General features: G+C 31.9%; 63 protein-coding genes and 1 tRNA gene (1 of these 64 cut by a window edge). 32 read left to right on the forward strand and 32 right to left on the reverse strand.

Annotated features, from left to right (window positions below; translation table 11 throughout):
* From BM289_RS13880 to BM289_RS13890, 3 genes are all read right to left on the reverse strand, one after another.
* A protein-coding gene (locus BM289_RS13880) for a D-TA family PLP-dependent enzyme (RefSeq protein ID WP_091494515.1) crosses the window boundary here: on the reverse strand, positions 1-604 show its 5' portion. Its footprint begins 500 nt before the window's first position; only the first 604 of its 1,104 coding nucleotides appear in the window; its start codon is at positions 602-604; its stop codon lies off the left edge, out of view.
* Between the two features lie 185 nt (positions 605-789).
* Positions 790-1,257: a RidA family protein gene (locus tag BM289_RS13885; protein WP_091494517.1), complete on the reverse strand. Its 468-nt coding sequence runs from the start codon at positions 1,255-1,257 to the stop codon at positions 790-792.
* Positions 1,258-1,261: 4 nt separating this feature from the next.
* Entirely contained in the window at positions 1,262-2,581 is a 1,320-nt protein-coding gene (locus tag BM289_RS13890) for a GntP family permease (protein WP_091494519.1), read from the reverse strand.
* A gap of 183 nt (positions 2,582-2,764) precedes the next feature.
* Here BM289_RS13890 and BM289_RS13895 point away from each other — a divergent pair, with 183 nt between their 5' ends.
* Positions 2,765-3,532 (forward strand): amidohydrolase, encoded by a 768-nt coding sequence (locus BM289_RS13895; protein WP_091494911.1) that lies wholly within the window; start codon positions 2,765-2,767, stop codon positions 3,530-3,532.
* Here BM289_RS13895 and BM289_RS13900 read toward each other — a convergent pair.
* Entirely contained in the window at positions 3,529-5,217 is a 1,689-nt protein-coding gene (locus BM289_RS13900) for an Ig-like domain-containing domain (protein ID WP_091494521.1), read from the reverse strand. The two genes, BM289_RS13895 and BM289_RS13900, sit on opposite strands and share 4 nt — an antisense overlap.
* Positions 5,218-5,390: 173 nt before the next feature.
* Between BM289_RS13900 and BM289_RS13905 the strand changes: the two genes are divergently transcribed.
* From BM289_RS13905 to BM289_RS13945, 9 genes are all read left to right on the forward strand, one after another.
* A complete protein-coding gene (locus tag BM289_RS13905) occupies positions 5,391-6,395 on the forward strand; it encodes a hypothetical protein (RefSeq protein WP_167365429.1) in 1,005 nt (334 codons plus the stop codon).
* A complete protein-coding gene (locus tag BM289_RS13910; RefSeq protein WP_091494523.1) occupies positions 6,355-8,712 on the forward strand; it encodes a hypothetical protein in 2,358 nt (785 codons plus the stop codon). Before BM289_RS13905 ends, BM289_RS13910 begins: the two co-directional genes overlap by 41 nt.
* 10 nt (positions 8,713-8,722) lie before the next feature.
* Positions 8,723-9,127, forward strand: coding sequence for a methylmalonyl-CoA epimerase (gene mce, locus BM289_RS13915; protein ID WP_091494525.1), 405 nt, complete (start codon positions 8,723-8,725; stop codon positions 9,125-9,127).
* A 147-nt stretch (positions 9,128-9,274) separates the two neighbouring features.
* Positions 9,275-9,351: transfer RNA gene (locus tag BM289_RS13920), tRNA-Ile, on the forward strand.
* A 180-nt stretch (positions 9,352-9,531) separates the two neighbouring features.
* A complete protein-coding gene (locus tag BM289_RS13925) occupies positions 9,532-10,749 on the forward strand; it encodes a site-specific integrase (RefSeq protein WP_091494527.1) in 1,218 nt (405 codons plus the stop codon).
* A gap of 73 nt (positions 10,750-10,822) precedes the next feature.
* A complete protein-coding gene (locus BM289_RS13930; protein ID WP_091494529.1) occupies positions 10,823-11,617 on the forward strand; it encodes a hypothetical protein in 795 nt (264 codons plus the stop codon).
* A gap of 122 nt (positions 11,618-11,739) precedes the next feature.
* The gene (locus BM289_RS13935) at positions 11,740-13,101 is read left to right on the forward strand and encodes a DUF3987 domain-containing protein (protein ID WP_091494531.1); all 1,362 of its coding nucleotides are present in this window, start codon (positions 11,740-11,742) and stop codon (positions 13,099-13,101) included.
* 134 nt (positions 13,102-13,235) lie between these two features.
* A complete protein-coding gene (locus BM289_RS13940; RefSeq protein ID WP_091494533.1) occupies positions 13,236-14,099 on the forward strand; it encodes an AAA family ATPase in 864 nt (287 codons plus the stop codon).
* A complete protein-coding gene (locus tag BM289_RS13945; RefSeq protein ID WP_091494535.1) occupies positions 14,080-15,114 on the forward strand; it encodes a DUF3871 family protein in 1,035 nt (344 codons plus the stop codon). Before BM289_RS13940 ends, BM289_RS13945 begins: the two co-directional genes overlap by 20 nt.
* Positions 15,115-15,181: 67 nt before the next feature.
* Here BM289_RS13945 and BM289_RS13950 read toward each other — a convergent pair whose 3' ends face one another.
* The 6 genes from BM289_RS13950 to gapS4a form a co-directional block, all read right to left on the reverse strand.
* The gene (locus BM289_RS13950; RefSeq protein WP_091494537.1) at positions 15,182-16,312 is read right to left on the reverse strand and encodes a DNA methyltransferase; all 1,131 of its coding nucleotides are present in this window, start codon (positions 16,310-16,312) and stop codon (positions 15,182-15,184) included.
* A complete protein-coding gene (locus BM289_RS13955; RefSeq protein WP_091494540.1) occupies positions 16,309-17,679 on the reverse strand; it encodes a DNA double-strand break repair nuclease NurA in 1,371 nt (456 codons plus the stop codon). Before BM289_RS13955 ends, BM289_RS13950 begins: the two co-directional genes overlap by 4 nt.
* A 2-nt stretch (positions 17,680-17,681) precedes the next feature.
* Entirely contained in the window at positions 17,682-19,934 is a 2,253-nt protein-coding gene (locus BM289_RS13960; RefSeq protein WP_091494542.1) for a helicase HerA domain-containing protein, read from the reverse strand.
* 8 nt (positions 19,935-19,942) lie between these two features.
* On the reverse strand, positions 19,943-20,977 hold the full coding sequence (locus BM289_RS13965) for a PIN-like domain-containing protein (protein ID WP_091494545.1): 1,035 nt from the start codon (positions 20,975-20,977) through the stop codon (positions 19,943-19,945).
* A 284-nt stretch (positions 20,978-21,261) separates the two neighbouring features.
* Positions 21,262-22,380: a GapS4b family protein gene (gapS4b, locus tag BM289_RS13970; protein ID WP_091494547.1), complete on the reverse strand. Its 1,119-nt coding sequence runs from the start codon at positions 22,378-22,380 to the stop codon at positions 21,262-21,264.
* A complete protein-coding gene (gene gapS4a, locus BM289_RS13975; protein WP_091494549.1) occupies positions 22,373-23,329 on the reverse strand; it encodes a GapS4a family protein in 957 nt (318 codons plus the stop codon). Before gapS4a ends, gapS4b begins: the two co-directional genes overlap by 8 nt.
* Before the next feature lie 592 nt (positions 23,330-23,921).
* Between gapS4a and BM289_RS13980 the strand changes: the two genes are divergently transcribed.
* The 3 genes from BM289_RS13980 (at position 23,922) to BM289_RS13990 (ending at position 25,279) form a co-directional block, all read left to right on the forward strand.
* Positions 23,922-24,410, forward strand: coding sequence for a hypothetical protein (locus BM289_RS13980; RefSeq protein ID WP_244165378.1), 489 nt, complete (start codon positions 23,922-23,924; stop codon positions 24,408-24,410).
* A gap of 59 nt (positions 24,411-24,469) precedes the next feature.
* Positions 24,470-24,904: a JAB domain-containing protein gene (locus tag BM289_RS13985; protein ID WP_091494552.1), complete on the forward strand. Its 435-nt coding sequence runs from the start codon at positions 24,470-24,472 to the stop codon at positions 24,902-24,904.
* A gap of 78 nt (positions 24,905-24,982) precedes the next feature.
* Positions 24,983-25,279, forward strand: coding sequence for a hypothetical protein (locus BM289_RS13990; protein ID WP_091494554.1), 297 nt, complete (start codon positions 24,983-24,985; stop codon positions 25,277-25,279).
* 121 nt (positions 25,280-25,400) lie between these two features.
* Here BM289_RS13990 and BM289_RS13995 read toward each other — a convergent pair whose 3' ends face one another.
* Positions 25,401-25,832 carry a hypothetical protein gene (locus BM289_RS13995; protein WP_091494556.1) on the reverse strand — a complete coding sequence of 144 codons (432 nt, stop codon included), beginning with the start codon at positions 25,830-25,832 and terminating at the stop codon, positions 25,401-25,403.
* Positions 25,822-26,058: a helix-turn-helix domain-containing protein gene (locus tag BM289_RS14000; RefSeq protein ID WP_091494917.1), complete on the reverse strand. Its 237-nt coding sequence runs from the start codon at positions 26,056-26,058 to the stop codon at positions 25,822-25,824. Before BM289_RS14000 ends, BM289_RS13995 begins: the two co-directional genes overlap by 11 nt.
* Positions 26,059-26,160: 102 nt before the next feature.
* Here BM289_RS14000 and BM289_RS14005 point away from each other — a divergent pair, with 102 nt between their 5' ends.
* From BM289_RS14005 to BM289_RS14020, 4 genes are all read left to right on the forward strand, one after another.
* The gene (locus BM289_RS14005) at positions 26,161-26,571 is read left to right on the forward strand and encodes a hypothetical protein (protein ID WP_091494558.1); all 411 of its coding nucleotides are present in this window, start codon (positions 26,161-26,163) and stop codon (positions 26,569-26,571) included.
* Entirely contained in the window at positions 26,571-27,062 is a 492-nt protein-coding gene (locus BM289_RS14010) for a hypothetical protein (RefSeq protein WP_091494560.1), read from the forward strand. The genes BM289_RS14005 and BM289_RS14010 overlap by 1 nt, the downstream gene beginning before the upstream one ends.
* Before the next feature lie 18 nt (positions 27,063-27,080).
* The gene (locus BM289_RS14015) at positions 27,081-27,518 is read left to right on the forward strand and encodes a DUF2846 domain-containing protein (protein WP_091494562.1); all 438 of its coding nucleotides are present in this window, start codon (positions 27,081-27,083) and stop codon (positions 27,516-27,518) included.
* 890 nt (positions 27,519-28,408) lie between these two features.
* The gene (locus tag BM289_RS14020) at positions 28,409-28,693 is read left to right on the forward strand and encodes a hypothetical protein (protein WP_091494564.1); all 285 of its coding nucleotides are present in this window, start codon (positions 28,409-28,411) and stop codon (positions 28,691-28,693) included.
* Between the two features lie 31 nt (positions 28,694-28,724).
* Here the strand turns inward: BM289_RS14020 and BM289_RS14025 are convergent, their stop codons facing one another.
* Positions 28,725-29,315 carry a riboflavin synthase gene (locus BM289_RS14025; RefSeq protein WP_091494567.1) on the reverse strand — a complete coding sequence of 197 codons (591 nt, stop codon included), beginning with the start codon at positions 29,313-29,315 and terminating at the stop codon, positions 28,725-28,727.
* Between the two features lie 57 nt (positions 29,316-29,372).
* Between BM289_RS14025 and pdxA the strand changes: the two genes are divergently transcribed.
* The 12 genes from pdxA (at position 29,373) to BM289_RS14090 (ending at position 37,833) form a co-directional block, all read left to right on the forward strand.
* Complete coding sequence (gene pdxA / locus BM289_RS14030) at positions 29,373-30,422, forward strand: 4-hydroxythreonine-4-phosphate dehydrogenase PdxA (RefSeq protein ID WP_091494569.1); 1,050 nt, start codon at positions 29,373-29,375, stop codon at positions 30,420-30,422.
* Positions 30,423-30,527: 105 nt separating this feature from the next.
* The gene (locus tag BM289_RS14035) at positions 30,528-31,070 is read left to right on the forward strand and encodes a YceD family protein (RefSeq protein ID WP_091494571.1); all 543 of its coding nucleotides are present in this window, start codon (positions 30,528-30,530) and stop codon (positions 31,068-31,070) included.
* A 9-nt stretch (positions 31,071-31,079) separates the two neighbouring features.
* On the forward strand, positions 31,080-31,274 hold the full coding sequence (gene rpmF, locus BM289_RS14040) for a 50S ribosomal protein L32 (protein ID WP_008465217.1): 195 nt from the start codon (positions 31,080-31,082) through the stop codon (positions 31,272-31,274).
* Positions 31,275-31,449: 175 nt separating this feature from the next.
* Positions 31,450-32,448 (forward strand): beta-ketoacyl-ACP synthase III, encoded by a 999-nt coding sequence (locus tag BM289_RS14045; RefSeq protein ID WP_091494573.1) that lies wholly within the window; start codon positions 31,450-31,452, stop codon positions 32,446-32,448.
* A 23-nt stretch (positions 32,449-32,471) separates the two neighbouring features.
* On the forward strand, positions 32,472-32,957 hold the full coding sequence (gene accB / locus BM289_RS14050) for an acetyl-CoA carboxylase biotin carboxyl carrier protein (RefSeq protein WP_091494574.1): 486 nt from the start codon (positions 32,472-32,474) through the stop codon (positions 32,955-32,957).
* A 110-nt stretch (positions 32,958-33,067) separates the two neighbouring features.
* Positions 33,068-34,414 (forward strand): acetyl-CoA carboxylase biotin carboxylase subunit, encoded by a 1,347-nt coding sequence (gene accC, locus BM289_RS14055; protein WP_091494576.1) that lies wholly within the window; start codon positions 33,068-33,070, stop codon positions 34,412-34,414.
* 315 nt (positions 34,415-34,729) lie between these two features.
* On the forward strand, positions 34,730-35,026 hold the full coding sequence (locus tag BM289_RS14065; RefSeq protein ID WP_091494580.1) for a hypothetical protein: 297 nt from the start codon (positions 34,730-34,732) through the stop codon (positions 35,024-35,026).
* Between the two features lie 75 nt (positions 35,027-35,101).
* Positions 35,102-35,398, forward strand: coding sequence for a hypothetical protein (locus BM289_RS14070; protein WP_091494582.1), 297 nt, complete (start codon positions 35,102-35,104; stop codon positions 35,396-35,398).
* A 28-nt stretch (positions 35,399-35,426) separates the two neighbouring features.
* Positions 35,427-35,717, forward strand: coding sequence for a hypothetical protein (locus BM289_RS14075; RefSeq protein WP_091494584.1), 291 nt, complete (start codon positions 35,427-35,429; stop codon positions 35,715-35,717).
* 16 nt (positions 35,718-35,733) lie between these two features.
* Positions 35,734-36,027 (forward strand): PepSY-like domain-containing protein, encoded by a 294-nt coding sequence (locus BM289_RS14080; RefSeq protein ID WP_091494919.1) that lies wholly within the window; start codon positions 35,734-35,736, stop codon positions 36,025-36,027.
* 15 nt (positions 36,028-36,042) lie between these two features.
* Positions 36,043-36,339 (forward strand): hypothetical protein, encoded by a 297-nt coding sequence (locus tag BM289_RS14085; protein WP_091494586.1) that lies wholly within the window; start codon positions 36,043-36,045, stop codon positions 36,337-36,339.
* Between the two features lie 129 nt (positions 36,340-36,468).
* On the forward strand, positions 36,469-37,833 hold the full coding sequence (locus BM289_RS14090) for a sigma-54-dependent transcriptional regulator (RefSeq protein WP_091494588.1): 1,365 nt from the start codon (positions 36,469-36,471) through the stop codon (positions 37,831-37,833).
* Between the two features lie 117 nt (positions 37,834-37,950).
* On the opposite strand, the gene BM289_RS14095 is transcribed toward BM289_RS14090, so the two are convergent.
* The 3 genes from BM289_RS14095 to BM289_RS14100 all read right to left on the reverse strand — a co-directional run bounded on the left by BM289_RS14095 (position 37,951) and on the right by BM289_RS14100 (position 42,482).
* A complete protein-coding gene (locus tag BM289_RS14095) occupies positions 37,951-40,389 on the reverse strand; it encodes a hybrid sensor histidine kinase/response regulator (protein ID WP_091494590.1) in 2,439 nt (812 codons plus the stop codon).
* 3 nt (positions 40,390-40,392) lie between these two features.
* The gene (locus tag BM289_RS25855; protein ID WP_143102086.1) at positions 40,393-40,503 is read right to left on the reverse strand and encodes a DUF1563 domain-containing protein; all 111 of its coding nucleotides are present in this window, start codon (positions 40,501-40,503) and stop codon (positions 40,393-40,395) included.
* A gap of 77 nt (positions 40,504-40,580) precedes the next feature.
* A complete protein-coding gene (locus tag BM289_RS14100) occupies positions 40,581-42,482 on the reverse strand; it encodes a S9 family peptidase (RefSeq protein WP_091494592.1) in 1,902 nt (633 codons plus the stop codon).
* 233 nt (positions 42,483-42,715) lie between these two features.
* Here BM289_RS14100 and BM289_RS14105 point away from each other — a divergent pair, with 233 nt between their 5' ends.
* From BM289_RS14105 to BM289_RS14115, 3 genes are read left to right on the forward strand one after another with little or no spacing between them, the layout of a single operon-like run.
* On the forward strand, positions 42,716-43,828 hold the full coding sequence (locus BM289_RS14105; protein WP_091494594.1) for an NAD(P)/FAD-dependent oxidoreductase: 1,113 nt from the start codon (positions 42,716-42,718) through the stop codon (positions 43,826-43,828).
* Positions 43,828-44,613 (forward strand): monofunctional biosynthetic peptidoglycan transglycosylase, encoded by a 786-nt coding sequence (mtgA, locus tag BM289_RS14110; protein WP_091494596.1) that lies wholly within the window; start codon positions 43,828-43,830, stop codon positions 44,611-44,613. Before BM289_RS14105 ends, mtgA begins: the two co-directional genes overlap by 1 nt.
* Positions 44,600-45,559, forward strand: a complete 960-nt coding sequence (locus BM289_RS14115; protein WP_091494598.1) for a lipid A deacylase LpxR family protein — start codon at positions 44,600-44,602, stop codon at positions 45,557-45,559. The genes mtgA and BM289_RS14115 overlap by 14 nt, the downstream gene beginning before the upstream one ends.
* Positions 45,560-45,813: 254 nt before the next feature.
* On the opposite strand, the gene BM289_RS14120 is transcribed toward BM289_RS14115, so the two are convergent.
* The 16 genes from BM289_RS14120 to BM289_RS14190 all read right to left on the reverse strand — a co-directional run bounded on the left by BM289_RS14120 (position 45,814) and on the right by BM289_RS14190 (position 57,127).
* Entirely contained in the window at positions 45,814-46,248 is a 435-nt protein-coding gene (locus BM289_RS14120; RefSeq protein ID WP_143102083.1) for a hypothetical protein, read from the reverse strand.
* A 429-nt stretch (positions 46,249-46,677) separates the two neighbouring features.
* Positions 46,678-47,034, reverse strand: a complete 357-nt coding sequence (locus BM289_RS14130; protein ID WP_091494604.1) for a DUF1877 family protein — start codon at positions 47,032-47,034, stop codon at positions 46,678-46,680.
* A 12-nt stretch (positions 47,035-47,046) separates the two neighbouring features.
* A complete protein-coding gene (locus BM289_RS25750; RefSeq protein WP_262489181.1) occupies positions 47,047-47,172 on the reverse strand; it encodes a hypothetical protein in 126 nt (41 codons plus the stop codon).
* A 187-nt stretch (positions 47,173-47,359) separates the two neighbouring features.
* Entirely contained in the window at positions 47,360-47,719 is a 360-nt protein-coding gene (locus tag BM289_RS14135; RefSeq protein WP_091494606.1) for an MmcQ/YjbR family DNA-binding protein, read from the reverse strand.
* Between the two features lie 166 nt (positions 47,720-47,885).
* On the reverse strand, positions 47,886-48,497 hold the full coding sequence (locus BM289_RS14140) for an SMI1/KNR4 family protein (RefSeq protein ID WP_091494608.1): 612 nt from the start codon (positions 48,495-48,497) through the stop codon (positions 47,886-47,888).
* A gap of 192 nt (positions 48,498-48,689) precedes the next feature.
* Entirely contained in the window at positions 48,690-49,754 is a 1,065-nt protein-coding gene (locus BM289_RS14145; protein ID WP_091494611.1) for a hypothetical protein, read from the reverse strand.
* A gap of 161 nt (positions 49,755-49,915) precedes the next feature.
* The gene (locus BM289_RS14150; protein ID WP_091494614.1) at positions 49,916-50,734 is read right to left on the reverse strand and encodes a KilA-N domain-containing protein; all 819 of its coding nucleotides are present in this window, start codon (positions 50,732-50,734) and stop codon (positions 49,916-49,918) included.
* A 145-nt stretch (positions 50,735-50,879) separates the two neighbouring features.
* A complete protein-coding gene (locus tag BM289_RS14155; protein ID WP_091494616.1) occupies positions 50,880-51,494 on the reverse strand; it encodes a hypothetical protein in 615 nt (204 codons plus the stop codon).
* Between the two features lie 31 nt (positions 51,495-51,525).
* Complete coding sequence (locus BM289_RS14160; RefSeq protein WP_091494619.1) at positions 51,526-52,101, reverse strand: hypothetical protein; 576 nt, start codon at positions 52,099-52,101, stop codon at positions 51,526-51,528.
* 18 nt (positions 52,102-52,119) lie between these two features.
* The gene (locus BM289_RS25335; protein ID WP_143102084.1) at positions 52,120-52,536 is read right to left on the reverse strand and encodes a hypothetical protein; all 417 of its coding nucleotides are present in this window, start codon (positions 52,534-52,536) and stop codon (positions 52,120-52,122) included.
* 15 nt (positions 52,537-52,551) lie between these two features.
* A complete protein-coding gene (locus BM289_RS14165) occupies positions 52,552-53,556 on the reverse strand; it encodes a PDDEXK nuclease domain-containing protein (protein ID WP_091494621.1) in 1,005 nt (334 codons plus the stop codon).
* A gap of 108 nt (positions 53,557-53,664) precedes the next feature.
* Positions 53,665-54,393, reverse strand: coding sequence for a hypothetical protein (locus BM289_RS14170; protein WP_091494623.1), 729 nt, complete (start codon positions 54,391-54,393; stop codon positions 53,665-53,667).
* A gap of 186 nt (positions 54,394-54,579) precedes the next feature.
* Positions 54,580-54,963 (reverse strand): helix-turn-helix domain-containing protein, encoded by a 384-nt coding sequence (locus BM289_RS14175; protein ID WP_091494625.1) that lies wholly within the window; start codon positions 54,961-54,963, stop codon positions 54,580-54,582.
* Positions 54,964-55,080: 117 nt separating this feature from the next.
* Positions 55,081-55,644, reverse strand: coding sequence for a hypothetical protein (locus BM289_RS14180; RefSeq protein ID WP_091494627.1), 564 nt, complete (start codon positions 55,642-55,644; stop codon positions 55,081-55,083).
* A gap of 58 nt (positions 55,645-55,702) precedes the next feature.
* Entirely contained in the window at positions 55,703-56,071 is a 369-nt protein-coding gene (locus tag BM289_RS14185) for a VOC family protein (protein ID WP_091494629.1), read from the reverse strand.
* Between the two features lie 24 nt (positions 56,072-56,095).
* On the reverse strand, positions 56,096-57,127 hold the full coding sequence (locus tag BM289_RS14190) for an oxidoreductase (RefSeq protein ID WP_091494631.1): 1,032 nt from the start codon (positions 57,125-57,127) through the stop codon (positions 56,096-56,098).
* Positions 57,128-57,292 lie beyond the last annotated feature (165 nt).

Below are 57,292 nucleotides of genomic sequence, written 5' to 3' on the forward strand. Positions count from 1 at the left end.
TAATTTGGTTGAATGCTTTCGAAGCTTCTAAATTTCGTTCTTCCAAACTTCCTTTTATATGTCCGTCATAAATATGAATTCCTTCAAAATGAAGATTTTTTAATTTTAGAATCTCCGCAATTAATGCTTTCCAATCTTCAGAAATAGAAAATCCTGTTCGGTTCATTCCGGTATTTAAATCCAAATAAACGGAAAGAATTAGATTATTTCTTTGCGCAATTTCATTTAAATCAGAAGCCGTTTTCAGATTGTCTACAATAGTGGAAAAATGAATTTCAGGAAATTTTTTAATCAATGAAATCCATCTTTCGACTTTTAATCCAACAGGTTGATAAGCTAAAAGAATATCTTCGATACTTTGATTGGCAGCCAATTCAGCTTCAGGAATTGTAGCGCACTTTATTTTCTTGATATTGTAAATTTTGAAAAGCTCCAGAATTTCGGCATTTTTATGTGTTTTAATGTGCGGACGCAATCGCTGCGTGTCGCCTTTGACATAAGAAATTAACTTTTCGATATTGTGTCTTATACGATCTTCGTAAACTGCTAAAAACGGAGTATCGATAAGCGTTTCGGAATTGATTTTCCACCAGTTCTTTTGCATGTTTTTTTTATTACGTTGAACATAATTTTTTATTTAAACACATAGAAACGTAGATTTTTATCATTTGAATTTTTAAAGATTAAAATAAATGACTAGTCATTTTCACATAGCCTATGTTTATTAATCTAAAGTGAAACGCCTTTTAAGCAGAATCAAAAACTATGTTTCTATGTGTTTAAAAAAAATTAATACAATTCAAAAAGCGCTTCGACTTCAACCGGAATATTATCAGGAAGAGATCCAAATCCGACAGCGCTTCTCACACCGATTCCGTTTTCTTGTCCCCAAACTTCTGCAAATAATTCACTGCAACCGTTTATTACGTAAGGATGTCTTAAGAAATCTGAAGTACAGTTTACCATTCCCAAAACTTTGATGACTCTTTTTACTTTGCTCAAACTCCCAAAATTGGTTACAATTGTCGAAAGCATAGTCAATCCAACTTGTCTTGCGGCTATTTTTCCAGCTTCGATGTCCATGTCTTCTCCAATGCGGCCAATAATTAAAGATTTATCATCCTGAACAGGACCATGTCCGGATAGATATAAATATTTCCCGTCTACTAAGTAAGGTTTATAAATTCCCAACGGCTGTGGAGCTGGAGGTAATGACAAACCCAGACTTTCGAATTTTTCTTGAGGATTTAAACTCATGATTTTAATGTATTAAAGCGTTTAAAATAAATATAAATACGATTCCCAAAACAGAAACCAATGATTCCATTACAGTCCAAGATTTAAAAGTGTCTTTTAGACTGATGTTAAAATACTCTTTGAACATCCAGAAACTCGGGTCGTTAACATGTGAACACATTAAACTTCCGGCTCCAACAGAAAGAACAAAGAGATTAGGGTCGAGATCGTTTGATTGTAATAAAGGTAATAAAACGCTGGCAGTCATTAATCCTGCAGCAGTTGCAGAGCCCACACAAATACGAATAATCGCCGCCATAATCCACGCTAATAAAAAGGGATGAATATTAACCTGATTTAAAGTCGCAACAATAGTTTCGTTTACGCCGCTTACAATCATTACTTCTTTTAAACAGCCTGCACCGCCGACAATTAAAACAATTAAAGCAACGTCTTTTATAGCCTGTGTATAATCGTCCATAACAGATGACATACTTCTGTTCATTTTAATTCCTAAAGTGTAAGTGCAGAGTAAAAGTGACAATAACATTATGATACTTGGATCTCCGATAATTTTACAGATAGCGATTAGTTTTTCATTATCTGAAATTAGTGGAAGCAAAGAAGTAATTGTTAATCCGAAAACGGGAAATAAAGCAGAGAATAAACTCAGTCCAAAACTCGGTAATTTACCTTCGTTAGTTATTTCTTCCACATTTAAAATCTCATGATCCGATTCGGTTTTGATGTTTTTAAAGCGAGTTGAAAACCAAAGTCCGGCAATTAAAATGGTTGGAATTGCAATGATAATTCCGTAAATTAAAACCAATCCGATATCTGCTTTCAAAATGCTGCTCAAAGCCATTGGGGAAGGATGTGGTGGCAGAAATCCGTGTGCAACAGAAAGTGAAGCCAGCATGGGAATTCCCAAATAAACTTTAGATAATTTAAATTGATGTGCCACCGAAAAAATCAACGGAACTAAAAGTACAAAACCAACGCTGTAGAAAAGCGGAATTCCGATGATGAAGCCAGTTATCATTAAACCCAAACGAACATATTTTCTGCCAGTCCAATTCATGACCGTTTTGGCAATCACTTTTGCGGCGCCAGAAGAAACGGCAAGTTTACCAATACAGGTTCCGAAAACAATAATCAAAGTGATTGAGCCGAGCATTTCGCCTAGGCCTTTTTGCAAAACAGGAGAAATCGTTTCTATTGGCAATCCAAGAAAAAGAGCAGCCAAAAGCGACGTAACGATAAAAGCTATAAACGGATTGATTTTAAGCCAGGCAATCTGTAGAATTAAAAAAATAATGCACGCAGTGAGTATGAGAATGCTCATGGTTTGTGGTTGTATTTTAGTTAGTTATAATTGTGGTTGGAATTTCAAATATATAAAATATTTCTACACTTCGCATTTTTTTTGCAAAAACTGCGTTTTTTTTGCAATGATAATGTTAAAAATATTGGGTTGTAAATAAAGATTCCGTCGATGTTTTCTACCTTTATGGAAAAATACAACGAAATGAAAATTGCTTTAATCCAATCCGACCTTGTTTGGGAGAATGCTGTTGCAAACAGAGAAAATTTCGATTCAAAAATTAATGAAATCGATTCTGGAATTAATTTGATTGTGCTTCCGGAAATGTTTTCTACAGGATTTACAATGAATGCTTCGGATGTTGCAGAAACTATGCAGGGAGAAACTCTTGAATGGATGAAATGGAAGGCCAAACAAAAAAATGCAGCTATTACAGGAAGTGTCATTATAACTGAAAACGATGCATTTTACAATAGAATGTTTTTTGTTTTTCCGTCAGGAGATTTTCAATATTATGATAAACGACATCTGTTTTCATTGGCGGGCGAAGATCAGTTTTATACTTCTGGAACTCAAAAAGTAATTGTCGATTATCTGGGTTGGAAAATCGGTCTTCAGATTTGCTATGATCTGCGATTTCCTGTTTTTGCAAGAAATGTCGAAAATTACGATTTGCTTTTATATGTTGCCAACTGGCCAAAAGTCCGTATCAATGCTTGGGATACTTTGTTAAATGCTCGTGCAATTGAAAATTTGTGTTATGTTGCTGGAGTAAACAGAGTTGGTTTTGATGATAATGATTTTGAGCATAATGGTCATACCCAATTAATTGATTATTGGGGGAATTATATTATAAAGCCACAAGAAACTCAGGGAGTTTTTGTGGCTGAATTGGATAAAAATATAATGTTGGAGACTCGCAGAAAATTGAATTTTCTAGGCGATAGAGACCAATTTGAACTTAAGCTTTAAAAGGCTTTCCGTTTCTTTTCGGCTTGTTTTTGCTTTTTAACATCTTCTTTTTTCTCGACTTCTGGATTAAATGGTATACTCAAGTCAATAGGTTGGTCTACATCCCAGTTAGACCGGACATCTATGCCTTTTTGATAATAAAATACTTCTTCTGCATAGGTTTTCTTTAAGAAACTTCCAGTGTCGTAGACTTTATTTTTATTGTCATCGTAAATTACACGGACAGTAAACTCTTCGGGAACCAGTAAATTAAATGTGATTTTGGTTTCGCCCTCAGAATAGGCGCTGGCCAATACATTGTCTCCTTTTTTGTTGGTTATTTCTACAATAATCGGAAAACGTTTTACGTTTCGTAAATTCAAGATCAGATTTCCATAATCTTCATATTCTTTAGTCGATAATTTGTATGATAAGGTATCGTTTGTTTTTTCATAAAAATCGGTTAAAGCACCTGGAAGGAAAGTAAAATGGTATTTTTCCAGTGGCTTTTTTTCAAAATCAACATAGAGCTTTTGGTCAAACTCATCATATTCTGTTGTAAAATCGACGGCTGTTGAATCTTTGTTGACTAATGTGATTTTAGATTTATCAAATTTTACCAATGGAGTTTCAGTTTCCATAGTAAAACGTTCCCTAAAATTAATCTGGCCGTTCTGCACTGCCTTAATGTTTAAAGTGTCTTTCTTTAAAGCTTTAATCTTAAGAGAAAACTTTTTATTGTAGCTTTCTTTTGAAACTTCCATGGATAATGAATCCACTTTTAAAGGCTTAAACCAAATCTGAAGAGAATCTTTTTTAGGAAATTGTGTTACAATAGTTTCCAGAACTTCATTTCCGTTTTTAAGAACAATTTTTGGTTTGTCATTTTTGAAATTCTGTTTTCCTTCATACGGCAATAACAATCTGTTTCCAGAAGCTTGAATTGGTTTGAAAGTCTTTAAAGGCAATGTTTCTTTAAATAATTCCAATTCATAAACTGTATCTGTTGGAATCGTAATATAATGTTTTAAGAATCCGATTTTATCGTCTTTTGGATTAAATTTATTGTTGCTTCCTTTGTCTTTTAATGCAACCAAAAGATATTTTCCTTCTTTTAAATTTTCAAATTGGAAAGTTCTCATGCTGTCCAAAGTATTCGTTATATAACGTGGAAACTCTTTGTAGATAACAGAATCTTTAAATTTATCATTTACTTCATACAACATTACAGAAACAAAGTTGTCTACGTATTTTTCGTAGGAATCTTTAATTCTTCCGTTCAATTTAAGAGAATCGATATAAGGTCCTGTAGAAAAAACATACTTAAATTGATTCAGTGCATTTCCTTCATTATTATCTGTAATGGCTTGTCCAAAATTTAAACTATAAGTAGTATTTGGCTGTAAAGTATCACGGATTTCAATTTTTAGAAATTTACTAACCGAAGTAGGCGTAATTATAGGTTCGTTTTTAAACGGAGGAGAAATAATTAATTGTTTGTTCTTGTTTTTCAGTTTGATGTATTCGTCAAAATTTAAAATAATGGTGTTGCCTTTAAAATTTGTGCTATAGTTTTCAGGATAACTTGATACCAATACTGGGGCAAGTGTGTCTTTTAAACCGCCTGTAATACTGCCTCTTTTAGCGCAGCTTACTACTGAGATTAGAATTATAAATAGAATGTATTTTAGAGCGTTTTTCAACATAACGGTTTTTCAAATTTGATTGCACAAAATAACGATTATATTTGCTTTAATTGAAATTTTTTATCCATTTATTAGGATTTAAGACTTTTATATTTCTTCAATTTTTTTAGCGTTTCTAACATTTTAAAACGGCATAATTTCTTACTTTTGGGTTCAAATGTAATTTTTAGGTTTTGTTAAAACGAATTTTTCCAGTTCTATTTTTCTTTTTACTGCTGTCGTGCAGTAAAACCGAAAACCCAATTATTTCCTTTTATTACTGGAAAACAATTTTCAAGTTTTCTGAAATAGAGAAAGAAGTTCTGAAAGATAATCAGGTTAGAAAACTTTATGTACGCTATTTTGACATTGGACTTCAACCCGAAACGAAACAGCCCATTCCAATTAGTCCAATCCGATTTGATGAAAATTTAGAAGGATTTACGATTGTTCCTGTGGTTTTTATTCAGAATAAAGTAATGCTTGAGCCGAATTTGGATGTAAATGATCTGGCAGAAAAGACTTTTGGTTTTATAGAACAAATCAATCTAAAGAATAAAATTAATTGTCAAGAAATTCAAATTGACTGCGATTGGACATTAAAGAGCAAAGAGAATTATTTAAAGTTCATAGAAGTTTTCAAGAAACTTTCGAAGAAAAAACTTTCGGCAACAATTCGACTCCATCAGGTCAAGTATTTTAAAAAGACCAAAATCCCAAATGTAGATTCGGGAGTTTTAATGTATTACAATATGGGGTCCATTGCGCCAGATTCGTTAAATTCAATTTACGATCAAAAAGTCGCTTCAAAATATCTGAGCAGTTTAAAAAAATATCCGCTTCATCTAGATCTAGCTCTGCCAATTTATTCCTGGGGAGTTCATATTAGAAATAATAAAGTAATCGGACTTCGTTCTAAAATGAATACAAAAGAGTTGTCGAACGATCCAAATTTTGAAAAAACACATTCTATTTTTTTTAGAGTTAAAAAGTCTAATTATAAAAACGGAATTTTCTATGAAGAAAATGATCTGCTGAAAATAGAAGAAATTACAACAAAAGATTTAAAAGAAATGGCAGAAGATTTGGATGAAAATCTGCCTGAAAAACCAAACGAAATTATATTTTACGATTTAGACGAATTCAATTTAAACCATTATGAAAAGAATATTTTTGAACAAGTTGTTTCTAAGTTTTAGCCTTGCCTTACTTTCGATATACGGAATCATTTATGCCTGTGCCGGTGGAGACGACTGGGATTTCTTTGGCTACAATTCTAATTTTACGCCCGAAACTTTTGCTGACAAATCGTATTCGCCTCTTTTTCTTTCGGGAGGAATCTTTTACGGAATTGGTTTTGATACCCAGCACAATTCTCGCTTTAATAAAAACATAAAATCAGATTGGGCTGATTATCTTAAAGGAAAAGCCGATACAACGACAGTGAATTATTTTTTGATTGGAGATGAACGCCCAAGTTATTATTCCGATGATAAAAATACAATCAAAAACAAAGAAGAAATTGAAGATCTTCATGTGTTTTATAAAACCAAGAAAGAGAATAAGAGTTCACTGAAATGGGGAAAAAAGATTAGTCTAAAAGACGATAAAATTAAAAACTTTGTCGAGTTTTTGTATTTGGCTCAAAAAATAGAAACCGTTTCTATTGGTCAAGATTATTGGAGTTATGATCCAGTTGTGGAGAAAACATTTAATGATGCCAAAATGATTCAGTCAATCGAAAATGTATATAATACGCTGTCTGATCCTTTCTTAAAAAACAGATATTGGTTTTTAACCATGAAAGCCCGTTTTTACAGTAATGACAAACAAAAAGCGATTGACTTTTTTAATAAAACAGAAAGTTCTGTTGCTAAAAATACTTTGTATTATCGTGCTTTGGCTTATGTAGCGGGAATCAATTTTAAACAGAAAAAATATGCGGTTTCGAATTATTTGTATGCTCAGGTTTTTGATAAATGCCCAGAATTGCGTGTTGTAACAGCTTATAGTTTCCGTCCAAAAAACGAATCCGATTGGACAAAAGCTTTAGCAATGGCGAAAAATAATAATGAAAAAGCGGCGCTTTGGGCCATTCACGGTTATTATAAAGATGAAAAACAAGCTATTGAAAAGATTTATGAAATAGATCCAAAAAGCGAGCATTTGAATTATCTGGCAACTCGTTTGGTAAATTCATTGGAACAAAAAATTAATAATTCGTTTCAAAAGGATGGAAGTCAAGATCAGCCAAGAAAACCGCAGACTATTGCGGAAAACAAAACAGAGAACAAATCAAAAATCGATAATAGTGCTTTAGATTTAATCGCTAAAATTTCGGCAGCAGGAAATACACAGAGACCGTATTTGTGGGATATTGCCATTGGATATCTCCAGACTTTAAAAGGAGATTATGCGAATGCAGATAAAAATTACAATAAAGCAGAAAAAACGCTCCCAAAAACGGAACTAGCTCGTTATCAAATTAGATTGCTTCGTTTTGTAAATAATATGAGCAAGATTGACAAATTGGATGATACTAATATTAAAACCGTTTTGGCCGATTTGAATTGGCTTTATTTTGAATTGCCGAAAACATATAGAGGAAACGAGTTCCGTTATCAAAATGCTTCTCAGTGGAGTAAAAATTATTTGGCAGCTTTGTACAAATCAAAATCAAATTCTGTAATGACGGAACTGTTTAGTGAATCGCCTTACAGTTATTGGAACAGTGGAAACACATTTTATGATAATGAAAAAGATTTATTAGCAATGAAAAGCTTTATGGAGAAATCCAATAAAAGTGAAATAGAGAAAATTGGTGCTGGCATTTATAGTTTGAAATTAAAAGACATTAATAATTTCCAAGCGATTCAAGCGACTTTTAAAAATAAAATTCCAGAAGCAATCGAATTTATGAAACAAGCCGATTCAGTTCAGTATTATAAGTTTTTAGGAAATCCGTTTAACGGGAGCATTAAAGATTGCCACGATTGTGATCATGTCGCTTATCAAAAAAGAAAATATACTTATATGGATTTCTTGACAACCATAAAAGAAATGCAGGATAAGTTAGCAAAGAAAGAAGACGTTTATACCAACAGTCTTTTACTTGGAAATGCATTTTATAATATCTCTCATTTTGGAAACGGAAGAACGTTTTATGAGATTAGTATTGTAGGTTATGGATCGAGTCCGTATTCATTTAGAAATCCGATGAAAGATATGATTACGAATAATTCGGTTTCGAAAATGTATTATCAAAAAGCTTTTGAAGCTGCATCCAACAAAGAACAAAAAGCAAAATGTCTGTATCTGATTTCGAAATGTGAACGTAATGATTATTACAACAAAAAATACAGCGCAATAAATAGTTATTGGGAAATTCAAGACGATAAGGTTAATTTTATAGCTTGGAATTCATTCAAGGCTTTGAAAAAAGACTATTCAGATACTAAATATTATCAGGATGTAATTGCGGAATGCGGTTATTTTAATACTTATGTGAATCAATAAATTTGAAACGATGGTAAATAAAATTGAACATATCGGGATTGCAGTAAAAAACATGGACGATGCCAATATTTTGTTCGAAAAAATGCTTGGTGTTCCGTCTTATAAAATGGAAGCTGTAGAAAGCGAAGGTGTGCTGACTTCTTTTTTTCAAACGGGAAACAATAAGATAGAACTTTTGGTTGCCACCAATCCAGAAAGTCCGATTGCTAAATTTTTAGAAAAAAAAGGAGAAGGAATTCATCATATCGCTTTTGATGTTGATGATATCGAAGCAGAAATCTCCCGATTGAAAAATGAAGGTTTTGTGCTGATAAATGAAGTTCCGAAGAAAGGAGCCGACAATAAATTGGTTGTTTTTCTGCATCCAAAGAACACAAATGGAGTTTTGGTGGAACTTTGCCAAGAAATTAACTGAAAAAAATGTCATTTTAATTTTTAAATAAGGTGTTGAAAATCAATTTCGTTTTTCAGATTCTGCAAAAGATTTTAAATTAAATTCAAATGATGTCTTAAAATATTTGGAGTGAATGAAAAATAGTAGTAATATTGCAACCTCTAAACCGGTCCTATAGCTCAGCTGGTTAGAGCACCTGACTCATAATCAGGTGGTCCCTGGTTCGAGCCCAGGTGGGACCACCAGCTTATTCGTCCAGACTTTCAAAATGATTGTCTGGACGTTTTTTTTGCAGTAAACTCAAGGGTTGCAGAACTTCATGCCCTTTTCTCAAATCACTTCAATAGAGACAAGCCTAAAAAAAGGCATTCTTTTAGGTACCCCAAAAATTAAAATAGGTACCCCACTTTTAAATTATTACTATTATGAAAATCAATAAAATATCAATTTTGTTTTTATTGGATAAGGTAAAAACAAACAAACGGGGTAAATGTCCTGTAAAATGCAGAATCACATTTAGTGGTAAAAGAAAACCATTTTCAACTGGATTGTTTATAAAACCTGAATATTGGTTTAATGATGAGCAATTAGCTAAGCCACCCAATGAAGACAATAATTACATAAATACCCAAATGAGCCTGATTAAGAATAAAATTAATCAGGCTTTTTTATTTCTACAAGTTCAACAAGATGACTTTGATATAGAAGACATTTATTTACAGTATAAGGGAGAAAATGTAAAATCGAACAAAACTATTTTGGTACTGTTTCAAGAGCATAATGATAAAATGGAGAAATTAGTAGGTAAAGATTATGTGATAGGTACCTTATGGAAGTTTAGGCAAGCACGAGAGCTGTTGAAAGCCTTTTTGAAATATCAGTTTAAGAAGACAGACTATGAATTTGCAGATCTTAATCTAAAATTTCTTCTTGATTATGAGTTCTTTCTTAAAACTGAGAAAAATCTAAGTCAGGCTACTATAAACAAAACAATTCAAAGATTTAGAAGAATAGTGAGAATTGCTATTTCAGAAGATCATTTGGAGAAAGAACCATTTTTGATGTACAAAGTTAAGAGGGCAAAGAAAGAAGTTGTTTTCTTAACTCCTGAAGAATTAGACAAGCTTGAAAAACATCAATTTGCTCAACAAAGACTTCAGCAAGTTAAGGATATGTTTATTTTTTGCTGTTATACAGGCTTGGCATTTAATGAAATGTCAAAACTTGAACATAAACACATTGTAATAGGTTTTGATGGTCATAAATGGATTAAAATAAATAGAGAGAAAACAAAAAAGCTAGTCTCTGTCCCAATATTATCCAAGACCACTAGCACAATAGAGAGGTATTGTTCTGAAAACTCTTCTTTTATATTGCCTAGGATTAGTAATCAGAAGTTTAACTCTTATCTTAAAGAAATTGCTGAGGTTTTAGGTATTGAAAAGAAGCTTACACATCATACCGCAAGAAAAACTTTTGCCACTACAGTACTTTTATACAATGATGTGCCTATGGAAATTGTGAGTGAGCTTTTGGGGCATTCAAAAGTTACTGTTACGCAAGAATACTATGCAAAAGTTGTACAGAAAAAAGTGAGTGAGCATATGGAACTTTTATCCAGAAAGCTTGATATGTCAGAATAGTTGATTTGAAGGTTTTGCAAAGTTTGCAGATTTTGCAGACCTTGCAAATAAAATTTTATAAAAACGATTTCAGATGGCTTTATATAAATGGAAAAACTTTGCTGATGATAGTCAATATAGCACTAGTGCAATAGAGGAGTGTGAACTAAGTTTTCAAGATTTACTTCCGGAAATTAGTTCAGTAGTGAAGCCATTTTTTGCACACCATCAAAAGGCTGAAATCCCCACCAAGAATAAGAAGTTGCTTGTAGATTTATTAGCACTGAATATTCTAGATATATCATTACAACAATTTATTACCATTGGGTGTGCTTTACAGTCTCAATGGAATTCAGCTTTAACAATGTACGAAGATGATGATTTAGTAAGGGATTTTGATTTGGAAAAAGAAAATTATAAATCCCTTTTTGATGTGTTAGAAAAGTTTCTTTTTGCTGAAAATTATAGAGACTTACATTCCCTTTCTTTCAAATCCTCTTTTAGTGGCACTACAACAGTTAATAATTTTTTTGTTTTACGAGATCTATACGAGGCTATTTGTTTGGGTTATGATATAAAGAAAGAAAACTTTGAAGAAAGAAAAGCAGAAATCCTTTCAATGACTAATCAGGTAAGACTTCCTAAGCTAGGAGAAAAAATAAAAATTGATTATGCACGAACATTATATAATGCTATTGAATCAAAGTTTGATAAAGGTGCAGACACATTAAGATTTATAGGGGCATTTTTTCATATCTTCCAAGTTCCAACTAATAATAGCCAAACACTAGAGTTATTGTATGATAATATTTCTGATACTTTAGAGTCTATAGACATTAAAAACTTTAGGCATTATCTAACACATAGGCCAAGCATATTTCATGTTTAGTTTTTGAAACAAAAAAGTCTAGATTTTTGGTTTTTTCTGTTTCAAATTACCCTCTACATTCGATGTAATTTTGTGAACGAAACAATGGGAAAAGCTCATTGTGTAATTTAACATTTTTACAAATGGAAACAAATTTTAAAAAAGAGGATTTAAAAACAGCAGAATTTGAGAGCTCATCATCTTCTGCGCAATTAGTAAGTTTAAATAAAAAGATGCCAGATGAGGTGTTTGAAAACTTGCCAGAGCCATTAAAAACAATTACTGAAAAATTTGAAGGTAGAGAAAGGGATATTCTTCTTTTATCATCAATTGGAGTAATAAGTTCAGTTCTTCCTAATGTGTATGGATTTTATGATGGAAGAACTTTTAATCCTAATCTTTATGTCTTTATTATCGCTCCTCCCGCTTCTGGAAAAGGAACAATGAATTGGTCAAAAAAGTTAGTTGAGCCAATACATGAAAAACTACTTAAAGAAACTAATGCAAATAGGATTAGATGGAAACAGTCTGAAGAAAGAACTAGAGGAGAAAAACCAAAGTCACAATTAAAAATAGTTCCTGCAAATACTAGTTCATCAAAATTATACAGTCATTTGGAAGAAGCAAATGATAGTTTGCTGATTTTTGAAACTGAGGCAGATTCTCTTTCAAATATGTTAAAACAAGATTGGGGAAATTTCTCTGATTTACTAAGAAAGTCTTTTCAGCATGAGACTTTATCACTTAGTAGGCAAAGTGATGACAGATTTATAGAAATTAAAAAGCCCAAATTATCTATTGTTTTATCTGGGACACCAGACCAAGTAAAGCCATTAATTGAGTCTAAACAGAATGGGTTGTTAAGTAGGTTTGTTTTTTATGGCTTTGATGAGATAAGTGGTTGGAAAGATGTATCTCCTAAAGCGCATAGAGTCAATTATGATGATTTTTTTGAGGAACAATCAAAGCTAATTTTTGAGATTCATGAAAAGTTGAAGCAAAGTAAAGGTGTAGAAATAACTCTTACGGAAGACCAATGGGATAGATTTCAGGAGAAAATGAAGATGGCTTTAAATATCATTGCAGAAAATGATAAAACTGATTTTTTATCAGTAATTAAGAGATTTGGATTAATCTGTTTTAGGATATGCATGATCTTAACGATATTAAGAAACAAAGAAAGAATTACTATTCCTGAAAAAATATGTTTTGAAGCTATTGATGAAGATATGAAAATTAGTTTGTTGATGGTTAAGAATTTGATAGACCATTCACTTCTAGTTTTTGATAAATATGAAAAAAAGGTTGTTTCATTGACAATGGCTGAGAGGAATCTTTTAAATCAATTACCAAATGCATTTAGAAGAATTAAAGGTTTGGAGGTTGCAAAGGAATGTTCTGTTCCTGAGAGAACATTTGATGAAATATTAAAAAAATGGGAAAAGCAAAAGATTTTGAAAAAGACAGGCTTTGGTCAATATGAAAAAATAATAATAAAACAATAATAAATTGCAGTTCTGCAGACTTTGCAAAGTCTGCAAACTCTGAAGTAAATCAATTCAAGCAGATATCGTGAGGTATCTGCTTTTTTTATGAAAAAACATTCAACTTAATATTAACAATTTTAAAGATTAAAATTATGCAATTAAAACAATCCGAAAGAAAACAAGTAAAGCTACGCTTAGGGATTAGTGGGGCTTCAGGGTTTGGAAAAACCAAATCAGCACTTTTATTAGCCTACGGAATGACTAATGATTGGAGCAAAATAGCAGTTATTGATACAGAAAACTCTTCTGCATCTTTATACTCAGATTTAGGCAATTTCAATGTCATTGATTTGTCGGCACCATATTCTCCTGAAAGATACATAGAAGCCATTGAGCTATGTGAAAAAGCCAATATCTCTGTGGTTGTAGTGGATTCGATCTCTCATGAGTGGAATGGTGCGGGAGGTTGTTTGGAAATACATGAAAAGCTTGGAGGTAGATTTCAAGATTGGGCAATTATTACACCAAGGCATCAGGCTTTTATTGATAAGATCTTAAATTCTAGTTGCCATATCATTACAACAGTGAGAAGAAAAATTGATTACAGTATGGAATCAGAAAATGGGAAATCTAGAGTTGTAAAGCACGGAACTAAGGAAATTACACGTGAAGGATTTGAGTATGAATTAACGGTCAATTTCGAACTGATTAATGACAATCATTTAGTAAGAGCGAGTAAGGATAGAACTTCTTTATTTGCTAATAAGCCAGAGTTTGTTATTACTCCTGCAACAGGTAAACGAATTTTAGATTGGTGTAACGTAAAACCAACCTCTATTAAAGAAATGCTGGATAAAATAGAAAGCGCATTATCTGTTTCTGAGTTAACAAAGCTGTACAATGAAAATCCATCTTATCAGGAAACATTAAAAACACAATTCACTGATAAGAAAATACATTTAGAAGGATTAACTAACCAACAAAATTTTAGTTCAAATGGACACAAGTATCTTTGAAATTAGCCAAGAGAGGGAATTACAAATAAAATCTGTAATCCCTGAAAATAAAATTCTAAAAGGGAATGATAATACAATTAGTTCTAGTGCCTTGTATCTTCCGAAGCCTTTTATTGAAGCAAATACTATGGAAGTGAATTTAAGCCACTTAAAGAATAATTGCGTAATACCAGTATTCTCTAAGGACAATGAAAGAACAATTGCGCATCAAGAGTTTATAGAAATTGTTCAAGGATGTACAAGTAGAGCTTTTCCTAATCATGTTTTTGATAAACCTGAAATAAGAGTTTCCCATGAAATAAAAGGTAGAATTCCCGAAGCGATACAAAAGCAAGCAAAAGATTTGCTTGATCATGAGAGGACTCAGTATTTTGAAAGGATGGCTTTCATCATCAGAATCCCTAGTATCACAGAAACAATCAATGGTAATGAAATGTCTTTGGTAATAGGCGGAGTCCGAAGTTATAATTTGGAAAACCTTTATAACAAGAAATCTTTTGAGAAGTTCAAGTTCTTTGTTGGGTTTCAGGTAAAAGTTTGTTGCAATTTATGCGTAAGTACAGATGGTTTTGCTGAAGAGATGAGAGTTACTAGTTATGTGGAATTACAGTCAAAAATTATGGAGATACTTCAGAATTATAATGCTGAAAAACATTTGACAGAAATGAAGAACCTTTCTGAGTACTCTCTTTCAGAGCATCAATTTGCAACTCTATTGGGTAGAAGTAAGCTTTATCAGCATCTACCGAAGAAAGACAAGATAAATATTCCAGCATTGCATTTTAATGATGGACAACTCAATACTGTTGCTAGAGATTATTATGAAGATAAAAACTTTGGAAGAGATTTTAATGGAGAGCTTAATCTTTGGAATATGTATAATCTGTTCACTCAGGCTAATAAGAGTAGTTATATTGATACATTTTTAGATAGGAATATAAATGCTCTTGATTTTTCAAATGGTATTTCTAAGGCACTAAATGATAATAATAGTTATCATTGGTTTTTGAGTTGAGAAGAGCCCAACTCCATTAGGGGTTGGGTTCTTAAATATTTTAATTAGTATGCTTGTTAAAAAGAAATTATTTAACTTTATGTGTTAAAATTATGTCTACTTCTCCAGATTCTTTAGAAGAATTTCCATGAATTTCCGTCTGAGTCTTCTTCTTAAAAGGTTGTTTTTTTATGGCAACGGTATGAAATGGAAAATGTTTTTTTAATATTTCTAATGTCGTATTAAATGTATACTCCCTTACATCCGTTCTAATGTATATTGTACTACGTTCCTCATTCATAATTTTTGAACAATATCCAAAAACTTTATCTAAAAGATTATAATATTCCACCTTAGAACCAAATCTTCCTTTGTGCTTGTGTGCATTTGATTTAGGAATAGCAGATTCACCTAACATCCATAGTCTTAACCATTGATCTGCATAATAATCTGTTATTGACCAATATGGTGGAGAAGTGAACAATAATGAAAATTTTATTTCGTCTTCTTTTGCGCTTTGTGCAATTTTTTCTAACTCATCTGAACTATCACCAAACAGTATAGAGCTATCAGTAATTTTTGGTGTTCCATTTTTATATCTCCATTTAATTTTTTTAGTAATAAATTCTAAAGGATTTATTTCTGGAGGATGTAAGTAGCCTTTTTCTTTCCACCATTGTATGGAATAGTTCATTCCCATGGACTTAGTCATTCTCATCTGGTTAGATAAACCTTCGCCAAGTTTTCCATGTAAGTAGACTATAATAATTGACATTAGTGTAGCATCCACCTTATCAGTTTGCCAATTTAAATTTTTTCTAGCGGCCAATAAAAATTTAAGTACTTCATCACAGTAGCAAAATCGGTAGAATTCCGGTAGTTTCTCTATAGACTTTGTATAATGATTTCTTAATTTGTAAACAAAAGTTAATCTATCTAGAACTAATTGTTGCTCTGCAGGATTTAACTTTGTAGAGCCATAGAGCCATCCAACAGGATTAATTTCAATTCCTAAACTATGTCGTTCAAGTACTCCTCCAGCAAAAATACTAGAACCCCTTCCTGCAAACGGATCGATTATGTAGTCACCTTTTTTGGAATACTTTTTTACAACATTGAAGGCGAAATCTATTGGAAACATAGCATAGTATGGACCAAATTTTGACCAACGAGATTCAACAGCCTGTCGTCCTTTTACTATTTTACCAATGTTAATCATTTGTTATTGGAATTAGCTCTAATTTCTCTTGCTATTTTATCAAATATTGATTTTCCTAAATTCAAAGGAATAGCTGCTTCTGCATGAGCAGTTGCCAAAGGTGTTACTGAGTTTTCATAACGATTTGATACCAATTTATCTAGTAATTGAAGTATTTCTACTAATCTTGGGAATTGAGCAGGAAAAGCAGTTTCAAGATTTGATTGATAATTATTATAAGTAGCAATTGATGCCACAACTCTATGACCCACTTTCGTTTTGTAAAAGATTTTTCTGCCAAAAGAAGTATCCTCTAAGTATACATACTCAGGATGCTCATTAAAAACAATATGTTCCTTTATATATTTATTAGCTATAAGAAAAGCTGATTGATTAGGGAAGTTATTATTAGATCCATTTTGCATAACATCAATCTGTGAAAAATGATTAACAAAGCTTCCTGTTCTTTCAATTCCTAGGATTATAAGGTTTGAGCCGAATTCCTCGGTAACTTTTGTATTTAATCTTTCTAATTCTGTTCTTATTGGTTTTGCCAGCCAAGAAGCTGTGCTGAAAACAGCTAAAGTTCCTTCAATAAAAAAGGCTATGTCTCTTAATAATGAAAAATATTTTGGTTGTTGTTCGAACGATCTTAACAAGTGTATTAATTGTAATTTTTTGAATGTTTCTTTTATTTGACCATACATTTCACCACTTGTTCCAGAAGAGTTCAATAGCTCATGAAGCCTGAGAGCATCAGTTGAATATAATTTTCCATTACAAGTATTACATTTGTATTCTCCAATATTAAACTCATAATCTGCATTACAATTATCATGAGGACATTTAGAAGGTCTTCCGCTTGCCACTCTTTCCTTTAGTAAGTATTCATAAGTGTCTAACATTGTCTCAGTTTCTCCAAAGATTTGAACTTTTTTGAGTTCATCGTAGAGTATTTTTCGCATAGAAGATTTAGCACAATCTTCTCCCTGTAAAACAACATTGCACCCCACGAAAAGACTATCAATGGAAGTTGGCTGTTCAGTTTCGCGAAACTTTTTTGGATCTACAAATTGTTCTTTCTCAAGCTCTCTTACTTTCTCAAGCAAAATTACCACAGTTGACACAGTAATATATCCTATTTCTGCGCCAGGATATCCATTTTGTATAATAGATTTACTGTAGTCGCCATCAATAGCAATTAATAATTTTGGTTGCCATGATGATTGTTCTAGATCTTGTAATTTGATAGTTTGTTCATTCCAATTTGTTTCCTCGATATTACTATTTACCCTAATTTGCGTTTGTAATTCTTGGATTTTAGAATCCGAGAGAAGTCTTCTTAGAGGTTCATAAGATTGACCATTTACAAAATTGTTATCGCTCATTATTATTTTGTTTTTATCTCAAATTTGTCAACTTGTACTGGAATTACAAACATATTACTAAGAGTTTTTACTCTTAAAAAACCTTTGTCTTGTGCACGCCTAATTGAAGGTTCAAAATCAGCAAAATCATAATATTTCTTAAGTTCTTTAGTTTCATCAGTATTATTTAAATGACTAATAAACCAATTAGCTGTGTTTTTTAATATGTTTTTTTGAATACTACTTATTTCTTGGGTAGCATAGACCATACCTATTCGGTATTTTGAGCCTTCTTTAGCTGTTCTTACCCAAACATCAGAAAGATCCAAATCATTTCCAGCAGGTAAGATATTATGAGCTTCTTCTAAATAAACAAGAATTTCTTTAATATCTTCATCTCCATTTCTAAACGCACTTTGGTTACCTTTAAAAATGTGCCACATTATCCGAGTAGCTGAAGATTTATTCAGTTCTGGTTCTCCACTAGATTGGTCTACTATCACAAGTTTACCTTGAAGTAAATCTTTATAAATATCATTAGCATAGTCAGTCCCTACATCTATAGTATGCTGAATGTTAACGCCTCCTATTAAATTTATTGCTTTAGAATAATTGAACATTTCAAGCAAGCTTTCCAGTTCTGCTTCTGCCCATCCTTCACCAGTAGAATCATCATCATTTGCATTTGTCCTATTGAGTATGTAATTTTGGTTGAATGTGTTAAAAGTTGCAGTTGATAAAAAATGGAATAATCCTTCAAAGGCAGGAAATAAACTATCCCACGAGACATCTTTTAGACCTAATGTTGCGCCTGCTCCATTAATCAAGCCTTGTTTTTTTGGAGCCCTTGTGTCAACGTGGTTTATCATGGCTGTTCTTATTTCCTCACTAAAACTCCCGCTTATATTAACAGTTCTCTTTGGAGGTGTAAAACCAGCTTTATTTAATAACGCTCTATATACAAGACATCTTCTTTCATATCTTTTTAGTTGTCCTTGATATTCACCTTGATTATCATAATCACTTTCAATAGGTTTGCTAAAAGCAATCTGCCTAAAGTTTTTCAAATATTGAGCAGATTGATCTGCGATTTTGAAATCAATAATTTCTTTTCCTATTTGTAGATTATCGTCTTCAAAAAAATTGATTTTCATTAATCTTCTAAAAGGATCTTTGGGATGCTTCAAAATACCATAAGTTACAACTTCAGATTCTGCGATTGATTTAATTTCATCCCATATTTCTCTCTTTTTCTTAGGATCTTTTTCATTGTGAAACTTGATCTTTAAATCATCTGACTCTTTTTTAAGTTTGAAATTTTGTCTCCATATATTTTTTAGTGCATTGGGATTACCGCCTCCATCTTTATCCTGAACATTTTCATTTGCATATTCTCCGTTAGGGTCAAAAATGATTTGTCCGATTCGAATTGAATTATGTTCTTTACTTTTAGGAATCCGCAATTCAAATACGGACTTAGAAATAATTTTTGTTGTATTTGATTTACCTGTTCTTGTCATACCAAATAAAGCCGATTTCTGTGATAATAAATCTGCTGGATAGATAAAAACGGGTACATTATCTACTTGCTGATGTTTTCGGTTTGTAGATGCATATCTTACTGAGCCTAATTTAACACGTTCTGTTTCTCCATATTTTTCGATATGTGATTTAAGGTTTAATGGATCACAATAATTGACAATTTCTTCTAATGCTTCTGCATTTGGTTTGAAAATTTTGAAGCCTTTGTTTGAGTAATAATTTGAAATATCACTTCCAAATTTTAATTTAAGACCATCGTGAGGCTTATTTTCATCCTCTTCAAGGAAAAAAGTTCCAACAATTCTACAAGAAACCCCTGAGAAGCTGAGCACATGTCTTGTGTTTAAATCCATTGATTCTTCTCCATCCCAATTTTTATCAACTTCTCCACTAATTCGCTGACTTGTATTTATCCTTATACTTTCTGCCTCTTTATCTTGTGGGATTTGTGCAGCATCCATAACCCTTAGAAGAATTATTGAAGCATCTTCGTCTTTATAATCGATTTCATTTTCAGGATTAATTCGAGTAGCAATTAGAAAGCTAAGACTGGGAATTCCACCAACTTTCTGCCTATGAAAATCATGTACTAAAACTTTTCCCTCATCATAATTAATAGAATATAGGTCGCCTACCAACTGGTCTTTTTGAATTAGTTTGGAAAATATAGATTTGGCATCCCATTCTGGTTGCTTGTTTTGTAATTCATCAATTGACTTTTCAAATTGCTCCATATTTCTAGTTATTTATTTTGTTCTTCCGAAGAAATTCTTATGGCTTTCTCAAAAGGGGTTTCTTTATTGGCTATAAATAACCTTGCATTTTCTTTAAAATTTTCATCACCATTATCTTCAAAGAGCATTTCTAATTCTCTTATTTCTTTTTCAATGTCTCGTTCATCTGCCAAACGAATATCTCTAACTTCCTGAATAGCTTCTTTTGTAGTATGTTGAGATAGATTTTTATTAGCCATTTCAAGAAATTTATCAGCTTGATAAATATTAATTCTTTTTGTCGTTTCTTCTTTGAATTCTTTGATTAATTCAGGTCTTGGACTTATTGTTTTTCCTTTGAATTTGTACCACCAATCTTCTTTTAAGTCATCAGTAATAAGAATTATGGAACCATCAACAGCCTTAGCTTTTTCAATAACTTGTTTCCAAACAATAATATCTCCATATAAAGAGCGGTTACCTTCATTTTGCTTTTCTTTCATATCCATATATCCTGGAGGAACTTTTTCATCATATCGTTTTTTTCCATCTCGATATAATTTTTCAAGTTCATCCTTGGTAAAATCATCCCCAACTTTACCTTCTAATAAAGCACTTAATTTTTCCCAAACCGGATCTTTGTCTAAATAATCAGGATGTTTCTTTTCTAGTGTATCCAAGTCACGACCTATTGAATTAAAAGCAGATTCAATTTGCCTTTTTAATTCACTAGTTTGTAAGTATGGGTGTTTTTTGAAGCTATTTAGTTTAGCCTCTATTTCACCCTTCTTTTTTATTAAAGTTTCACGAATATCTTTGTAAGCCTCTTTTTGCGCATTTATTACAACTAATCTATTTTTTTGGTATTCGAAAGCGGCTTGATAAGTAATCCAAATACGGCCTTCTATTTTTTCTAATAAACTAAAGAAGGCTTCTCTTGTGCTAGGCGAGTATCTATACAAGTTTAATAAAACATTTGCATCAAAGCAAAAGATGTCTTTTTCCCAATGCTCCTTGAGTTGGGGTTCGTTTAATTTATAATATTCACTGAACTTATCTTTCATTAATTTAAGACTTTAAATATTAAGTTTATAGGACATTTTAAATAGCTTCTAATTCTCAAATATAATGTTTATTGTTAAAAAAAATAACATTCTCAAGTTACATAAATGTAAGTTGTTCCGAAAGCCGTAATCCTCTTGTCAAAGTATATTAGGAATTAAGATCTAATTTTTTAAAGCTCATAAAATGAGTTGCAAAAATTATTTTAAAAGCAATCAATGGCGGTAATTTTTATTAATCATATTTGTGGGTAATCACTGTTTTTTAATAGGTAAATTAAACAGAATTAAGATGGTGTGAGTTCCTTTTCTTCCTCATCTATTTTAAATTTTTCGTAATTATCAAGTTTATGTTTATTTAGAACACCGTTGATTTTTTTTGAAATACTTGAAATTGTTACATGTTCTTTATCCTTTTTGTCAATTGATAAATTAGAAATATTAAACTGGAATTCAGAAATGTTCATATTTTTCTTGTCTGGAAATTCAAACTCAATTATACAATTTCCGTCACAGCCCAGTTTGTCCAATTTATATTTAAATTTTATTGATTTTAATTGAATAAAATTGTGATTTTCATTTTGGGTAATAAAAATATGATCTTGTAACTTCTTTCCTTTTAAACTTAAATTATTTACGTTGTTTAAAAAATCTTTTAATGTTTCAGGTAATACACTAGTATCTTCGTAGTCGGGAAGAATATCTATATCTGTAATTTCTTCAAATATTAAAGTGCTTCTAAAATCTTTAGCGAATGAATAAAAGTAACTAAATCTATTTTCATTTGTAAAATCCCCAAATAAAATCCTGTGTATTTTTTTGCCTTTTTTAATGTAATTATTATTGGAAAGTGTCTGTTCGTAATTATCTAAAGCAAAATCTATTACTTTTTCGGAGTCTTTAGAAGTAAATGTTTTGGTAACAATAAGTTTATCAGCTTCCTTCTTGAAATTTAATGAAGCTGAATGGTGGGACTCTCTACTAGACCAACCCTTGATATTTGAAGTAGACTTTAGTTCTATATCAAAATTTATTTCATCATTATTAATAACTAGGTTTGGACTACCTAGAACTTCATAACTAGGTTTATAGGTCAATTTTTCATTTAAGATTTCATGAATATTTAAATCTACACAAAAATCTACTAGATCTATATTCTCATCAATAGGTATAACTACCGTTTTAACTTTATCTTTTTCTTCTTTTTCACTGTTTTTTTCATACAGATAAGTAAATTCCTCAGGGGAAAGTAATAAAGACATATAAATTGGAAAAGTTGCATTTTTATCTGAATTCTGGGTAATAATTCCCTTCTCTTTCAGAAGTTTATTTATATGATTTGTTGTTAAAAAAGATTGAGAAAGTAAATCTCTTAACTCTGTACCATTGGGAAGTATATTATTCATTATTTCTGAAATCTATTTTATGTTTAACAACTTTAATTTGATTTTTTAAATTTTCATCGATACTAGTTAATGCTAAGACCTTTTTTATCATTTGCTCATGATCACTTTTATTATAGTTTGGAAATGAAAAAACAGTGTGATCTGTAGTTTGTAAGCTATTAATGTTTTTGGCTAGATTTATTAAAGTGATAAAACTATCCTCTGTAAATTTATCTTTTATTAAAAGATATAGAATTTTTTTACCTTCATCCTCTATTCTTAAGGGGATTATATTAGAGCTTAAGTATAATAGAGGTAATTTGCTTCCGTATCCTAAATTATTACTTGAAATGTTAAAGCCTGTTTTAGGATATATAAAATCTACTTTCTCAAAAGTATTTTTTACAGACAGAATATTTTCAAATAAAAATTCAAAAATGTCATTATCTATTATTAATATTTTGTCGTAAACATCATTCTCAACAGTTGTAATTTTTGAAGTAATTTTTTTTCGTATATTCCATTCATCATCTTGAGATTTATCTTTATTAGATAGCCAAAATAGTATGCCAACGTAATCAGTACTGGTAACACCTTCTGCAATATTTGATTTATTCACTATGGAACTTAGTGGACTTTTCTTGTAACAGTTAATTGTATATACTAATTCTTTAAAGTATTCATGAAATTTTGCTTCAAATGTTGTAAGAGTTGGATATTTATCAATAGTATGTTTAATAGAAATAACCCCTATTTCTAAGTTATTATCTTTTAAATTATTTCTACTGTAAACTAAAGCATCTATGCCATGTGTTGTTCTTGTTTTTGCAGTAGCTATTACATGTTTTTTTTCATAAACACAATTGATAGATTCGTTGGTTTGGATATTAGAATAGCCTATGATTTCTTTTAAAAATTTTTCAACTATATCTTCACCATGTTCACCACTTCTTTTGGATGTTTCTCCCATTACAATATTATTTTAAATAATTAATCATTTTGAATTATTTCATTTTTTAAATTATTTTATTTTTTGAGCTCTAAAAATTAAAGTTGGAATATAATATTTAAAAAATTTAACTTCACCAATGTAAGAATTATTTGCTGATATGAAACAATCTTCTTAAATTAAAATGTGTGAATGGTATGTTCGTTTTTAAATCAATAATGTACTGAATAGATTTGTTTTGATAATCAGCATATTGATGAGTTTTTATTATTTGTTATAAAAAAAATCGAAATAATTTTTTTATAAAATTTTTTCGAGACATTAATATTACTTACGCATAGCCTACCTCAAAGTACCCCCGTATGGGTCTAAGCAGTTTACAGATACCCGTACCTAGTTGTGAGAAAATTAGAAAATTTGTGGTTCAGATAGTGTACTAAATATTTTTTCTTTACAGATTCTGCATTCTTGTAGTTAATATGTTTATAATTTCTGTGTCATAGTTTTGAGTTTAGATGTATTTCTTTTGTATGTCTATTATGCTTCTAAGTATGTTGTTTAAAGAGTAATGTCGGATTCTATTTAATTATCTCACTAAATACCCTCACTTATTTTGAGCAATGACAAATTTATTGCTCTTGATTTAAAGAATGTTTTGGATCAGGATATTATCAACTCAAAAAAAAACATAAACATGGTACGAATTGTAAACTATCAAAAAAGACAAACAGAGGAAGGTAAATTATTCTTTGTGTTAGAAATCCAAAGTGGGATTGAAATGGTATTAAGCACCAAAACAGGGCAATATTATGCGACAGCAAAAAAAGCAAATATCTCATCTACGTTTGATGAGGAAACCTGTAAGGCATTATTAGGAACAGATATACCCGGAGGCATTAGAAAAATGGATTCAGAACCTTATGAATACACTGTTAGGGAAACAGGAGAAATTATAATGTTAACCCATAGGTATGTTTATCAACCAGAAATAAATATTCCCAGCTCCGCTAGCTCCAATAAGGGAGTATTTGAAAATGATTTTGCCACAAGAGTAGAAACATTCTCTCGTAATGGTCATTTAACGGAAATGTCAATCCAATAATTCAAAAAGTGTTAGTTCTTATATGGTATATCTATATTGGTTCTAACACTTAATTCTTTATGGAAGTAGCAGAAATAAAAGTTTCCTATTCAAATAATAACGTTGAAAGGATAAAAGTAACTAATAGCCAAATTTTGTATAATCTGGTTGTTAAGCAGTGGGATTTAGATCTTATAGAATTCCAAGAAGAAGTTAAAATCGTACTTCTTAATAGAGCGAATATTGTATTAGGAATTTATGAAATGTCTAAAGGGGGAACTTCAGGAACTGTGGTGGATATTAAAATAATTCTGGGTATAGCATTAAAATGTAATGCGTCGAATATTGTAATTACTCATAATCATCCTAGTGGTGCTCTAGAGCCTAGTGAGCCTGACAAGTTAATTACAAAAAAGCTTAAAGAAGCCTGTAGAATATTGGATTTAAATCTTTTAGATCATTTAATAATTACAAGACAAGGTTATTATAGCTTTAGTGATAACTGTATTTTATAATTTAGTTTTGTAAAAAAACTTGCTTTTTTGGAAGAATTGTAGTACCTTTGTGTAAAATTAGCAGACCACTGGTCGCAGATGTTAGAAGAGGTCTTTGAATTACTGTTGTATGTAGCAATGACAATTTATTACATTATTCATGCTTGTCATGAACTTAATGTGATGTATGTAGGATTAGTAATTTTTTACTTAAGAGATGTTTATCGTCAAGTAAAAAAACTTATTAAAGGTTGCCAAATTGAAAATGTAGATAATAACAAGAGAAAAAAAGAAGAAAAGGAGGTCAATATGGAAATAGAAACAAGAATAACAGTGACAATAGAAGAAAATACAACAGTAAAAGAACCTAATATATCTGTTAGACATCAATTATAAAAGCCCAATAATTTATTGGGCTTTATTTTTTTATATATCTTGCAAATGTAAGTGAGCTCTAAACTATTAAAATGCCGCGTAAAAATGATCTATTCTCTATAATAGATATTATATAATATAGCTATTTTATTATGTCTACTTCTTTTAAATGATTTTTTTCATTTTCATTATAATAACCCCATCTTCCATTGTTTTTAGAAAAGCAATTGCTATTAATTTTAGTAAGATAAATTTGTTCAAAATGATTTATTAAGTCATCAATTCTGTTAAATTCATCCAAAGAATTGTCTAGTAAAAATAATCCTCCTAGCAGTTTATAATGTTTTAATTCTTCTTTAGATTCTAAAATAAGTATTCCAAAAACAAATTCATTAATCCTCGGGCATTTTTGAATAGATATACTGTTGATATTGCACATTTCAGTAATTAGATCCTCAATAGTAATTTCATTTTCTTCATAGAGCCCGGCTAGAAAAGGCAATGTTAGTCCGTTATTGATATATCCCTTTTTTAAGAAAAAGCTTAAAGTTTTATACCATTTACTACTTGTCATGTTCTTCAGTCTTCAATAGTTCTTCTAACGAAATTTCTAGTGCTTTGCTAATTCTATATAAAGTGTATATAGTAGGATTAGTTCTTCCTGATTCAATTCTTGAAATATTGGTAGTGTCAATATTTCCTTCGATTTTACCCACTAAGTCAACTTGAGACAAGCCTTTGCTCAATCTTAAGTTTTGGATTCTCTTACCAACATTTTTAAGTAAATCTGATTTTTCCACACTTGACATATTTGACAAGTCAAATCAAGTGGTTATATTTGTTTTAGTTAATGTCATATATGACAAGTGCAAATTATAGATGTTTTAATTTAAATTTAAAGAATGAAAAAGAAAATTGATTTTTTAAGCAAGTGCGTTTTTATTAGAAAGATCGACGTGGATATTGATACTGAATTTAAGACTTCAGGGTTTAATAATCTATTTAGAAAGGTAGTAGAAAATGCAAACCCTAATCATAAATATGAAGTTTTACGTTTTGCTTTTGATTCTGATAAAAATGTATTAAAATTTGGTAGAATAATTACAGAGGATCTTATAAGATCATCGTATCAATTTCATAGTGTTTTTGAGAAGGTTGATTTTTTAAATAATGAAATTTGTTTTCAAACTAATCTTTACAAATACAGAACTACTAATTTCAATTCAGAACATTTTTTAGATTTAACAATAGTAAAGGAGAATCTACAGACGAAAAAAATCAACAACATAAAATTTAATATGTTGATTCTATAATGAGTAAGTTGTGTCACTTAAAACAACTTTCTGAATTAGCTCCGATACTATCTATAGCGAAAATCCAATTGTGGCTTGAGATTCATAAGGAAGAATTCTATAATGCTATAGATGATAGTGAATGCAGAAAATGGAGTAAATGGCTTAATGCTAATGAAAAACCATTTCCATGTGTCTGTAGCGAGAGAGTGCAAAATTGCATATTTATTGAAGCTTATTACAAGTTGAGTAATGCTTTAGATCTTTATAGAAAGCAAGAATGCTTTACTGATCTAGTGGCTAAGTATCAATCAATAAAGAATAGTAAAGAGGAATTTAAAGCATTTGCTTCCGATCTTGATGTACTAGGATTTAATTTATCTTTTAATCCTAAAATAGTAATAAGTCCAAATTCTGAGCCTTATGAGAAGATAGTATTTCAACTCAATGTAATAGAGTTTAGAGTTGTTATTGAATTTCAAGAACTTTTATTAAACCACATTAACCTTTAATTAATTAAAACAGAATCTATGAAGAAAATAATTACTCTTTCAATCTTAAGCTTGTTGCTAGTTTCTTGTGCTACGACAAAACAATACAAAAAATTTACAGCGAAAGATGAAGTACCACAAGACAAAGCAAGAATATATCTAATTCGAACAGGCAATTTTGGAGGCTTTGTAAAGTTTGATGTTTATCAAAACTCTAAAGAAAATCAAATAGGTGCAGTAGGCCCAAAAAGCTATTTATGCTTTGATGCTCCAATTGGAGAAAATAAAATTATTGTAAGAGCTGAATCTGAAAAAATCTACACTATAAATGCTGTTGCTGGAAAAACTTATTATTTGAGATTAGTTCCTAAAATGGGCGTAAATAAAGCAAGAGTAAATTTTGAGTTGCTAAGCAACGAAGACGGTATAAAGGAAACTAGTAAATTAAAGTCTCCAAAAATGTATTACACGGAATAATTAAATTAGTTTTAAAGAGTTTATAAATAAGATTCTTTATAAAATTAAACATTAAGCTGAACCTTTTTTGAACTAATGTATACTAACCAAAAAATATAGTTTTTTTATTGTTTAGTTATACTAATCTTTAATCGCTAGTGTCATAGGTAAATTGAAGTAAGAAGGCAGTTTAACTAGTTAAAAAGGTATACAAATAGGCACACATAAATTTATAAACTTTGTGAGGTATTGATATTGTTGCCATGGGACTTAAAGACTCGAGCCCAGGTGGGACCACTTCTTTAGAAAATATAAAGCCTTTACAGAAATGTAGAGGCTTTTTTGTTTTACGTAAACCCTTGTACACTACAGGCAATAGATTGTGACTGTTCGATTCCAAAAATTGAACGGAATATACAAAGAAATTAAGAGGTTAATGCTTTTCTGGTTTCAGAAAATTGGACTGTTTTAAGATTTTGGAGTAAAGAAATTCAAAAAGAATTGAAAGTTTGTGTGGTTAGAATTGAAAGTGCGATAATGTTTAAGGTGTTTAAAGAGGATAGTCAAATCCAAATTTTGTATAATTTCGTAATTGTTGAATAGGGGATTTTACTCAAATTTGTATTCTAATTTTTTGAAAATCAGGAAATTCTTATAACGTTGTAAATTTTATCAAGAGTTGTGAAAATGAGGTTTTTATGCACTACAACGTTTTCTGAAAAGGGATTGCAGGATATTCAGGAAAAACTGTTAAAATTTCTTGGATGTTTTTTGTTTTAAAAGTTGGTTTTGTTTAAAAAACTTATACTTTTGTCCAAGATTTTGCAGGTATAATAGTATTTGTGCGAAATTTCTATTGAAATAAATTTGTTAAATAATTATAAGCCTGTTGTTTTTAACAGTTTGAATTTATGAAAAATCTAAAAGCCCCATTTTTAGCATTTGCATTAATACTATTCAATATATCAATTGTGTCTGCTGGAGCTGCCTCACCTCCTCCTCCTACCAAGGAAGGAATTACAGCTCGTACTGCGAATGCCGACGATGATGGAGAAGGTCCTCTTGATGATGATGGTGGTTTGCCAGGGCAGCCTATTTTGCCAATCGATCAAAATATAATGATATTGTTAATTGGCGGTTTAGCTTTAGGAGCTACCGTGATTTATAGAAACCAAACAAAAAAAGCTTCAAAGTAATTTGAAGCTTTTTTTTATGGAAATAAGAGGCTTATTTGTTGATTGAATATAGTCTTGAAATGTATTTTCCAACTACATCAAATTCAAGGTTGATTTTTGTTCCAACTTTAAAATTTTTAAAATTAGTGTGTTCAAAAGTGTAAGGAATAATTGAAACACTAAATTCATTTGTTTTGGAATTGACAACAGTTAAACTTACTCCATTTACAGTAATTGATCCTTTTTCAATAGTAATGTTGTTTAGGTTTTTGTCGTATTCAAAAGTGTAATTCCAGCTTCCGTTTGCTTCTTCGATTTTAATGCAGGTTCCGGTTTGGTCTACGTGACCTTGTACGATATGTCCGTCCAGACGATCACCAAGTTTCATTCCTCTTTCTAAATTAACGATGTCGCCAACATTCCAATCGCTAATGTTGGTTTTTAAAATTGTTTCGTCAATTGCGGTTACGGTATAAAGAGAATCTTTAATCGCTACAACTGTAAGGCAGATTCCGTTGTGCGAAACGCTTTGGTCTATTTTTAATTCGTGTGTTATGGATGAGTCAACTGTTATGTGAAGATTGTTTTGGTCTTTTTGAATTTCGTGAATCCTGCCAAGTGTTTCTATAATTCCTGTGAACATTGTGGTTTTATTTTACTAAATTTGCACATCAAAATTAGTAATAAATAAACTGAGCTCATGAATAAAAAAGCAGAAAATATAATTGTTGGGATTTCAGTAGGAGATTTAAACGGTATTGGAAGCGAAGTTATATTGAAAACATTCGAAGATTCTCGCATGTTGGAATTATGTACGCCGGTTATTTTTGCAAATGCTAAAATTCTTTCCTTTGTTAGAAAAAGTTTTACATCTACTGTTCAGTTTCATGGAGTGGATAAGCTGGAGCAGATTATTCCAGGAAAAGTAAATGTCCTGAATCTTTGGAGAGAAGGGGTTGATATTAATTTAGGAACCAATGACCCGAAGATTGGCGAATATGCTATCAAGTCATTTGTTGCGGCAACAAAAGCATTGAAAGATGGTGAGGTTGATGTTTTAGTAACAGCGCCAATTAATAAGTACAATATTCAATCTGAAGAATTTAAATTTCCAGGACATACGGATTATTTGGATCGGGAATTAGAAGGTAATGCTTTGATGATGATGGTTCAGGATAATTTAAGAGTGGGATTGATTACAGATCATGTGCCTATAAATGATGTAGCTTCGCATTTGACTGAAGAATTAATTACGAAGAAAATTGAAACTATTAGAAAATCTTTAGTTCAGGATTTTAGTATAGTGAAGCCGAAAATTGCAGTTTTAGGATTAAATCCGCATGCTGGTGATGGTGGTGTGATTGGAAAGGAAGATGATTTGATTTTGAAACCTGTTTTGAAGAAAATATTTGATTCCGGAACAATGGTTTTTGGTCCGTTTCCGGCGGATGGTTTTTTTGGAAGCGGTCAGTATGAAAAATACGATGCGATTGTTGCCATGTATCACGATCAAGGATTAATTCCGTTTAAAACATTGTCTTTTGGAAAGGGAGTAAATTATACAGCAGGATTAAGTAAGGTGAGAACTTCTCCGGATCACGGTACAGCTTATGATATCGCTGGAAAAGATATGGCAGATTACAATTCGTTTAAAGAGGCAGTCTATCTTGCAATCGATATTTTTCGCTCGCGTAATCAGTATGAGGAGATTAGCCAAAAACCTCTTAAAATAAAAGAAAAACAGTTATAAACAAAAAAAGGTGAATAAGATTATTAGATTTATAATAATTTTATATCTTTGCACCCCAATTCAGGTATCTAGGTTCAGAACTGAATTGTTCAAATTGATGTTGAAATGAGCAAAACAAAAGAATTTTTAATTCCTTTCGTAGGGTTAAAACTAGGAAAACACCATTTTGAGTATCAGATAAATAACGAGTTCTTTAAGAATTTTGAGTACGATGAGTTTCAAAGTTCGGATATTAAAGTCAATTTACTTTTCGAAAAGAAAAGTACTATGTTAGAATTAGAATTCAAACACAAAGGAACAGTAAATGTGCCTTGTGATCTAACAGGCGAGGATTTTGATTTACCTATAAAAGGGAAAATGAAGTTGATAGTTCGCTTTGGAGAGGAATTTAATGATGATAATGAAGAGTTGTTGATTTTGCCGCATGGTGAACATGAGATAGATGTTGCGCAGTATATTTATGAAATGATCGCGCTTTCAGTACCTCAAAAAAGAATTCATCCAGGTGTTAAAGATGGAAGTCTTCAGACGGAAGCTTTAACAAAATTGAATGAGTTAAGTGTGAAAGAACAAAAGGAAGAGAGTAACAAAGAAGAAGATATTGACCCGCGTTGGGAAAAATTAAAGAAACTATTAACGGATAAATAATATAGTAAAATGGCACATCCTAAGAGAAAAACCTCGAAAACAAGAAGAGATAAGAGAAGAACACATTACAAAGCTACTGTAGCTCAAATTGCTACATGTCCTATTACAGGTGAGGCGCATTTATACCACAGAGCTTACTGGCACGAAGGTAAAATGTACTACAGAGGGCAAGTTGTTATCGATAAATCTGAAGCGGTTGCTTAATACGTTTTTGTAAATTATACTAGAACTCTCACATAGTGAGAGTTTTTTTTGTTGGTTATAATTTTCGTTTTTTAGGAAAATATAGACAAATTCGTTACGTTTTTTTTTGTAATTTTCAAGCCTTTTAAAAATTTTTCAAATTAATGATAATTTGAAAGGAAAATAATAGAATATAATGAATACAATCACAGCCGCAATTACCGCTGTTGGAGCTTATGTTCCTGACTTTGTACTTACGAACAAAGTGTTAGAAACAATGGTTGATACCAATGACGAGTGGATTACTACTCGAACAGGAATTAAAGAAAGAAGAATTCTTAAAGATGCTGATAAAGGAACATCTTACCTTGCGATAAAAGCAGCGCAAGATTTAATTGCAAAAGCAAATATTGATCCTTTAGACATTGATATGATTATCATGGCAACGGCAACGCCAGATATGATGGTGGCTTCTACAGGAGTATTTGTTGCTACAGAAATTGGAGCTACAAATGCATTTGCGTACGATTTACAAGCGGCATGTTCCAGTTTCTTATATGGAATGTCAACTGCAGCGGCTTATGTACAGTCTGGACGTTATAAAAAAGTTCTTTTAATTGGTGCCGATAAAATGTCGTCAATTGTAGATTATACAGACAGAGCAACTTGTATTATTTTTGGAGATGGAGCAGGTGCTGTTCTTTTTGAACCAAATTATGAAGGCTTAGGTTTGCAGGACGAATATTTAAGAAGTGATGGTGTAGGACGCGATTTTCTTAAAATTCCTGCAGGAGGTTCTTTGATTCCGCCTAGCGAAGAAACTGTAAAAAATAGACAGCACAATATTATGCAGGACGGGAAAACCGTTTTCAAATATGCTGTTACAAATATGGCTGATGCGAGCGAATTGATTTTACAAAGAAACAATTTGACAAATCAAGACGTTGACTTTTTGGTACCGCATCAAGCAAACAAACGTATTATTGATGCTACTGCTGGCAGATTAGAATTGGACGATTCTAAAGTCTTAGTAAACATCGAAAGATATGGCAATACTACTTCTGGTACTTTGCCATTGGTGTTAGCTGATTTTGAGCATAAACTTAAAAAAGGAGATAATGTTATTTTTGCCGCTTTTGGTGGTGGATTCACTTGGGGATCTATCTATTTAAAATGGGCTTACGATAAGAATTAAATTAAAACTAAAAACGAATCATTATGGATTTAAAAGAAATTCAAAACCTAATCAAATTTGTTGCAAATTCGGGCGTTGCAGAAGTTAAGTTAGAAATGGATGATGTGAAAATCACGATCAGAACAACTTTAGAAACAAATGTAACTGAGGCAACTTATGTACAGCAATTACCTGCTCAGGCAGCTTTACCTCAAGCACAAGTGCCACAAGTTACAGCTCCAACAGTTGTAAATGTAACTCCAGAAGCACCAGCTGCTAACGATTCTAAATATATCACTATAAAATCTCCAATCATTGGAACATTTTATAGAAAACCATCTCCAGACAAACCAGTTTTCACAGAAGTGGGAAGCACTGTATCTAAAGGTGATGTTCTTTGCGTAATTGAAGCAATGAAATTATTCAACGAAATCGAATCTGAAGTTTCTGGTAAAATTGTGAAAATTTTGGTTGACGATATGTCTCCAGTTGAATTTGATCAACCTTTATTCTTAGTAGATCCATCATAAATAAATTTAGATTTTAGATTTTAGATTTTAGATTGATCTGGAAAAATTAATACCACGAGCATCTAAAATTATCTAATTCTCAAATTGTCTAATTATCTAATTAAAATAAGATGTTTAAAAAAATATTAATTGCGAATAGAGGAGAAATTGCACTACGTGTAATTCGTACATGTAAGGAAATGGGAATCAAAACTGTTGCAGTTTACTCTACAGCCGACGCAGAAAGTTTACATGTTAAATTTGCTGACGAAGCGGTTTGTATTGGTCCTCCTCCGAGTAACTTATCGTATTTGAAAATGTCAAATATTATTGCAGCTGCAGAAATTACAAATGCAGATGCAATTCATCCAGGTTATGGATTTCTTTCTGAGAATGCTAAATTCTCTAAAATTTGTCAAGAGCACGGAATCAAATTTATTGGTGCGGCTCCTGAAATGATCGACCGTATGGGAGATAAAGCTTCTGCTAAAGCGACAATGAAAGCGGCAGGAGTTCCTTGTGTACCAGGTTCAGACGGATTGTTGGAATCTTATGAACATGCACAAAAAGTAGCTAAAGAAATTGGATATCCAGTTATGATGAAAGCTACTGCTGGTGGCGGTGGAAAAGGTATGCGTGCCATTTGGAAAGAAGAAGAGCTTTTAAAAGCTTGGGAAAGTGCACGTCAAGAAGCTGCTGCCGCATTTGGAAATGACGGAATGTACATGGAGAAACTTATTGAAGAACCACGTCATATCGAAATTCAAGTTGTTGGTGATGCTTACGGTAAAGCTTGCCACCTTTCTGAAAGAGATTGTTCTGTTCAACGTCGTCACCAAAAATTAACGGAAGAAACTCCTTCTCCGTTTATGACAGACGAACTTCGTGCTAAAATGGGTGAGGCTGCTGTTAAAGCTGCTGAGTTCATTAAATATGAAGGAGCTGGAACTGTAGAGTTTTTGGTTGACAAACACAGAAACTTCTACTTTATGGAAATGAACACTCGTATCCAAGTAGAGCACCCAATCACTGAACAAGTGATTGATTATGATTTAATTCGTGAGCAAATTATGGTTGCTGCCGGAATTCCAATTTCTGGTAAAAACTATATGCCGGAATTACACGCTATAGAATGTCGTATTAATGCTGAAGATCCTTATAATGATTTTCGTCCTTCTCCAGGAAAAATTACTACGCTTCATATGCCAGGAGGACACGGAGTTCGTTTAGATACTCACGTTTACTCAGGATATAGCATTCCACCAAACTACGATTCTATGATTGCTAAGTTAATTACAACGGCACAATCTCGTGAAGAAGCAATTAGTAAAATGCGAAGAGCTTTGGATGAGTTCGTAATCGAAGGTGTGAAAACTACAATCCCTTTCCACAGACAATTAATGGATGATCCAAAATATATTGCAGGAGATTATACAACTGCATTTATGGATACATTTAAAATGAATAATCCGGAATAATTTTAAAAGGCTGTCAATTTTTTGATAGCCTTTTTTTCTTTATATAAGTTTTGAATACGTTCTTTTGATTCAACTTGAAACCTCAAACCTCAAACTTTAGACTAGAAATTTTTCTAAGGTTACACTTTAAGTGTTTACTTATTACACACCTTTTTTCTCTTTTACACACCTTTTTGCTTTTTGCCTTTTTTTGGTATATTACATAAACCCCTTTAAAAACAAGCTCTTGCAAGGTTTGGCACAGTTCTTTTTCATTACGGCATAATAATTTCATTATCTAAAGCGTAAACAACTATTAATTTAAATATATACGTTATGAAAAATTTATTTTTATCAGCCGCAATTGTTTTAGGAGGTTTAACTTCATTCGCTTCAACTACTCAAGTTACCAATACAATCGTAAAAACGATTTCTGTTGAAGACGAATATACTGAAATCAAATTAGAAGAATTACCAGCAGCAATTTCTGAAGCTTTGAAAAAAGCATATCCAGATGCAGTAATTACAAAAGCATATAAAAACGAAAAATCAGAGTATAAACTTGATGTTACTGTTGGTGACAAAGTTGGAAACCTTTTTGCTAATGCAGACGGAACTTGGATTAAAAAATAATCTAATTCGTAGATTTTGTGAAAATCCAGATCAAGAATACTAAGATCAAATTAACAATATTAAAATATAATTATCATGAAAAATTTATTTCTATCAGCCGCAATCGTTTTGGGAGGTTTAACATCATTTGCTTCAACTTCGCCAATTTCAAATACTATCGTAAAAGCAATCTCTATTCAAGATGATTATACAGAAATTAAAGTAGTGGAAGTTCCAACGGCAATTACAGATGCGCTTAAAAAAGCATACCCTGATGCTGTCTTAACAAAAGCATTCAAAAACACAAAAAATGAATACAAGCTTGAAGTAACTGTTGGAGACAAAACAGGAAATCTTTTTGCCAACGCAGACGGAACTTGGATTAAACAATAATTAAATCTAACCCTAAAAAACTATTACTATGAAAAAGTTGATTCTATCGGCAGCAATTGTCTTAGGCAGTTTGTCGATGCACGCAGAAACCGCTGTAGTTGCCAATCCAATGGTGCAAACAGTTAATGATCAGGATGGATATAAAGAAGTAGACGGAGTTCCAGCAGCTGTTAAGAAAGGCTTAGACGACGCTTATCCTGGTGTAGTGCTTGAAAAAGCATGGGTGAATGATAAAAAGGAGTACAAGATTGAGATAACCGTTCGAGGCGAAAAATCAATCGTTTATACAGATGCTTCTGGTAACATTCTTAAAAAATAATTTAAACCAATATATTATGAAAAAGTTAGTTTTATCAGCAGCGATTGTGTTAGGAAGTTTATCGGTAAATGCCGCAGTTCTTCCAGCGATCTCGATTGCTCAATCAGTACTAATTCAAGATGAATATACTGAAGTAGCTGCAGACGCCGTTCCGGCAGCAGTGAAGTCAACAATTGAAAAATCTTTCCCGAATACTAAGCTTGAAAAAGCTTATAAAAACGCGAAAAACGAGTACAAACTTGAAATTTCAAGTGGAGACAAGAAGTACACTATTTTTACAGATGCTTCTGGTAACATCATCAAAAAATAATTAAAAATCAGCATCATGAAAAAATTAATCTTATCAGCAGTAATTCTTTTAGGAGCAATGTCAGTCCAAGCACATACATTGACTGTTTCTGAAGATTCTAAAACGACTGTAATTATTCAATCAGAATACACAGAAGTTGCTGTAGATGCTGTGCCTGCAGCTGTAAAAACAGCTTTGCAGACAGCTTATCCAGGAGCAAAACTGGTTAAAGCATTTGTAAACGAAAAAAAAGAGTACAAACTAGAAATATCAGTTGGAGACCAAAAGGCTACTGTTTACTCAGATGTCAATGGTAACTGGTTGAAGATATAATTAGGTGAATTTAGATTTATGTTTTTGGTGAAAAAGAGATTGCATCGTGCAATCTCTTTTTTTTTTGCATAATTTTGTGAAAATCCAATTTTAATAGTCTTATTTTAGCAAAAAACTCCCTAAAAGCAAATGCCCAAGATATTATTGATAGAAGATGACATTGCGTTTTGTAAATTATTAGAAAAATTTCTAATTAAAAAAACGTTTGATGTAACGATTGCTTTCTCTGCTGCGGAAGCACGTACTGCGGTTAAAAACGAATCTTTTGATTTGATTTTGACTGACCTTCGTCTGCCTGATTCTGACGGTATTGGGTTGATGTCTGAATTTAAAAACGAATACCCGCATATTCCAGTCATTTTAATGACAGGTTACTCTGATGTTAATACTGCAGTTAAAGCCATAAAAAATGGTGCAGCCGACTATATTTCGAAACCATTTAATCCAGATGAGGTTTTGCTTGTGATTACGAATGCATTGCAAACTCCAAAAGAAGAAGAGGAAGAAGAAACAGAAACTCCCGTAAAAAAGAAAAAAACGGTTAAAAAAACTACTTCTGCCGAAAATGAATTTGTAAGAGGAATTTCGGTTGCTTCCAAAAAACTTTGGGATCATATTCAATTGGTAAGTCCAACAGATATGTCGGTTTTAATCATTGGCGAAAGCGGAACAGGAAAAGAAATTATAGCGAAAAGCATCCATCAGCAGAGCCAGAGAAAAAACAACAATTTTATTGCAGTTGATTGTGGTGCTATTCCGAAGGAATTAGCGGCAAGTGAATTTTTTGGTCATTTAAAAGGATCTTTCACCGGAGCAATCAGCGATAAGATGGGATATTTTGAAGCGGCCAATGGCGGCACTTTATTTTTGGATGAAATTGGAAACCTTTCATACGAAAACCAAATTCAATTATTAAGAGCGCTTCAGGAAAGAAAAATAAAACCAGTTGGAAGTAATAAAGAAATAAACGTTGATATACGCATTATTACGGCAACGAATGAAGATTTACGTGAGGCAGTAAAAAACGGCGATTTTAGAGAAGATTTATACCATAGAATCAATGAATTTTCGATTCAGTCTCCATCTCTAAAAGACCGAGACGAAGATTTGATGGTTTTTGCCGATTATTTCCTTGAAAAAGCAAACGAACAATTGAATAAAGATATCATCGGATTTTCTCCAGAAGTGGTTTCAATTTTTCAGAATTATAGCTGGCCGGGAAATTTACGTGAATTACAAAACTGTGTGAAACGTTCGACTTTATTATCTAGAGGAGATTTTATAGAAAGCGATGTGCTTCCTGCAGAATTTTTTCAAATTCAAAAACAGTCAACAACAGGCGGTAGCTTTTCATTGTCTGAAAATGAAAAAGAAGCTATTATTCATGCTTTATCAAAAGCGCAGAATAATAAGTCTGAAGCGGCAAAATTGCTTAAAATTACCAGAAAAACACTTTATAATAAGTTGAAACAATATAATATAGAATTAGAATAAAGAGGCTGTCTCAAAAGTCGAGACAACCTCTTTTTTATTTGGGTACCTATCGGAGAAATTTTCCATTTACGCGATTCTCAACAGCTTGATTTTACTTTTGAGACAGCCTCCTTTCTTTTATATTTCTTGTCTCAATTTGTCAAACAGAATAGTAACTTTTTGCTCTAAATCAGAATAAATACTTTCAACATCAAGAGTATTCAAATCTTCATTTTCTAAAGTTTTTAAGATGGTACCAATTTCTTTTGCCTGAATCTGTCTGAACATAGGAGCAATTCGATGTGAAATTGATTTTATTTCATCGTGGTTGTTTTCTTCCACAGCTGTTTTCAAAAGATTTAGATTATCAGCAGTATTTTCTATAAAAGATTTTAAAACTTCTTTTAGAGCAGAATCGTCCTGACCAAGAAAGTCCTTCAGAGTTTCTAAAGAATACATTAACGAGGTATTATTCTCCTCATTTTCTATTGTTTCTGAAACAGGGATTTCTTCATGAGCTAAAATATGTTGAATCGTTTCCAATAAAATTTTTGGAGAATATGGTTTTTTTACAACCGTAGTAAAGCCAGCATCTTTATAAACCGAAAGATCTAAATCTGTTCGTCCTGTAAGTGCAATAACAGGTTGATTTTTAAAAATTGATTCCGGAAGTTCTTTCAGTTTTTCCAAAAACATAAAACCATCGATTTCCGGCATTTGAATATCTGAAATGACAAAATCGAATGGAGTATTCTGAATCGTTTCTAAAGCCTTAAGAGGATTAGTAAACGAATAAACCTGATGCTGTTCTTGTCTTAAAACACCACTTGTTAAATTCAAAAGATTGATATCGTCATCGACTACGATAAAAGTTTGTTTTTTGGTGTTTTTTATAGTTTTGCTTTTTACTTTGTTTAAACTATTTGGCTGACTTTCATCAAATAATAAAGGCAATTGAATAGTAAAAGTGCTTCCTTTGCCGAAAATACTATCCAAGCTTAAAGTACCGCCCAAAATAGAAATAATCTTCTGGCAGATGGATAATCCTAAACCTGTACCGCCGTATTTTTTTTCGATGTTTTCATTAGCCTGCGCGAACTCTTCAAAAACCAATTTCTGATTTTCTTTTTCAATTCCAATTCCTGTGTCTTGAATTGAAATAGTAAAAGTGTCTTCTTCATTCGCGTAAGCGGCTACCCTAATATGACCTTCTTCTGTAAATTTATAAGCATTTCCGATAATGTTGGACAAAATCTGTTTTAATCTAAATGGATCTCCAACAATACGTTTCTGAAATTTCTCGTCAACATTAATAATAAGGTCGATATTTTTTTGCTTATAAACGCTCTGAATATTTACAGCAACATCTTCGATAATTTCAGGAAGTAAAAACGGAACTTTTTCAATCGTAATTTTTCCCGCTTCAATCTTCGAAAAATCCAATAAATCCTGAACCAGCTGTGTAATATACTCAGATGAATTTTTGATGTTTTTGATAAAATAAGACTGCTTGGTATTCACATCTGAATTGCCTAAAAGTTCAGAATAACCAACAATAGTGCTCAAAGGCGTTTTCAAATCATGGCTTACAGTCGAAATTAACTGTTCACGACTTTTAAGCAGATTTTTGGTTTTAAAGTTGGCTATTTCCAACTGTTTTTTATAAACCTGAGATTTAGAATAATCGCTTACAATTAAAATAGAGAAAAATACAGTCAGCAATAAACCAATAACAGCAGAAGCGGTTACAATTTCATTGACTCTTTTTAATGATTTTTCTTTTAATGAATTGTTTTTAATGGAATTGATAATGATTTCACGTTCTATAATTCGAAGTACTTTTCGCAACTGATCAGAAATTGCCATTTCATTCTGAAGCAGTTTGTTTTCTTCAAAATTCAAAGATTCTTTTTTCTTTTCGGCTTTTAATTTTACAGTACTTAAAAGTTTTTTAGAATTCGCCAAAATAGAATCAGAAGCTTTTTTGCTCAGCGTATTGGTGCTGTCATCGGGAATATTCGAATTTAAATAATCAACATATCGCTGTAAAACACTTCGCTGGTAACTTCCCAGCTGATTTGGGTTTTTGGTAAAATCCTGAAGTTCGAGTTTTCTCAGGTTGAACTCCATTTTCGTGATTTCGTCAATAGCATTATTAACCGATGTTTCGTCATCGGCTTTATTCTTGATTTCTTTTAACTGCTTGATGTTTTTTGTCTTTTCAGATAAAAGATAAGTTACACTATCCAAAAGCGTTTTCTGGTATTCTGTAGTAACAATTTGTTTGAGAGTATCAAGACGAAGGCGAAGCGAATCGGTTTCGATTAAGTAATTTTTAAAATCTTTTTCGGAATTACTTTGAATGGTTTGTCTCGCTAAACTTTCGGTTTTGTAAACATTTGAGAAAAGTTTACTGACTTTTAGAATTTTGGTTTTTTCAAAAGCAATTTTATCTTCCAGTTTGTTATAAACGACATTTTCCGAATACAAAAACCATCCAACGGTTACCACCAAAGCCAATAATGCAACATAGCTGAACAAAACTTTAAGTGCGGTGTAACTTTTTTTGGTCTCCATATTTTACTGAAAGGTTTTTGGGGAAATTTGGTTCCGAAATCTCGGGATTATAATGTCCTGCAATTTATCTAAAAAAATCTGTTTTAAGAACAGTGAAACTACTGATAATGTTATATAATTGTAAGGTGTATAAAATAAAACAGCCGTAGATTATGTAAAACCTACGGCTGTTATTTATAATTTTTTAACGATTACAAAGTCTCGCTTAACCATTTGAAAAACTCACCTTGCCAAACCTGAGCATTTTGAGGTTTTAAAACCCAGTGATTTTCTTCTGGGAAATATACAAATCGGCTTTTGATTCCTCTTAACTGCGCAGCCTGAAAAGCTTCTTGTCCTTGTCCGATTGGCACACGGAAATCTTTTCCGCCTTGGAAAATCAAAATAGGACGGTTCCAGTTTTGAACTAAAGTTGCAGGGTTGAAAGTAGTGTAGGCTTTTTGAGCAACAGCATTATCTTTTTCCCAATATGCGCCTCCAAAATCCCAGTTGTTAAAGAAAACTTCTTCAGTTGTTCCTAACATCGAAACGGTATTGAACACTCCATCATGAGCAATAAAAGTTTTGAAACGGTTTTTATGAATTCCAGCTAAATAAAATACAGAATATCCACCGTAACTTGCACCAACACATCCTAAACGGCTTTTGTCAACGTAGCTTTCTTTGGCAACGTCATCAATTGCAGAAAGGTAATCATCCATCACTTGTCCACCCCAATCTTTACTGATTTGTTCATTCCATTCTACACCATGACCAGGCATTCCGCGGCGATTTGGAGCAACCACTACATAACCTTTAGCAGCCATTAAAGAGAAATTCCAACGGAAAGAATACGATTGTGTCAACGCACTTTGTGGCCCACCTTGACAGTATAATAAAGTTGGGTATTTTTTTGAAGCATCAAAATTTGGAGGTAAGATTACCCAAACCAACATTTTTTTACCGTCAGTTGTAGTAACATAACGTCTTTCAGTTTTGCTTAATGTTAGAGATTTGTATGTTTCAGTATTTACATTTGAAAGTTGTTTCCAGGTGTTTTTCTTTAAATTAAAAGAAAAGATTTCGCCAGCATGATTCATATCCGTTCTAGTCACGATGATATCATCTCCGGCAAATCCAACTAAATCATTAACGTCAAAATCTCCTTTTGTTAATTGCTGAACATTGATTGCGATTTTTGTCAAGCCAGGAAAATTAACCGAAAAAATTTGTTTTGTACCATCAATTGGAGCTACAAAAAATACTGTTTTTCCGTCTTTGCTCCAGATAAAATTATCTACAGTTCCGTCCCAGTTTGCTGTTAAGTTTTGTTTCATTCCTTTAAACTCAACAATAATATCATTTTTATCAGACTCATAACCGTCACGTTTCATTTGCAACCAAGTTAAATTTCCTGTTGGAGAAAATTGTGGCGCTGTATCGTAACCTAAATTACCATCTGTTTTATTAACCGTTTTTTGAGTTTCCAGATTGTACTCATAAATATCTGTGTTAGTAGAAATTGCGTAAGCCGTTCCTGCTTTTTTCTTGCAAACGTACAAAATGCTTTTGCTGTCTGGCGACCAGATATAATCTTCATCACCACCGAAAGGTTTTTGTGGAGAATCAAAAGTTTCACCTTTTAAGATGTCGATTCCTTTTGCGCCGTCTTTGTTTTCTTTATAAAAAACATGGTTGAATTTCCCTTCGTTCCAAGTATCCCAATGACGGTAATCTAATCCGTCATAGATTTGCGCATCTGATTTTGTTAGGTTTGGATAAAAATCTTTACCTAAAACTTTATCGATTTTTACTTCTTCGTTATAAACAACATATTTTCCGTCAGGAGAAATATTTTTATCTGATAAGATATCTTTGGTGTCTTTAATTTCAACTGCATTTCCTCCAGTTACAGGAATCGTATACAATTTTGATGACAATTTATTTTCTTCTACAGAAGGTGTAGAAACTTTAAAAACAACATTTTTTGCATCTTTAGAAATGCCAAGAGGTGTTACTCTTCCTAATTTCCATAACAATTCCGGCGACATCACATTCTGTCCGATAGCGTTTAAACTCATCATTATTAAGGTTGTTAATACTACTTTTTTCATAATCAAATTATTCTATTTTTTGTGGCGCTAAAAATACAACATTTAAAATCCAATTAGTTAAATTCTAAATCCCAATTAATGTTAAAAATTCCAAATGGTTTAGAAATTCCAAATTCCAAAGTTTATATAGTTTCCTTCTTGGAATTTGGAATTTTAGATTTAGAATTTAATTAAGTTTTGTAATTTAACCCAAGATTGGAATTTGGAATTTAATTTATTGGAATTTTAAAAAGATGGAACTAAGTTATTGGGAACTAAAAAACTGGTTTACGAATGTCGATTACACCATCGTGGGAAGTGGCATTGTTGGTCTGCATACTGCTTTGCGCTTACGCGAAAGATTTCCAGCAGCTAAAATTCTGGTTTTAGAAAGAGGCATGTTACCACAAGGTGCGAGTACCAAAAATGCCGGTTTTGCCTGTTTCGGGAGTCTTTCTGAAATTTTGGAAGATTTAAAAACCCATTCAGAAGATGATGTTGTAGCTCTGATTGAAAAACGATGGAAAGGTTTGCAATTGCTTCGAAAAAGATTGGGCGATTTGGCAATAGATTTTAAACCCCACGGTGGTTATGAATTGTTTTTGAAAGAAGATGAATTCGGATTTAATGAATGTATTTCGAGAATGTCTTTTATCAATGAAATCTTGAAGCCACTTTTTAAAGCAGATGTTTTTACCAAAGAAACCGACCGATTCGGATTTGGAAACGTACAGGATTATTTAATTTTTAATCCGTTTGAAGCACAGATTGATACGGGAAATATGATGCAGGAATTGCTAAGACAAGCAGTTTCAGAGAATATTTTAATTCTCAATCAGCAAACCGTAACTTCTTATGCAGATGCAGGAAATCATGTCGAAGTTGTTTTGAACGATTTTAGTTTTAAAACCCAAAAACTACTTTTTGCTACCAATGGTTTTGCCGGATCTTTGACCAATGGAGCAGTTAAGCCAGCCCGAGCACAGGTTTTAATTACAGAACCGATTCATAATTTAGACATAAAAGGAACATTTCATCTAGATAAAGGGTATTACTATTTTAGAAATATAAACGATCGAATTTTATTAGGCGGAGGAAGAAATCTGGATTTTGAAGGCGAAACCACAACCGAATTTGGTAACACGAAAATTATTCAAAATAAATTGGAAGATTTACTGAAAAATGTAATTTTACCAAATCAGGATTTTCAGATTGCGCACCGTTGGAGTGGTATTATGGGAATCGGAAATAGTAAAAATCCTGTTGTAACTCAACTGTCTGAAAACGTGTTTTGTGGAGTGCGTTTAGGCGGAATGGGAGTGGCAATAGGCAGTTTAATAGGAACAGAATTAGCAGATTTAATATAATGGGAGTAACCAAAAGACCAATTAAAAAAACAACAACCGCGAGTAAACCTAAACCTAAACCGGCTTCAAAGAAAGGAAATCGTTCTTGGGGCGAAAGAATAAAATGGTTTTTTATAAAAGCTGCTTTATGGTTTTTTGGAATATCCATTGGGTCGGTTATCTTTTTTAAATATGTTCCGGTTCCTTTTACACCATTAATGCTTATTCGTGCCATCGAAAACAAATGGGCAGGAAAAGAGGTTTACTTTGATCACGACTGGGAACCGATTGAAAAAATCTCCATGAATCTGCAAAAAGCGGTTATTGCCAGTGAAGATGCCACTTTTTTAACACACAATGGTTTCGATTTTAAAGCGCTTCAAAAAGCCTATAAAAGCAACGAACGCGGACGCAGAATACGAGGTGGAAGTACAATCTCACAGCAGACAGCCAAAAATGTCTTTTTGTGGCAGGGCAAAAGTTATTTCCGTAAAGGTCTTGAAGCGTATTTTACGGTTTTAATCGAGTTAATTTGGGGGAAAGAACGTATTATGGAAGTTTACCTGAATAGTATTGAAATGGGAGACGGCGTTTACGGAGCTTATGCGGCAACAGAACATTGGTACCGTCGAGATGCTTCAAGTTTAACACCAATGCAGGCGGCGGGAATTGCTGCGATTCTTCCAAATCCGAGAAAATTTAAAGCTACAGGTTCTTCAAGCTACATTAACAGAAGAAAAGAACGAATTGTCCGTGAAATGCGATACGTTGGAAAAATCAATTATAAAGGAGATGAGAAAAAGTAAAAAAGCTCTTTTTGCTTTTCTAATCTTAACCGCAACGTTGACTTTTGGACAAGGAAACACTTCAGAAATAGGTTTTATATCTGACAATGATTTGTACACGTCGTCTAAAAACGATATGTATTATACCAACGGACTGGAACTTTTTTATCGGTTTTTATCAAAAAATGATAATGAAAAGATCAATAAGAAAGTCACAGAATTTCGTGCTGGACAATACATTTATAATCCGAGATTTATAAACGAAGCTGCGGTTGATATAAACGATCGTCCTTTTACGGCTTATCTTTTTGCAGAAGCCGGAAGAAGCTTTTTTTATCAAAGAGAGTCTGTTTTAAAGACTAATTTCCAGTTAGGATTTATGGGGCCAAATGCTTTGGGAGAAGAAACTCAGGTTGGATTTCATAAAATTATTGGATATAAAAAAGTGTATGGCTGGGAAAATCAATTGCATAATGCTTTTGCTGTTCAGGCACATATAATGTATTCTAAAAAAATGTTTCCGTCAAAACACAATGATTTTGTCGATTTGCACTTTCATTCCGAAGCCAATTTAGGAACCATTTTTACAGGACTTTCAACAGGTTTTATGGCGAGATTTGGATTTAAAAAACTGCTTCCGATTTATGATTCTAATATGTATCATGCTTCTGTTAATTCGCAGATTCAAACAGATATTAGAGAGTTTTATTTTTATGCTATGCCAAGTGTCAATTATCAGTTTTATGATGCGACGATAGAAGGCAGTATGTTTAATGATACAAGTCCAATTACTTTCGACTTAGAACCACTTCGATTTAATATCGAAGCCGGTTTAAAATACCGATACAACAATTTTAATATTTCCTATTCTTTCCTTTACCGAGGAAGAGAATTGAACGACCCGGGAATTAATACTAATGCCGGATATTTTTATGGTTCGATTCGAATGGGGTTTTTACTTCGTTAAGTTTTTTGCCACAAAGACGCTAAGACGCAAAGATTTTATTTAATTATGCTTTAAAAGATCAAATTTAAAATAGATGTGTCGGGTTATTTTTTCCTGTTTGCTTTTTTGTGGTTTATGCTTTTATAAGATACAAGTGGGGATCGTTTTTAATTCCGGACTTATTTGACGTATTATAAAAAATATATAAAAAAGCAGGTTTAAAATGCTTTTGCAATAATTTTAGGATTTCTTTTATTGAGGTAATGTAAGAAAGATTAGTTTTTCACTTTTTTGTAGCGGGTTATAGAAATTGGTTTTTTAGTATTCAGAAAATTATCTGTAAAGTTGAATCCCTGATTGCATTTGTAGACAAGCAGATTTTTTTCTATATCAATTTCACAATAACAACCATGATGGTCGTCATTTTCTGCAGGTAATATTAATTTATTGCGTTTTATGTAAGCTTTGTAAACATCGATATTTTCAAGGTTGTTTATTTTGCCTTTCCAGATAGCAACAGTTGCATAATCATATTCCTTTTCGAACGTAAAAGTGAGATAGTATTTTTCTTTACTATTATACCATGTTCCGCCAAACTTTTTACTTAACTGTTTTATGTTTGAAGGCGATTGTGCATTACAATTGTTTAGAGATAGAATCAGTATCATGATTCCTAAAATCAGTTGTTGTGTTTTTCTTAAAGTCATCATTCGGTTTTAATAGAGATATAAATTAACAAAGCAATAGAGCCAAACATTAAAAGCATATAAATAAAGAAAAATGTGACTCCAAAAATAAGTTTCTTTTTAATGGGCCATGTCTTGATATTTGCGGGTAAATGCCAGCATATTAATAGGGTAGTGATGATGAAAAAAAGTTGAATTTCCCAGTCGGAATGATATCCTAGAGATAAATTATCGTTTCTCATTGCACTGATGACCAATATTCCCGATAATAAAAAAATAGCGATGGTAATTATTATTTTAAACGGAAGCGAAATTTTACTTTTAGGTGCAGGTGTTATATCTTTCACGGGTAATGTAGTTTTTAATTTTTGTATCGACTCTTTGAATTCCTCTGGCTTTGTATAGATAACGATAGACAAGAACAGGTTTGTGAAACTTAATTCTTTATTATCCTTAATTAATGATATAGGTTATTACAGCTTTGTTTTGTTGTGCTGTATCGAAATAAAAATCTTTTACTTTGTTGAAATATTCAAGTAAATAATCAAAGAATGAATCATCGAAAGGGTTGCAGTACACTTCTTTTAAGTTCATTACTTCTGGTTTAAAATTATCCCGAAGAGTTTGTTCGGTTATTTGGTTCAGCTCACTCAATGTTTTTTTAACCTGACTGGCGGTTAAATAATTCGTTTCAAGCATACCGTATTCTTCAAGCTCATCAATTGTTTGGCCGCTTAAAATAATTCTGGAAAGATTGGTCATGGAATGTTCGTCTTTATTATAATTGCCTTCTGATAATAAAAATTTAATTCCGTCCCATGCCTAGTCAATGTCCATCGATTTATGATTTTCATCGCTGGGTTCTATGTTGAATAAAAAAATTGGATTTTCGATAACTTCATCCAATTCTTCCTGACTTAGTTGTACTACTGTTGCTCTTAATCCCATTTTTCTAGATAAATATTATATAAGATGTCTTTATTATGATGTACTTAACTGCTTATTCTGTGCAGATTAGCAATCCGTGCTATGGGGTTTTAGATGTTACAGATTTAAAAAATATTCATTTTTTCAGAACCATGAAATTTAAAATTTTTACTTATTTTTTGATTCTTACTAGAAAAACAAACTACAATTATTCCGTTTCCCAATATTCCTTTTGTATTTTTTTAGGAAGTTTTTTGACAACCTCTTCTACAGAATGTTTGATCCAAAACTTTAGCGTTTCATCGTTCATATCCCAATTAAGCACAATACTATTCCAGAATTTTTTATTAAAATGCCAGGCGGGTTTTACACAATTGTAATTGTCGCGTAAATCAATGGCTTTTTCGGGGTCGCATTTTACGGAGATTTTAAGTTCAGGATCGTTTAAGGGATTTACTGCAAACCATTTGTCGAATATTCTAAAAATAAGATATTCATCCTTAAAAGGCATGTACTCTGTTGCATCTTTTATTGAAAGGCAATATTCGCGAAGTTCTTCGATATTCATTATTTTTCACTTTAAAATTCTACAATTTATTACTTGGTTCAATTTTAAGAAAAAGGACTAGATGCAATACAAATAAATTTTAATAGAAGTATTTAACTGTTTTGCAAATCTAGGCTATCAGGAAACGAGGTTTCTTTTTTAAAGAACATATCGGGAATTGAGACATTTATTCTTCCGTTGTATCTTCATTAATAAAATCATATTCATTATCAATTACCCTTTTGAGATATTCTTCAAAACTGTCTGCAATTACAGCAAACTCATCTGGGTCATGCAAAAACCTAACTATCTGGCCTTTCTTTCCTTTTTTTGAGGGACTAAAATCTATAAAGAGCTGGGAAGTTCCTCCATTATTCATGCAATCAGAAAAATGAAGCCATTTGACTGTAGCTGATTTATCGGTAATTTTTTCATCTATTTCTACTTCATCTGCATCATATTTTCTTTCGATATAATCTGAATAATATTTGGTTGCAATATCTTTGTTTTGAACCATTTCTTTAGAGGACAAAAGATAATACGGATATTCTTCAACATCTGAACCCAGAAAATAAAGTGTAATTTCTTCTCCTGCATATTCTCTCCAATAGGTTCCATCTGCATATTCAAGCAGGTTTATTAATGCTTCGGGAACATCCGGATATACTTCTTTGATTTTTGCGATATCCTCTTTATTGGCACCATGTTTAATTTTTTCAAAATGGTCCCAGATTTCTTTTCCGTTGTTATCAAGATATGCTTCTTTGAGCCCGATGATGTATTTTTCTGCTATATTCATGATTTTTTTAAAAGTTATAATAGGCTCTATAGCACAAATTTGCAATCTTTGCCTGTTTCAATTAGCAAATCTTATTTATTCTCACAGTGTTTGTTTTCTTTTTGTCGATATACTTTATGGGAAGAGATTATAAATCTGCACTATTTGGTATAAGTCTGTTTTTTATCATTAAGCTTATTGCTTTACAATTAATCAATACTTCACCAATTCACTTTTCCCTTCCGGAATGTAAAAGAGGGCATACATAAAAATTGGTCTAAACCCTTTGACACCCATTGCCTTTTCAATTTTGTCGGCATAATTTATTTTAGCCCAAAAGGCAGGTTTCCCTCTAAAATTATTAGCAATAGTATCTTTCATAAAACCAACAAGACGACCATCTGCAAAAAAGGTAAGTTTGGAATTTGTTAATGGTTGTATCTGAAATGTTTTACTGGTGATTATATCTTCATATTGTTCCCATGCTTCAGCAATATCTTTTTTCTGATTGTATTCAGAAGCCATTTGTATAGAAAAATTTTCAAACATTGTTCGGGCTACTTCATCCATATTCTTATCAGCATAAACTTTTTGTAGTTGCTGATAAGCCTGCAAGAGTTTGGCCTCTAAGGCTTTTTTGTCCATTTTGCGTAGATCCTGTGCCTGTTCAAAACCGGGATGCAGTGCATAAGGAACGTTTACCGTTATGTCAAAACTGTTTTCATAATATTTCTTTCCGGTGCCTTCAAATTTTATATCCTCATCGTAATCTGATTTGTAAAGGACTGTTCCGGGTGTGTGATAAGTCATGTATTCTATATTATCGGCTTCTTTGTTATTTTTGTTGTAGGAGGTTAATTTAAATTTGAGATAAGTATTATCTCTAAATGTGTTATATATCTCTTTGCTGTCTTCGACTTTGCCAATTGGATACATTTTATAGGTAATCTTTTGTTTACCACTATGAAAAATGGTGTGATTTATAAATACTGCGCTACTTGATAATGGGGAAGAATCTTCAAAACTTGTAAACACCAAGATGTCATTTACATACAATTCAAAATTGCAGTAACTTTTATTATAACGAAGTGCATACACTGGCTCATTAGTATAATTGGCTATCATTTTAGAAGCCTCTTCAACTATATTGCCGGCATTAATAGATTTATGATTAGTCTGAATGTTAGATGGAGTTTTTGGATTTGATTGCGCACAACAAAAGAATATTGTGCAAATACATATGAGCAGGAGAGATGGAATGATTGTTATTCGTTTCATAAAATGACCGTAGTTAATTTTTTAGATATTTCAATTTTTTAAGCGGATAGCGTGAATTTGCAATCTCTTTCCGTTCCAATTATATTCTCACAGTTTTTATTTTTCTCTCTCACTTTGTAGATATACTTTACGGACAGGGATTGCAAATCCGTGCTATCGGGCTATTTTAATTTCTTAATTTCGTTGCATTCTAGTAACGATTTCATTTGTGTTATAGCAACTTTGTTAAGTTGAATAAGTCGTTCGCTTTGTGTCAATCCTTGTCGAATAAGTAAAGCATTGATGCTTTCAGCATTACTTAATACAACTAATTGCTCTAATGTTGCATAATCTCTGATGTTTCTGCTGTTGCCCAAATTTTTGTCTCGCCATTCTTTTGCTGTAATCCCAAAAAGCGCAACATTCAGTAAATCGGCCTCGTTGGCATAAACAAAATTTTCTTGTTGTTTTGTAATTTCTTTTGGTATCAGGTTTTCTTTTATTGCGTCTGTATGTATATGGTAGTTTATTTTGGCTAATGTTCTTTGTAAATTCCACTCTAATTTTAGTCGGTTGTTTTCATCGTCTTTCAGTCGTTGAAATTCGTTGATTAGATAAATTTGAAATTCGGGACTAAGCCACATTGCAAAATGAAACGCCACATCTTTATGAGCATAAGTACCGCCATAACGTCCTGCTTTTACAATTAGCCCGATAGCCTTTGTTCTTTCAATCCATTGTCCTGCAGACATTATAAATCGGTTTGTACCGGCTTCTTGGTTAATTACCCCGAATTCGGGGTAATTAAAATTCGGGTTTTTGATGTTTTCCCAAACACCCAAATATTCTAATGTGTTTTTATTGGTTATCCATTTACCAATTAGTCCACTGCCTTCTTTAAAATGGGCTGTCATATCAGTTAGACTGATGTAATCAATTTCATTTTGTGTAATAACAGTTATTGTGGATTCCTTTACCTGTAAAATTCTACCTTTTGCCATAATTATGTATATATAATTTGATTCCCGATAGCGCAGATTTGCAGTCCGTGCTCGTTCCAATTAGTAAATCATATTTATTCTCATAGTTTTTATTTTTTTTCTCTCGCTTTGTCGATATGATTTGCAGGGACGAATAAGTTCTATTTTACTCATTATCTACTTTTTCAATCTGATAAATTCCTTTTTCTGAGTTGTATTTAAAATCAATCCTTTTTAACGTTTTATCTGTAGCATTATCATAATTTTTATACATATTCAGGCTGGTATTTTCATAATCATTTGTAAAATTAATATCCATAAAAATATCAGAAGGCATGGTATTATTTATAGTTATTTCTAACACCTCATTGCTATTTCCAAATTGCTTAAAACGAAGTGTTCCATCCTGGTAAGATGTCATTTTTGGATATATTTTATAGATTTCGTTGTATAGTTTTTTTACATTTTCAGCACCTTCAACTCTTAGCCAATAATCCTGAATTTTATCTTTTTTGGATATGATATACAATGAAGTTCCTCTAACACCCAGAAGAGATATTTTTTCTGGTTCTTCTACCTTGAAAACTTTAAGGCTTTTTTGTTTTAGCGTTTCTTTATCATCTCCGTAAGGCATGTAGGATATTTTACTTGTTGCTTTGAAATCAGCTAATTTTAGTTCTTTTTGATTGAATGTAAAATGGGTTAATTCAGTATTTTGTCCATTACAGTTGGTAAACAAAAGCGACAGGAATATTGGAAGGATTAAAGTATATGTTTTCATTATTTCAGGTAAATTAATGTGAAAAGTGTTTTTATGTAAACCATAGATTTTTTGCTTTCATTTTTTTCATAATTATGCTAAATGCATAAATAAACAATAGGGTAAAGGCAGACATAAATAAACCTCCTCTATTAGAAGTTCCATCATCATACTCATTAATTGGTTTGTCAATTTTTATTTCTTTGTTTTTGGAAAGTTTGTATACCATTACCTGATTACCATAAGTAGAAAAAAACTGCTGAACTTTTCCGGTAAACGATTTGTCTGTAGCGATTTGCAATTGTTTTGCCCTGAATTTGACTTCAATGGTATCGCCTTTTGTTATACCTAAATCATTGTGTGAATTAATACGCCAAACTGTTTTTGGATTGTTTGTATTGATTAAGGTAAATACATTGCTAATAGTAGTGTGGTTTTCTGTTTTCTGCTCTTCCATTTCTCCAATGGCACTTACAACAACTTTTTGCTCCGAAAAATCATTTTCAGTTAAATTATTGGTCTGGCTGATATTCCACTGAACAAATAGATAGACAACAGTTAAGTAGGGTACAAAAACTGCAAGACTTATTATTAATCCTATTTTTAATTCTCGTAAAAATTTCTTCATAATAGTGGGGTTATTATTTTAATATGTATTTTTTCTAAAATGTAAATAAGCAATCAGACTTACTATTAAATACGGTAAAGTGAGCATTGCTGAAATTTTCCAACCTGATTTCAGTGCATCAAAATCAACATTTATCGAAAAATCACTTACCATAAAGCAAAAAAAAGTCGCAAAAGGAATTAAACAATAAGTGGCTAATGAATAGAAACGGTTTTTTCTAACAGGCTCATAAAGGTTTAGAAAAATAGTAACGGATGAGATTGACAGAAGTAAAACAAATTTTAAGGCGAAGAAATAAGCCAAGTTGGTAAGTATAATCAGCCACCAACTTTTAGTTGTGTCTTGTATCTCGAATAATTGGTACAAGAAAATTCCCGAAATCAGAAGGCTGAATAGGAGTATAAGAAACCAAACTTTTAGAAAATATACAGTCATTGTTTGTTTTTTAAATTAATCTATCCCATCCAGTTTTTCTATTTCCTTTTTTACTTCGGCTATTAGCTGTTGTTCGGTTGGGAGATAGAGTTGATACTTACTTGCGATAATTGTTTTGTTATTTTCGGGAAGGGTTATTTTGGCCATTGCATCGTTTTTGTCGGCACATAACAAAATTCCGATGGTTGGATTTTCAAAATCTTGTTTTTCAAAACGATCAAAGTAATTTACATACATCTGCAATTGCCCAATGTCCTGATGCGTTAATTTATCTGTTTTAATTTCCACAATAACAAAAGCTTGTAATAATCGATTGTAGAAAACGAGGTCAGCAAAAAAATCATCACCATCCAGATGTATGCGCTTTTGTCTTGCAACAAAAGAGAATCCGTTGCCTATTTCGAGTAAAAAATCTTGTAAATGTGTAATGATTGCATTTTCCAAATCTTTTTCATAGTAAGAAGCTTCTCGTTTTAATCCTAAAAACTCCAATATCATTGGATCTGTGATAATGTCTTTCGGCTCTGTTGGAAGCTTTTCCTGTCTGGCAACATTCAATACCGATTTTACATCGTTGCTTAATAAAAGACGTTCAAAAAGCCGACTATTTACTTGTCTTTCCAATTCTCTTGCTGTCCAGTTGTTTTTCTCTGTTTCAGCAATATAGAATGTTCGTTTGTCTTCATTTGCAATACTTAATAATGTCTTATAGTGTGTCCAGCTAAATTGCGTCCGCAGTGCGGACGTATTTGGAAATATTCTGTAAAATTGTCTGTATCTCTCCAATTGTCTTACTGAAAAGCCACTGCCAAATTTGGGCTGGAGTTCGTTTGATAATGATTTTATGATAAATTCACCATATTTAGCTCTTTCTTTACCGTCTTGTTCTTCTTCCAAAATCACTTTGCCAATTTGCCAGTACATCAGCACTCGTTCCATATCGACAGAACGGATGGCTCTGTTTTTTGCATCGGCAATAATGTTGTGTACTTGTTGTATGAGTTCTTTTTTTAGTTGCATAAGTATTCCAAAACAGGTTGTGTTAAGGAAATAAAATTAAAAGTCCAGTTATTGAAAATGAGCCAGTAAAAATTATAATTGTATTGTAATAAGCTAGAACATTAAGTTTTATAAAAAAACAATTGAACAAATGATAATTAAAGTAATGATTATTGAAGAAACAATAAGAAGTAAAACTGTTCGGTTTTCTTTTTTGATGCCTTCATTGTCAATATCAAAAGAAGCAGGATTGAGTCTGTACATGCCATAAACTCCAGGATTAACGGTAATATCTGCTCTAAATAAACTAATACCAGAAAAAAAGGCTTTTAGTAAATCTGCATAGTTTGTAAATTTTTTAAACATTAAGGCAAATTTATTGGGAGACCATAAAGGAATTTTAGAGTCATTGCTCTCTTTGAGATTCCAAAAAAAATAATCTATAATACGGGGAGCACCGCCAATTTTAATTCTGGTATAAAAATCAATATCAAATTTTTCATTCTCTCGTGGTTGAATATTCTTCCATAATATTTTAGCAATTATAGTTTGATTATAAGTGTTGAGAAAAGTGATTCCATTATGATCAATTATTACCTTATCATATTCTTTTTTGCTTTTTTTGAGGTAGAATTTTTTGCCTTCGCAAATTAGAGTATTAATTAAAATTAGGAGTAAAATTGTAAATAATAATATTCTGTCTGCTGATAATGATATTAGTAAGTTCATATAAAAAATCATCAAAAGCGTATAAATCAATGCAACAAAGAATATACTAATAATGGTAGACATTATCCAAAGTTGCAGATATGGAACATTTTTAGATTCTACTTTACGAAAAACAGTTTTTGGACGCATTACAAGGTGGATTCAAAATTGTTTTATTTATGCTGACTTAATTTGCAAAATTCCTAAAAGTTTAGTTTTGAATTTTATTGTAAAAGTCATAATTGTATTACAATAAGTTAATAATGAGTAATTAAAACGAAAAAAGCCACTTCTGTTTAAGAAATGGCTTTTGTAGCTTATATAATAATTGAAAGATTATTTCTCTTTCAGTAATTTCTCCAAATACTCAACTTTATCTTTTTCAGCCTGAACCAAACGTTCATAAAGTTCTACTACTTTATCCAGTGGATTGAAAGAGCAATGGTTACTATTAAAGTTTCCTTGACTATCATGAAATGTATTAAAATAATTAAACACATTTTCTTCAGAAAAATTCTTTATTGCTTCAGCAGATACACCAAGCGCTTTTGCTATTTCGGCAAGTTTTGCATCATCAATATTTTCACTATTTTCTATAGCAGAAATAGCTTGTTGGTTTGTTCCTAAAGCTTGCGCCAAAGCTTCTTGCTTCATATCACGAAGTTCACGAATACGGCTTATTTTTCGCCCTATATGATTTGATTTTGCTGTTGTACTCATAATTCAAAGGTATTTAAAAAATATTTACAAAATCATTTTTAGTAAAAAACAGCTTTCTATTTGTGAAATACGTTTAGTCTTTTAAAAAGCTGAAAGTATATTTTCATATCATTATGATTAATCCAAATCCATATCTTTTGTTAAGTCATCCCACTTTTTGTTGAGGTATTCTTTTGTATAAGTGAGCATTTCAGGACTAATGTCGTAGGTTGTTTGTACCGTTGCACTTAAAATGGCTTTTCCTTCTTCAAAATGAATATAGACATGAACACCATTGTCTCCCCAAAAGAAAGGAAAAACAATTGCCCTATTTTCGGGACTTTCACTTACATATTTTTCCAGACTGATGATAAATGCAAACATTGGAAGCATTTCCAAATAATTTTCACTAAAAAACATAATTCCCCAATGCCATTCCTCTGTAGTTTCATCATAATCTGAAAACGCCATGGCTTCCTGATAACTAATCCAGCCGTTGAGAATTTCTTCATTACTATTATTATCGTCATAAAAACGAAGTAATTTGCTGGTCAGAGGCATTTTTGAGTACATTTTTCGACTGTCCCACCATTTTAGCCAGTTATCGTTTAGCTCTGGTTTTTCGGGAGGACTGTTTAAAAATTTGTCAAGCTGAGATTTGGTGATTTTTACTTTACAGAAAAGAGAACTTAATTCAGACATGGTTTTGTACTATTATTGATTTGTTTTAGATATAAAAAAGTTTCGGCTGAAAATTCAATTACCATTCCATAAAGAAAATAGAATGATTGTCAGGATCTTTTAAAAACAAAGCCATTCCTCCTGGATATTCCCAAGGACCGGAAAATGTCCCACTTTTCATTTTGTGAGGATTTGATTCTGAAGTTTCGGGAACATGATTTTTAATAAACCTTTCGTACGTTTCGGCTATATTAGCGTCATTTATCTCAATATTTCCAGTGTTTAGAGGCCTTTCTGCGGTACTTATTTTGAGTTCAAAATAGTTGCCAATTGGAATAGAGAAACCTTTTGAACTTTTAAAATCTTCTTCATCAAGTTCAAAAACTCTTTTGTAAAAATCGAAAGACCTTTGAAGATTTATACAATAAAACCAAGCTGAAATTCTCATAAAAATATTTTTTAGATGATTATTTTAATGGCGATTATCACATTGAAGGTAAATTTCTTCGTTTGATTTATCTATAATAGAAATCGCTGGACAACCAAAAGATTCATATAAAAAACCAAAGACAACTTCTGGTTTATTTCTGAAAAGTTTTCCTGTATATTGTTCAACAACATCGTCTCCGTTTTCATAATTTAATGGAGTAGGAGAAGTGCCTTCGCTTTGGCTATATAATTTTTCGATTATAATTTCTTTGGTTTTAGAATCGGTAACTAAAAGACGTCTGGCATAAATTATTTTATGACTATCCAGATAATCCTGTAAAAAATACTGATAACTGCTTGTCTTATAAGAATAAGTATTCCCAACAGTGGTGCCCTTTAACGTGTTTTGGTCTTCCTTTTTTAAAGATTTAGACGGATACTCTTTTTGAGCAATTTTTTTCCACGAAATTGGTTTTAGACCTTCTTTCGAAAATGGATTTTCTTTACCAACATAGACCAAAGCATCCCGATAATATTCGCTAAATCCATTCAGATTTTTTTTGTTGATTTCAAAACCAATCATAAAATCGTAATTATGATAGGGCCAGTCTTCTTCTGAAGAATAACCGTTTAACATTGCCACGGTTTTTAAATTTTTGACTAAAAAAGAAGCCAATTTGTTTTTGGCGTAATCGTAAATAAAAACAGAATCGGTTTCTGTAATGTTGGTTTTAGAAAGAAATCTTTTTCTATAGTTTTTAGAAAAAGCAAAATACTGGGCATCATGTTTCCCTAATTTTTCAATGTTGGGTAAAGCAAGTGTATCTTTTTCGTCACCAACAGGATAAATATCCGAAAGCGAAACAAAAGCAATATCACTACTGTCTTTTGGCATAACCGTAAACAAATTGATACTTTCCTTTCGGGGAGTTTCTTCTCCTTCCGATAAAGAATCGGTTTCTACAGTTGCATTTTTTGATAAGTCCTGCTTTTGTGATTTAGCTGACTCCTTTTTGTTGCAGGCTGATAATAAGATTAAAAAAAAGGCAGATAATAGGAGCGGTTTTATTGTCATTTTACAGTTGTGGATTTTAATTTACTATTCGTTATGTACGAAAGTACTTTAATTTGTTTAAACTTGAAAGTGAAAACTTAGTCAATTTTTCTGTTCTTCAGCATTTTTCTAAAAAATAAATAAGCAATGAGACTTATTATTAAATGAGGTACAACTAGCATTGCT

It is taken from the genome of Flavobacterium phragmitis (assembly GCF_900112575.1).
Lineage (GTDB): Bacteria > Bacteroidota > Bacteroidia > Flavobacteriales > Flavobacteriaceae > Flavobacterium > Flavobacterium phragmitis.

Bases quoted from the DNA above. Each gene is read 5' to 3' on its own strand.
- BM289_RS13885 (WP_091494517.1), bottom strand. From the start codon at position 1,257: ATGAGTTTAAATCCTCAAGAAAAATTCGAAAGTCTGGGTTTGTCATTA.
- BM289_RS13890 (WP_091494519.1), bottom strand. From the start codon at position 2,581: ATGAGCATTCTCATACTCACTGCGTGCATTATTTTTTTAATTCTACAG.
- BM289_RS13895 (WP_091494911.1), top strand. From the start codon at position 2,765: ATGAAAATTGCTTTAATCCAATCCGACCTTGTTTGGGAGAATGCTGTT.
- BM289_RS13900 (WP_091494521.1), bottom strand. From the start codon at position 5,217: ATGTTGAAAAACGCTCTAAAATACATTCTATTTATAATTCTAATCTCA.
- BM289_RS13910 (WP_091494523.1), top strand. From the start codon at position 6,355: ATGAAAAGAATATTTTTGAACAAGTTGTTTCTAAGTTTTAGCCTTGCC.
- mce (WP_091494525.1), top strand. From the start codon at position 8,723: ATGGTAAATAAAATTGAACATATCGGGATTGCAGTAAAAAACATGGAC.
- BM289_RS13925 (WP_091494527.1), top strand. From the start codon at position 9,532: ATGAAAATCAATAAAATATCAATTTTGTTTTTATTGGATAAGGTAAAA.
- BM289_RS13930 (WP_091494529.1), top strand. From the start codon at position 10,823: ATGGCTTTATATAAATGGAAAAACTTTGCTGATGATAGTCAATATAGC.
- BM289_RS13935 (WP_091494531.1), top strand. From the start codon at position 11,740: ATGGAAACAAATTTTAAAAAAGAGGATTTAAAAACAGCAGAATTTGAG.
- BM289_RS13940 (WP_091494533.1), top strand. From the start codon at position 13,236: ATGCAATTAAAACAATCCGAAAGAAAACAAGTAAAGCTACGCTTAGGG.
- BM289_RS13945 (WP_091494535.1), top strand. From the start codon at position 14,080: ATGGACACAAGTATCTTTGAAATTAGCCAAGAGAGGGAATTACAAATA.
- BM289_RS13950 (WP_091494537.1), bottom strand. From the start codon at position 16,312: ATGATTAACATTGGTAAAATAGTAAAAGGACGACAGGCTGTTGAATCT.
- BM289_RS13955 (WP_091494540.1), bottom strand. From the start codon at position 17,679: ATGAGCGATAACAATTTTGTAAATGGTCAATCTTATGAACCTCTAAGA.
- BM289_RS13960 (WP_091494542.1), bottom strand. From the start codon at position 19,934: ATGGAGCAATTTGAAAAGTCAATTGATGAATTACAAAACAAGCAACCA.
- BM289_RS13965 (WP_091494545.1), bottom strand. From the start codon at position 20,977: ATGAAAGATAAGTTCAGTGAATATTATAAATTAAACGAACCCCAACTC.
- gapS4b (WP_091494547.1), bottom strand. From the start codon at position 22,380: ATGAATAATATACTTCCCAATGGTACAGAGTTAAGAGATTTACTTTCT.
- gapS4a (WP_091494549.1), bottom strand. From the start codon at position 23,329: ATGGGAGAAACATCCAAAAGAAGTGGTGAACATGGTGAAGATATAGTT.
- BM289_RS13985 (WP_091494552.1), top strand. From the start codon at position 24,470: ATGGAAGTAGCAGAAATAAAAGTTTCCTATTCAAATAATAACGTTGAA.
- BM289_RS13990 (WP_091494554.1), top strand. From the start codon at position 24,983: ATGTTAGAAGAGGTCTTTGAATTACTGTTGTATGTAGCAATGACAATT.
- BM289_RS13995 (WP_091494556.1), bottom strand. From the start codon at position 25,832: ATGACAAGTAGTAAATGGTATAAAACTTTAAGCTTTTTCTTAAAAAAG.
- BM289_RS14005 (WP_091494558.1), top strand. From the start codon at position 26,161: ATGAAAAAGAAAATTGATTTTTTAAGCAAGTGCGTTTTTATTAGAAAG.
- BM289_RS14010 (WP_091494560.1), top strand. From the start codon at position 26,571: ATGAGTAAGTTGTGTCACTTAAAACAACTTTCTGAATTAGCTCCGATA.
- BM289_RS14015 (WP_091494562.1), top strand. From the start codon at position 27,081: ATGAAGAAAATAATTACTCTTTCAATCTTAAGCTTGTTGCTAGTTTCT.
- BM289_RS14020 (WP_091494564.1), top strand. From the start codon at position 28,409: ATGAAAAATCTAAAAGCCCCATTTTTAGCATTTGCATTAATACTATTC.
- BM289_RS14025 (WP_091494567.1), bottom strand. From the start codon at position 29,315: ATGTTCACAGGAATTATAGAAACACTTGGCAGGATTCACGAAATTCAA.
- pdxA (WP_091494569.1), top strand. From the start codon at position 29,373: ATGAATAAAAAAGCAGAAAATATAATTGTTGGGATTTCAGTAGGAGAT.
- BM289_RS14035 (WP_091494571.1), top strand. From the start codon at position 30,528: ATGAGCAAAACAAAAGAATTTTTAATTCCTTTCGTAGGGTTAAAACTA.
- rpmF (WP_008465217.1), top strand. From the start codon at position 31,080: ATGGCACATCCTAAGAGAAAAACCTCGAAAACAAGAAGAGATAAGAGA.
- BM289_RS14045 (WP_091494573.1), top strand. From the start codon at position 31,450: ATGAATACAATCACAGCCGCAATTACCGCTGTTGGAGCTTATGTTCCT.
- accB (WP_091494574.1), top strand. From the start codon at position 32,472: ATGGATTTAAAAGAAATTCAAAACCTAATCAAATTTGTTGCAAATTCG.
- accC (WP_091494576.1), top strand. From the start codon at position 33,068: ATGTTTAAAAAAATATTAATTGCGAATAGAGGAGAAATTGCACTACGT.
- BM289_RS14065 (WP_091494580.1), top strand. From the start codon at position 34,730: ATGAAAAATTTATTTTTATCAGCCGCAATTGTTTTAGGAGGTTTAACT.
- BM289_RS14070 (WP_091494582.1), top strand. From the start codon at position 35,102: ATGAAAAATTTATTTCTATCAGCCGCAATCGTTTTGGGAGGTTTAACA.
- BM289_RS14075 (WP_091494584.1), top strand. From the start codon at position 35,427: ATGAAAAAGTTGATTCTATCGGCAGCAATTGTCTTAGGCAGTTTGTCG.
- BM289_RS14080 (WP_091494919.1), top strand. From the start codon at position 35,734: ATGAAAAAGTTAGTTTTATCAGCAGCGATTGTGTTAGGAAGTTTATCG.
- BM289_RS14085 (WP_091494586.1), top strand. From the start codon at position 36,043: ATGAAAAAATTAATCTTATCAGCAGTAATTCTTTTAGGAGCAATGTCA.
- BM289_RS14090 (WP_091494588.1), top strand. From the start codon at position 36,469: ATGCCCAAGATATTATTGATAGAAGATGACATTGCGTTTTGTAAATTA.
- BM289_RS14095 (WP_091494590.1), bottom strand. From the start codon at position 40,389: ATGGAGACCAAAAAAAGTTACACCGCACTTAAAGTTTTGTTCAGCTAT.
- BM289_RS14100 (WP_091494592.1), bottom strand. From the start codon at position 42,482: ATGAAAAAAGTAGTATTAACAACCTTAATAATGATGAGTTTAAACGCT.
- BM289_RS14105 (WP_091494594.1), top strand. From the start codon at position 42,716: ATGGAACTAAGTTATTGGGAACTAAAAAACTGGTTTACGAATGTCGAT.
- mtgA (WP_091494596.1), top strand. From the start codon at position 43,828: ATGGGAGTAACCAAAAGACCAATTAAAAAAACAACAACCGCGAGTAAA.
- BM289_RS14115 (WP_091494598.1), top strand. From the start codon at position 44,600: ATGAGAAAAAGTAAAAAAGCTCTTTTTGCTTTTCTAATCTTAACCGCA.
- BM289_RS14120 (WP_143102083.1), bottom strand. From the start codon at position 46,248: ATGATGACTTTAAGAAAAACACAACAACTGATTTTAGGAATCATGATA.
- BM289_RS25750 (WP_262489181.1), bottom strand. From the start codon at position 47,172: ATGGGATTAAGAGCAACAGTAGTACAACTAAGTCAGGAAGAATTGGAT.
- BM289_RS14135 (WP_091494606.1), bottom strand. From the start codon at position 47,719: ATGAATATCGAAGAACTTCGCGAATATTGCCTTTCAATAAAAGATGCA.
- BM289_RS14140 (WP_091494608.1), bottom strand. From the start codon at position 48,497: ATGAATATAGCAGAAAAATACATCATCGGGCTCAAAGAAGCATATCTT.
- BM289_RS14145 (WP_091494611.1), bottom strand. From the start codon at position 49,754: ATGAAACGAATAACAATCATTCCATCTCTCCTGCTCATATGTATTTGC.
- BM289_RS14150 (WP_091494614.1), bottom strand. From the start codon at position 50,734: ATGGCAAAAGGTAGAATTTTACAGGTAAAGGAATCCACAATAACTGTT.
- BM289_RS14155 (WP_091494616.1), bottom strand. From the start codon at position 51,494: ATGAAAACATATACTTTAATCCTTCCAATATTCCTGTCGCTTTTGTTT.
- BM289_RS14160 (WP_091494619.1), bottom strand. From the start codon at position 52,101: ATGAAGAAATTTTTACGAGAATTAAAAATAGGATTAATAATAAGTCTT.
- BM289_RS25335 (WP_143102084.1), bottom strand. From the start codon at position 52,536: ATGACTGTATATTTTCTAAAAGTTTGGTTTCTTATACTCCTATTCAGC.
- BM289_RS14165 (WP_091494621.1), bottom strand. From the start codon at position 53,556: ATGCAACTAAAAAAAGAACTCATACAACAAGTACACAACATTATTGCC.
- BM289_RS14170 (WP_091494623.1), bottom strand. From the start codon at position 54,393: ATGCGTCCAAAAACTGTTTTTCGTAAAGTAGAATCTAAAAATGTTCCA.
- BM289_RS14175 (WP_091494625.1), bottom strand. From the start codon at position 54,963: ATGAGTACAACAGCAAAATCAAATCATATAGGGCGAAAAATAAGCCGT.
- BM289_RS14180 (WP_091494627.1), bottom strand. From the start codon at position 55,644: ATGTCTGAATTAAGTTCTCTTTTCTGTAAAGTAAAAATCACCAAATCT.
- BM289_RS14185 (WP_091494629.1), bottom strand. From the start codon at position 56,071: ATGAGAATTTCAGCTTGGTTTTATTGTATAAATCTTCAAAGGTCTTTC.
- BM289_RS14190 (WP_091494631.1), bottom strand. From the start codon at position 57,127: ATGACAATAAAACCGCTCCTATTATCTGCCTTTTTTTTAATCTTATTA.